Source organism: Micromonospora acroterricola (assembly GCF_003172955.1).
In the GTDB taxonomy this organism is placed as follows: Bacteria; Actinomycetota; Actinomycetes; order Mycobacteriales; family Micromonosporaceae; genus Micromonospora; species Micromonospora acroterricola.
This window is the reverse complement of record NZ_QGKR01000198.1, coordinates 1-46,381: the sequence shown is the minus strand read 5'-3', so window position 1 is coordinate 46,381 and position 46,381 is coordinate 1. Positions and strand designations below refer to the sequence as shown.

Here is a 46,381-nt window from a genome sequence, read left to right as displayed (position 1 = left end):
GCCCGCGGACGCCGACGTGCTCGGGCCGGTGCCCGCCGAGGAGGGCCGGGAGCGCATGCTGGTGCGGGTGCCCCGGGCCAGGGCCGCCGCGCTGGCCGAGGCGCTGCACTCGGCCGCCGGGGCGCGCGCCGCCCGCAAGGCCGCCGATCCGGTACGCCTCCAGGTCGATCCGCTGAGCCTGTTCTGAGCCGCCAGCCGGCTCCGACGGCCTGCGGACCTGGTCCGGAGCAGTAGTCCTCGCACACCGCGTCCGGCAAAGCGCTGGCGCCGGAGTGATAGCATCGCCCGTCATGCCCAGGCGTACGACGGCTCCAGGTCGCGGCGGGGCGTCAGGCGCGCCGAGCTGGAGCCGTCGGAGGATGGCGGGAACGCGTCGGTCCGACGCGATGTCGATGATGTCAAACAGCCGGTGATCAGGGGTGGACCAGTCGTGACCGTTCGACAATCGATCGTCTTCAACGGCGACCTCGGCAGCGGCAAGAGCACCGTGTCGGTGGAGATCGCCAAGCGGCTCGGCATGCGCCGGGTCAGTGTGGGTGACCTCTACCGGGAGATGGCGCAGCAGCGGCAGATGACCGCGCTGCAGCTCAACCTGCACGCCGAGCTCGACCAGGCCGTCGACGGCTACGTCGACCAGCTCCAGCGGGACATCGCCGCCTCCGGCGAGCGCCTCGTCATGGACTCCCGGCTCGCCTGGCACTTCTTCACCGACGCGCTCAAGGTGCACATGATCACCGAGCCGGGTGAGGCGGCCCGCCGCGTGCTGGCCCGCCCCTCCGGGCCGGCCGAGAGCTACGCCTCGCTGGAGGAGGCCACGGCCAAGCTGCGCGAGCGCAGCGAGAGCGAGCGCAACCGCTTCATCATCCGGTACGGGGTGGACAAGGCCCGGCTGCGCAACTATGACCTGATCTGCGACACCACCCGGGCCTCCGCCGGCGAGGTGGTCGAGCACATCATCGCCGCGTACGAGGGGACGCTCGGCGGCGAGGTGCTGCGCGACGACCCGCCGCTGCTGCTGCTGGACCCGGCCCGGGTCTACCCGACCGAGGACATCGCCACCCTGCGGGGCCTGTGGGACTCGGAGTTCGTCGGCGACGTGGCCGAGGCCGGCGACGCGGCGCTGGAGCCGCTGAAGATCGGGTTCACCGGCGAGTACTTCTTCGTCGTCGACGGGCACCGGCGGCTCAGCGCCGCCCTGCAGAACGGCTTCTCCCTGGTTCCCGCACAGCTCGTGGCGGAGGTCGACGAGCCGGTGGTGGGCGGGATCAGCGCGATCGACTACTTCACCGCGCAGGTGCGTCCCGGCCTGGTCTACGACTGGGAAGCCGCCCACAAGATCCAGCTGCCGCTGCCGGAGCCCGCGCTGCTCGGCGGCGACGCGGTCCTCGCGGGAGACCCGGGCGCCAGCGCCTGAGGCTCGCCCCGGGCGCTGGTCCCAGGCGGAGCCGCCGCGCCGGAACCCTTCCTGACCAGCGGCGCCGGCCGGTGGGGCGGGCCTGACCCGGCCGGCTTCGGCGTCGGCTCCCGCGGTCTCGGGGCTGCCGGCTGTCGGCGGCGTGGGGATGATGGAGCCTCCGACGCATCGACGGGGAGGCCGACCATGGACGCTGCCGAGGCACTCACACTGCTCATGTCGCCGCAGGGACGGGTCGACCCGTACCCGACGTACGAGCGGCTGCGCGAGCACGGGCCGGTGGTGCAGGCCCTGCCCGGCCTGTACGTGGTGACCGGCTACGCGGAGGCTGACGAGCTGCTGCGCGACCCCCGGCTCGGGGTGCTGGACGACGCGCTGCGCGACCAGGTGTGGCCGAACTGGCGGGAGAGCCCCGCCGTGTCGTCGATCGCCCGGTCCATGTTGCGGACCAACCCGCCGGACCACAGCCGGATGCGTCGGCTCGCCGCCGGAGCGTTCAGCCCCCGCCGGATCGCCGGCATGCGCGACGTGGTGCGCGCCCAGGCCGAGGAGCTGCTCGACGGGATGCGGGACCGCGCCGGGGACGGCGCTCCGGTCGACGTGCTGGCCGACTTCGCGTACCCGCTGCCGGTGGGGGTGATCTGCGCGCTGCTCGGCGTGCCGGCCACCGACCGGCCGCTGTTCCGGCGCTGGGCCGGCGACCTGACCGGGGTGCTGGAGCCGGAGATCACCGTCGAGGAGCTGGCCGTCGCCGACGCCGGCGCCGCCGAGCTGCGCGCGTACTTCGCGGAGCTGGTCGCCGCGCGGCGCCGGACGCCCGCGGACGACCTCACCACGGCGCTGGTCCAGGTCCACGACACCGACGGCGAGCGGCTCACCGGCGACGAGCTGTTGGCGAACCTGGTGGTGCTGCTGGTCGCCGGGTTCGAGACCACCACCAACCTGCTCGGCAACGGACTGGTGGTGCTGCTGCGGCACCCCGGGGCCGCCGCCGCGCTGCGCGCCGACCCCGGGCTCGCTCCGGCGTACGTCGAGGAGCTGCTGCGCTACGACTCGCCGGTGCAGCTGACCACCCGGACCACCACCGCTCCGGTGCGCTGCGGCGGGCTCGACCTGCCGGCCGGCAGCACGGCGCTGCTGCTGCTCGGCGCCGCCAACCGGGACCCGCGCCGGTTCCCCGACCCGCAGCGCTTCGACCCGACCCGGGACCAGGCGCACCCGCTCTCCTTCGGCGCCGGCCCGCACTACTGCCTCGGCGCCGGGCTGGCCCGGCTGGAGGCGCAGCTGGCCTTCCCGCTGCTGCTGCGCCGGCTGCCCGAGCTGGCCCTGGCCGGGACGCCCCGGCACCGGACCCGGCTGACCCTGCGCGGGTACCAGACCCTGCCCGTGACGCTGGGCACACCGGCCGTGGCCGATCGAGGTACGCCGGCCGGCGCCCACCCGGGCACTCCGTAGACTGGTACGGCACCGCTCGTCCCACCCATGAAGGAGCCGTCCCGCGTGACCGTCCAGCCCATCCGTCTTTTTGGGGATCCGGTGCTGCGCACGCCGGCCGATCCGGTGGTCGACTTCGACGCCGAGCTGCGTCGCCTCGTCGCCGATCTCACCGACACGATGCGTGAGCAGAACGGCGCCGGCCTGGCCGCGCCGCAGCTCGGTGTGAGCCTGCGGGTGTTCACCTTCGACGTCGACGACGTGCTCGGGCACCTGGTCAACCCGGTGCTCGAGTTTCCCGACGAGGAGGAGCAGGACGGCCCGGAGGGCTGCCTGTCGATCCCCGGGCTCTACTTCGACACCAAGCGTCGGCAGAACGTCATCGCCAAGGGCTTCAGCTCGTTCGGCGATCCGATGCAGATCGTCGGCACCGGCCTGATGGCGCGTTGCGTGCAGCACGAGACCGACCACCTCGACGGGGTCCTCTTCCTCGACCGGCTGGATCCGGAGGGGCGCAAGGAAGCCATGAAGGCGATCCGCCAGGCCGAGTGGTACGACGCGGCAGCCCCGCCGACGGTCAAGTTGAGCCCGCACATCACCGACCCCTTCGGCCTGGGTCGGTGACCCGGATGCGTGTGATCTTCGCCGGCACGCCGGCCGTCGCCGTCCCCGCCCTGGCCGCCGTCGCCGCCTCCCGGCACGAGCTGGTCGCGGTGGTCACCCGGCCGGACGCGCCCGCCGGGCGCGGGCGTGGCCTGTCCCGTTCCCCGGTCGGCGAGTGGGCCGACGAGCACGGCGTCGAGGTGCTCACCCCCGCCCGCCCCCGCGAGCCGGAGTTCCTCGACCGGCTGCGCGAGCTGGCGCCGGACTGCGTGCCCGTGGTCGCCTACGGCGCGTTGGTGCCGCCGGCCGCGCTGGAGATCCCCCGGCACGGCTGGATCAACCTGCACTTCTCGCTGCTGCCCGCCTGGCGCGGCGCCGCCCCCGTGCAGCACGCGGTGCTGCACGGCGACGAGCTGACCGGCGCCAGCGTCTTCCAGCTGGAGCAGGGCCTGGACACCGGCCCGGTCTTCGGCACCCTGACCGACGAGATCCGTCCCGGCGACACCTCCGGTGACCTGCTGGAGCGGCTCGCCGGGTCCGGCGCCGGGCTGCTGGTGGCGGTGCTCGACGCGATCGCCGACGGCACCGCGCGGGCCGAGCCGCAGCCGACCGACGGGGTGTCGCTGGCACCGAAGCTGACCGTGGAGGACGCCCGGGTGCGCTGGACCGACCCGGCCTTCGCGGTGGACCGGCGGGTCCGGGCCTGCACTCCGGCCCCGGGCCCCTGGACGACCTTCCGGGGCGAGCGGGTGAAGCTCGGCCCGGTCGTGGCGGCAGCCGACGGCCCCGACCTCAAGCCAGGGGAGCTGCTGGTGGAGAAGGCCCGTGTGCTGGCCGGCACGGCCACCGTGCCGGTGCGGCTGGGCGAGGTGCGGGCGGCGGGCAAGCGGGCCATGCCCGCGACCGACTGGGCGCGCGGCGTGCGCGTCGGCACCGGCGAGGAGTTCGCGTGACGGCCCCGGAGGGGACGCGCCCGACGCGTGGTGGCCCGTCGGCCGGTCGCGGTGGTGACCGCCGGCCGGCCCGGCCGCCGGTGGACCGCCCGCGACGCGCGGCGTACGAGGCGGTCGCCGCCGTGCACCGTGACGACGCGTTCGCCAACCTGGTGCTGCCCACCATCCTGCGCGAGGAGGGGCTGTACGGCCGGGACGCCGCCTTCGCGACCGAGCTGACCTACGGCACGCTGCGCAACCTGGGCACCCTGGACGCGATCCTGACCGACGCGGCCGGCCGGGACGTCGCCCGCATCGACCCACCGGTCCGCGACGCGTTGCGGCTCGGGGCGTACCAGCTGCTGCACACCCGGGTGCCGGCGCACGCCGCCGTCTCGTCGACCGTGGACCTGGTCCGCTCGGTCGCGCCGGGAGCCACCGGCTTCGCCAACGCGGTCCTGCGCGAGGTGTCCACGCTCGACGCGGACGGCTGGGTGGCGAAGCTCGCCCCGCCGATGGAGAGCGACCCGGTGGGGCACCTGGCGCTGGCGTACAGCCATCCGCAGTGGATCGTGCGGGCCTTCTCCGAGGCGCTCGGCGGCGACCTGGGCGAGACGGCCCGGCTGCTGATCGAGGACAATGAGCGTCCGCCGGTGCACCTCTGTGCCCGGCCGGGCCTGATCGACCCGGTGGAGCTGGCCGACCAGGTCGGTGGGGCGCCCGGCGCGTTCTCGCCGTACGCCGTCTACCTGGCCGGCGGCGCGCCCGGTGACGTGCCGGCGGTGGTCGACGGCCGCGCCCACGTCCAGGACGAGGGCTCCCAGTTGGTGGCCAGCGCGCTGGCCGACGCGCCTTTGGACGGCCCGGACGGGCGCTGGCTGGACCTGTGCGCCGGTCCGGGCGGCAAGGCCGGTCTGCTCGGCGCGTTGGCCGCGCAGCGCGGCGCCGAGGTGACCGCGGTGGAGGTGGCCGAGCACCGGGCCCGGCTGGTTTCCCAGGCGACCCGGGGTCTGCCGGTGACCGTGCTGGCCATGGACGGCCGTGAGGTCGGCGCGGACCCGGAGCTGCCGGAGGGGCACTTCGACCGGGTGCTGGTGGACGCCCCGTGCACCGGGCTGGGGTCGCTGCGCCGCCGTCCGGAGTCGCGCTGGCGTCGCCAGCCGTCCGACCTGCCGCCGCTGACCCGGCTGCAGCGGGAGCTGCTGGGCGCGGCGCTGCGTGCCGTCCGCCCGGGTGGGCTGGTCGCCTACGTCACCTGCTCGCCGCACACGGTGGAGACGCACGTGACGGTGACCGAGGCGGCCCGCCGCAGCGGGGTGCCGGTGGACTTCGTCGACGCCCGGCCGTTGCTGCCGGCCGGTATGCCCGGCCTGGGCGACGGTCCCACCGTCCAGCTCTGGCCGCACCGGCACGGCACCGACGCCATGTTCCTCGCCGTCCTGCGCCGGGGCTGAGCCGCCCGGCGACGCGCCCCGCACCCGGCCGGCCCGGCCGGGTGCGGGAGGCCCGCCCGGTCAGGTGACCGGGAGGCCCTTGGTGCCGGCGTTCTTCATCGAGCGGGTCAGGGCCCGGTCGCTGATCCACAGGAAGCACTGCACGCCCCGGTTGCCGTTCTTCCACTCCTGCTCGTACGGCTGGTAGTAGATCGTCCCGGCGCGGAAGTCGAGCTGGGAGTTGTCCGGCACCTTGGCGTACTTCGCCGTCACCGTCTGGCACGCCCGGTGGGTGCGCTTCGTGGTGCGGTTGAACTCCGCGTAGCTGATGTCCGGGGCCTGCCAGATCCCGACGAACTCGGCGTGGTGCCGGCTGGTGCAGGAGACCGGCGCCATCTCGTCGATCTCGTCCTTGACCAGCTTGGGGTTGAAGCAGCGGTACGCCAGCGGCGCGGCGCCGGTCAGCGCACCCCGGAGGCTGCCGGTGCGCAGGTCGACGGACGTGTCGTCGATGCTCGCGAGCTCGGTGACGTCACAGCGGTACCAGCGGGCACCACCGGCCCAGGCCGGCGTCGACGGCAGGACGACGGTCAGGCCGAGCCGCCCGGAGCGCCAGTCGGCGCCCACCGCCTTGCTGACCTCCTTGTCGCAGGCGGCCTGCGCGGCCCGCATGCCCGGCGATCCGGGCGGCGGGGGCGTGCTCCGCGCCGCGCCCGGGCCGGTGAGCGTGCCGACGTGCATGGTCTCCACCCGGTGCGACTCGCCGCACTCCATCGGGTTGTAGCCGGTCAGGAAGCCGACCTGCTGGGAGGAGTGGTGGCAGACGTTGGCGGCGGGAACGAACTGCTGCGCCGCCACGGGCGCGGGCCAGTCGTCGATGAGGTCCCGGTCGACTCCCGCGGGCGCGCCGCACCCGGCCAGCGCCAGGGCCACCGTCGCGCCCACGGCGACCGCCGCCAACCACCGTCGCATCCCCCGACCTCCCGCCGCTGGTGGTCTCCGGCCGGCCCCCAGCCGCTCGGTAGCGCCACGGCGCAGCAGCATACGGCACCGGTGCTCAGATGGCGGGCAATCCCTCGGGGCCGGCGCCGCGCATCGAGCGGGTGAGCTTGCGGTCGTCGCTCCACAGGAAACAGCGCACCCCACGGTCGCCCTCCTCCCACTCCCGATGTGACGGTGGGTAGTAGATGGACCCGGCCCGGTACGGCAGGTCGCTGTTGTTCGGCACCGCGGCGTACGCGGCGATCAACGCCATGCAACGCCGGTGCGCCTGCTCGCCGGAGCGGGTGAACTCCGCCCAGCTCATGTCCCGTTCCATGTAGACGCCGACGAACTCGGCGCGGTGCGGCTCGGTGCACAGCACCGGCTCCATGTAGTTGAGGTTGTCGCCGATCAGCTTGGGGTCGAAGCAGCGGTGGGTCAGCGGGGTGTCGCCGATCAACGCGCCACGCAGGCTGCCGGTGCGGTTCACCGGCCGGGTGTTGTCGATGCTGCCGGTCTCGCTCAGGTCGCAGCGGAACCAGCGCGCGCCGCCGGACCAGGCCGGGGCGGAGGGCAGCGAGAGGGACAGGGTGAGCCGCGCCGTGTGCCAGTCGCCGCCGAGCACCTCCCGCGCCCGCTGGTCGCACTCCGCGCGGGCGGCGCGCAGCGCCGCCGACCCGGGCTCCGGGCGGGTCTCGGTCAGCGCGGCGGGCCCGGTGAAGGCGCCGACGTGGATCGACTCGGCCAGGTGGCTGCGCGCGCAGTCCACCGTCTCGTACGTGCTGGCCTGCACGACGGAGGTGACCCGGGGCAGGCAGGTGTCGGTGGCGGGTGTGAACGGTTTCGGGGCCCGCAGCGCCGGCCAGTCGTCGACGAGGTCGCCGTCGGCTCCTCGGGCCGGCCCGCAGCCCGCCAGCAGCACCGTCGCGACACCGGCCAGCGCCAGCGCTCCGAGCCACCGTCGCATCGTCCGCCCTCCCGGGAGCTGGCGGCCGGTCACCGCGCCCCGCGGCGAGACCCCGGCGGGCGTGCAGCCTACGGCACCGTCCCGCTTGGAGTGTCGTCGCGTTTCCGTCGATCGGCCAGCCGTTGATGTCTGTTCGTCCGGTTTCGGCGGTCCGGACCGACCCATTCTGCACCAGTGGTCACCGCTGGGTCACAGGGCGTCGGAGATGGTGCCGCGATGCGGGCGGCGGGTCGCCGCGTTCGTACACTGGCCCGGTGACCGTACCGCCGCCGATCGTCGCGCCGAGCATCCTGGCCGCCGATTTCGCCCACCTCGCCGAAGAGGTCCGTGCCGTCGAGGACGCCGCGGACTGGTTGCACGTGGACGTGATGGACAACCACTTCGTGCCGAACCTGACCATCGGTCTGCCCGTGGTGCAGAGCCTGCGGGCCGTCACCGCGCTGCCGTTCGACGTGCACCTGATGATCGAGGACCCGCGCCGGTGGGCTCCCGGCTACGCCGACGCCGGGGCGTACAACGTCACCTTCCACGCCGAGGCGAGCGACGATCCGGTGGCGCTGGCCAAGGACCTGCGCTCGGCCGGCGCGAAGGCCGGGCTGGCCATCGACCGGGACACCCCGATCGAGCCGTACCTGGACCTGCTGCCCAGCTTCGACACCCTGCTGATCATGACGATCAAGGCCGGTTTCGGCGGGCAGCGGTTCATCCCGCAACTGCTGGACAAGGTCCGCGCCGCCCGCCGGCACGTCGACGCCGGGCACCTGGAGCTGCGGATCGAGGTGGACGGCGGGATCGCCGCCGACACCATCGAGCAGGCGGCCGCCGCCGGCGCCGACGCGTTCGTGGCCGGCACCGCCGTCTACGGCGCCGCCGACCCGGCCGAGGCGGTACGCCACCTGCGGGGGCTCGCGGAACGCGCGGCTCCCGGGGCCTGAGATGGAGCCCGAGGGCGACCGCCCGGACGTCATCCTCGTCGTCGACGACGACGAGGACATCGCCCGCTTCGTCGAGTTCAACCTGCGGCTGCACGGTTTCGAGGTGATCCACGCCAGCGACGGTCAGGAGGCCCTCGAGCTGATCGAGCGGCAGCGGCCCGACCTGGCCGTGGTCGACCTGATGATGCCCCGGATCGACGGGCTGGAGCTGACCCGGCGGCTGCGCGCGGACCCGATGACCTCCGCCCTGCCGGTGATCATGCTGACGGCCAAGGGGATGACCGTCGACAAGGTGCACGGGCTCAGCGCCGGCGCCGACGACTACCTGGTCAAGCCGTTCGACACCGCCGAGCTGGTGGCCCGGGTCTCGTCGACGCTGCGGCGCAACAAGGAGTTCCGGGAGGTCTCCCCGCTGACCGGGCTGCCCGGCAACAGCCGCATCCGTCGGGAGATCAGCGACCGGGTCCGACACGGGGTGGACTACGCCGTCGGCTACATCGACATCGACCGGTTCAAGAGCGTCAACGACCGGTACGGCTTCGTCCGCGGCGACGACTTCATCTCGGCGCTGGCCCGCAGCCTGCACCGGGCGGTGGTGGCGGTGGGCCTGCCACCGGCCTTCCTCGGCCACGTCGGCGGCGACGATTTCGTCATCGTCTGCGCCCCGGACCAGGTCCGTCCGCTGACCTCCCGTGCGGTCGTCGACTTCGAGAAGTCCGCCGACACGCTCTACGACCCGACCGACCGGGAGCGCGGCTTCGTCGAGCTGAAGGACCGGCGCGGCACCATCCGCCGGGCCGCCCTGGTCACCCTCTCCATCGGGGTCTCCCTCTCCGACGACGGCAAGCGCTTCACCGACCCGCTGGAGGCGATCGCGGTCGCCTCGGAGATGAAGACGGTGGCCAAGAGCCAGCCGGGGTCGTACGTGGCGGTGGACCGGCGCCGCGGCGTCACGTGAGCGTGATCCCGCTGTGAAGTAGCTCGCCTCGGTGGCGGCGCACCCCGGTTGACGTGTAAGACTGCCGGAGTACCCACCACGCGCTGGCGGGACTCGGTGAAATTCCGAACCGGCGGTGATCCACGGTCCGACCGTGGTCAGCCCGCGACCCGGACGGCTCTGCCGCCCGGTGGACCTGGTGAAAATCCGGGGCCGACGGTTGGGGGCGGTTCGTCCGCGCCCAGACAGTCCGGATGGGAGACAGCGCGCGGGACGGACGGGTCCGAGCCGGCCGCTGGCTTCAGCGTGCCTCGCCGACCCCCCGGGGCGGCCGCGCCGTACCCGGAATCCGCCGCCGCATGCCCGCGGCCCCATGCCGCCTCCCTGACCGCCCGCGCGCGGACCGGCGAGTGAGAGGGCAGGGGCAGGGCGATGGCCAGCGTCTCCGTCGATGAGGCGATGCGACGCGCGATCGAGCTGGCGGCGCGCGGGCTGGGAACCACCAGCCCCAACCCGGTGGTCGGCTGCGTGCTGCTCGACGCCAACGGCACGGTCGTCGGCGAGGGCTTCCACGCCTACGCCGGCGGGCCGCACGCCGAGATCGTCGCGTTGGCGCAGGCGGGGGAGCGGGCCCGGGGCGGCACGGCCGTCGTCACCCTGGAACCCTGCAACCACACCGGTCGCACCGGCCCCTGCAGCAACGCCCTGGTCCAGGCCGGTGTCGGCCGGGTGGTGATCGCCGTGCCCGACCCCAACCCGGTGGCCACCGGCGGCGCCGCCACGCTGCGCTCCGCCGGGGTCCGGGTCGACCTGGGTGTACGCGGCGACGAGGCCGAGGCCGGCAACGTCGCCTGGCTGACCTCGATGCGCCGGGGCTGGCCGTACGTGATCTGGAAGTACGCCGCGACGGTGGACGGTCGGTCCGCGGCGGCGGACGGCACCAGCATGTGGATCACCTCCGAGGCGGCCCGGATGGACGTCCACGCGCTGCGCGGCACGGTCGACGCGGTCATCGCCGGCGTCGGCACCGTGCTCGCCGACGATCCACGGCTCACCGCCCGCAACCTGCGCGACGGCAGCCTGGCCATCCGGCAGCCGCTGCGGGTGGTCGTGGACAGCTCGGGGCGTACCCCGGCCGACGCCCGCGTGCGCGACGGCGCCGCGCGGACGTGGATCGCGACCGCCGCCGAGGTGGGCGCGGGCCCGGACGGCCGCGTCGACCTGCCGGCGCTGCTCGCGGCGCTGCACCAGCGCGGGGTCCGCGCGGTGCTGCTGGAGGGCGGCCCCCGGCTGGCCGGGGCGTTCCTGGCCGCCGGCCTGGTGGACAAGATCGTCGGGTACGTCGCGCCCCGGCTGCTGGGCGCCGGCCCGACCGCTCTGGTCGACGCGGGAGTGACGACCATCGCTGAGGCAATCGATCTGGAGTTCGTCGACGTTACGCAGGTCGGTCCGGATCTCCGGATCACCGCTTTGCCCCGGAAAAGGGAGGGCTGACATGTTCACCGGCATTGTCGAGGAGCTGGGCGAGGTCGTCCGGGTGACGGCGACGGCGGGCGATTCGGCGCTGGTCGCCGTACGCGGCCCGCTGGTCACGTCCGACGCCCGGCACGGCGACTCCATCGCGGTCAACGGCGTCTGCCTGACCGTCGTGGAGGCGGCGGACGGTGTCTTCACCGCCGACGTGATGGGGGAGACCCTGCGCCGCTCCGCGCTGGGCGCGCTGCGCCCCGGCGATCCGGTCAACCTGGAGCGGGCCGCCGCGCTCGGCAGCCGGCTCGGCGGGCACCTGGTGCAGGGGCACGTGGACGGTGTCGGCGAGCTGATCTCCCGGGAACCGGCCGAGCAGTGGGAGACGGTCCGGTTCCGGCTGCCCGCCGCCCTGTCCCGGTACGTGGTGGAGAAGGGCTCGATCACCATCGACGGCGTCTCGCTCACCGTCGCCGAGGTGGGCGCGGACGAGTTCGCCGTCGGGCTGATCCCGACCACGCTCAAGCTGACCACCCTCGGCGCGAAGGGCGTCGGCGACCCGGTCAACCTGGAGGTCGACGTGCTGGCCAAGTACGTCGAGCGGCTGCTCGGCGCACGGTTGGCCGACGACACCGCCACGTCCGTCGGCACAGGCGGGGCCGTCTGATGGGCACGCTCGGCTGGCTGCTGGACGCCCAGGTGCAGGTGGCCGGCTCGCCGGTGCTGGTCCGGGAGATCGTCGGCAACGTGTTCGGGCTGGTCTCCGCTCTCCTCGGCCTGCGGCGGCTGGTCTGGGCGTGGCCGGTCGGCATGATCGGCAACGCGCTGCTGCTCACCGTCTTCCTCGGCGGGGTGTTCGCCACCCCGCAGGCGCACGACCTCTACGGGCAGGCCGGCCGGCAGGTGTTCTTCTTCGCGGTCAGCGTCTACGGCTGGTGGCGCTGGCAGCGCAACCGCCGCGCCGACGCCGGACACGCCGCGGTGTCCCCACGCTGGGCCACCGGGCGGGAGCGGCTGGCCATGCTGCTGGCCGCCGCGGTCGGCACCGCCGCGGCGTACCCGGTGCTCGCCGCACTGGGCTCCTGGGGCCCGCTGCCGGACGCCTGGATCCTCACCGGCAGCCTGCTGGCCACCTACGGCATGGCCCGCGGCTGGGTGGAGTTCTGGCTGGTCTGGATCGCCGTGGACGCCGTCGGCGTGCCGCTGCTGCTGCGCGGCGGGTTCTACCCGTCGGCGGCCATGTACCTGATCTACGGCGCGTTCTGCGTGTGGGGCTTCGCCGCCTGGTGGCGCACCTCGCGCGTCGCCCGGCCGTCCGCCTCGCTGCCGCCCACCTACAAGGAGGCCCTCGCATGAGCGAGCGACTCGTCGCGTTCGGCGCGGAACGAAGTGGAGTGACGGCATGAGCGTCTTCGCGAGCATCGAGCAGGCGGTCGCCGAGATCGCGGCCGGCCGGCCGGTCGTCGTGGTCGACGACGCCGACCGGGAGAACGAGGGCGACCTGATCTTCGCGGCCGAGCTTGCCACGCCGGAGCTGCTGGCGTTCATGGTGCGGTACACGTCGGGCTACGTCTGCGTGCCGCTGACCGAGAGCGAGTGCGACCGGCTCGACCTGCCGCCGATGCACCACACCAACCAGGACCGGCGCGGCACCGCGTACACGGTGACCGTCGACGCCCGGGAGGGCATCAGCACCGGCATCTCGGCGGCCGACCGGGCGCACACCATCCGGCTGCTCGCCGACGCGGCCACCGACCCGACGGACCTGGCCCGACCCGGGCACGTGGTGCCGCTGCGGGCCCGCGAGGGCGGCGTGCTGCGCCGGCCGGGCCACACCGAGGCGGCCGTGGACCTGACCCGGCTGGCCGGGCTGCGCCCGGCGGGCGTGCTCTGCGAACTGGTCAACGACGACGGCACGATGATGCGGATGCCGGACCTGGAGAAGTTCTGCGCCGAGCACGGCCTCACGCTGATCACCATCGCCGACCTGGTGGCCCACCGCCGGCGGACCGAAAAGCAGGTCGAGCTGGTCGCCGAGGCCCGGATGCCGACCCGGCACGGGGTGTTCCGGGCGCTCGGCTACCGCGCCGAGCACGACCCGGCCGAACACGTGGCAATGGTGCTGGGTGACCTCGGCGACGGCCAGGACGTGCTGGTCCGGGTGCACTCCGAGTGCCTCACCGGTGACGTGTTCGGTTCGCTGCGCTGCGACTGCGGCCCGCAGCTGGACGCCGCGATGGCCCGCGTCGCGCGGGAGGGCCGGGGCGTGGTGCTCTACGTGCGCGGGCACGAGGGGCGCGGCATCGGGCTGCTGCACAAGCTCCAGGCGTACCAGTTGCAGGACCTGGGCCGGGACACCGTGGACGCCAACCTCGACCTGGGCCTGCCGGCCGACGCCCGGGACTACGGCACCGGCGCGCAGATCCTCTACGACCTGGGCGTGCGCTCGATGCGGCTGCTGACCAACAACCCGGCCAAGCGGGCCGGGCTGGAGGGCTACGGGCTGACCATCACCGGCCGGGAGGGGCTGCCGGCCGGCGCGCACCCGGAGAACATGCGCTACCTGCGCACCAAGCGGGACCGGATGGGTCACCTGCTGGACGAGTTGGACGAGGTGAGCGAGGCGCCGCTGGGGCGTCCGGTCGCCAACGACGAGATCGGAGCATGACGATGGCGGGATTCGGTGAGCCGGGGGTCGGCGCGGTGGACGCCGCGGGGCTGACCGTCGGGGTGGTGGCCGCCCGGTGGCACGGCGAGCTGACCGACCACATGCTGGAGCGCGCGGTGGCCGCCGCCGAGGCGTGCGGCGCCCGCTCCGTGGTGGCCCGGGTCGCCGGCTCGGTCGAGCTGCCCGTGGTCGCCCAGGCCCTCGCGCGGCGCTGCGACGTGGTGGTCGCGCTCGGTGTGGTCGTCCGCGGCGCCACCGCGCACTTCGACTACGTCTGCCGCTCCGTCACCGACGGGCTGACCCGGGTGGCGCTGGACGAGGGCAAGCCGGTGGCACACGGTGTGCTGACCGTGGAGACCATCGAGCAGGCCCGGGACCGGGCCGGGCTGCCCGGGTCGGCGGAGGACAAGGGCTGGTCGGCAACCGTCGCCGCGCTCGACGCCGCGCTGGCCGTCCGAACTCTGGCCCACAACGGCCAGCGGGTCGGCTTCAGCGGCTGACCGGTCGGCTGGAAGAATCGCCTTCCGTGAAGACGTTCGAGGAGTTGTTCGCCGAGCTGCAGGCCAAGGCCGCCGCCGGCACCCCGGGCTCGGGCACCGTCGCCGCCCTGGACAAGGGGGTGCACTTCATCGGCAAGAAGGTCGTCGAGGAGGCGGCCGAGTCGTGGATGGCCGCCGAGCACGAGGGGCCGCAGCGCACCGCCGAGGAGATCTCCCAACTGCTCTACCAGGTCCAGGTGCTGATGCTGGCCAGCGGTCTCGAACTCAAGGACGTCTACCGACATCTGTGAGTGCCCCACCCGTTGATCGCCATCCGGATCGAAGGAGCACTCCGTCATGCTGCGTGTCGCCATACCCAACAAGGGCACCCTGGCCGAACCGGCCGCCCAGATGCTGCGCGAGGCGGGCTACCGCCAGCGCACCGACCCCAAGGACCTCGTCTGCCGGGACGAGTCCAACGACGTCGAATTCTTCTACCTGCGTCCCAAGGACATCGCCACCTACGTCGGCTCCGGTGACCTCGACCTCGGGATCACCGGCCGGGACCTGCTGATCGACTCGGCCGCGCCGGCCGAGGAGGTCGTCGACCTCGCCTTCGGCCGAGCTACCTTCCGCTTCGCCGCCCGCCCCGACGACATCGCCTCCGTGCAGGACCTGGGCGGTCACCGGATCGCCACCGCGTACCCGGGGCTGGTCGAGCGGCACCTCGGCGAGCTGGGCGTCAAGGCCGACGTCATCCGCCTCGACGGCGCGGTGGAGAACGCCGTCCGTCTCGGCGTCGCCGACGTGGTCGCCGACGTGGTGGAAACCGGCGCGACCCTGCGCCAGGCGGGCCTCGTGGTCTTCGGCGACCCGCTGCTGCGCTCCTCGGCGGTGCTGGTCCGCCGGGCCGGCGCGTCGGCGCACCAGCAGGCCGAGCAGTTGCTGCGCCGCCTGCACGGCGTGCTGGTGGCCCGCCGGTACGTGATGCTCGCCTACGACGTGCCGGCCGGCCTGCTGGACCGGGCCAGCGGGCTGACCCCGGGCATCGAGTCACCCACCGTGTCGCCGCTGCACCGCGAGGGCTGGGTGGCGGTCCAGGCGATGGTGCTCCGCGACGACGTGCACCGGATCATGGACGAGCTGTACGAGCTCGGCGCCCGGGCCATCCTCGTCACCAACATCCACGCCTGCAGACTCTGACCGCCGCTCGGCCGGTCGCCGCTTTCGGCCGGCCGGCTCGGGTGGTGGCCGCTGTTGGGCCGTCGGCCTGTTTGATCGACTCGGGATCGCAGATGCCGGACCGTCGTCCCGTGCGGGACACCCCGACATCCTTGATCCTGAGTCGATCTAGCTCCGGTGCCCAGTGCGGCCCGGGGGCGGTCCGGCACCGGTGGCACGGTGCTGTCCCGCTGGGTGGCTTGGCGGTGTCCCGCTGGGGTGGCTTGGCGGTGTCCCGCTGGGTGGCGATCGCGCGGCGGGTGGTGCCGTCGCTGGGCGGGGTTAAATGGCAGACTGGTGGGGTGAGTGAAACCGAGCTGGTCCGCCTGAAGCCCCGCCGCATCCGGGTGGTCTGCTGGTCCGCAGCGATCGCCCTGGTGGTGGTGTTCGGTCTGGTGGCCACCTCGCTGAGCGGCCCGACCGGCGACGGCTACGGCAGCTTCCAGCGCGGCGACCAGATCGCGATGATCGGCCTGGGCATCTTCGGTGCGCTGGGCTTCCTGCTCTTCACCCGCCCGCGGGTGGAGGCCGACGTGCGCGGTGTCCGGGTGCGCAACATCATCAGCTCGTACGAGCTGCCCTGGGAGGTCGTCCGGGGGGTCCGCTTCGACCGGGGCGCGCCCTGGGCCAGCCTGGAGCTGCACGACGACGACCTGCTGCCCATGATCGCCCTGCAGGCCGCCGACAAGGAACTGGCTGTCGACGGGGTCCGCGCCCTGCGCCGGCTGCACGAGGCGCACCAGTCCCGCCTCGCCGAGCGCGCCGCCGGCCGCTGACACGAGCCGGCCGGTCGCTTGCCCGCGCCACGCGGCCGATTGCCCGAGTCGCCGGCCGCTGACCCGAGCCGCCGGTCACTTGCCCGAGTCGCCGGTCGCTTGCCGGTGCCACCCGGCCGATTGCCCGTTCTGCCGGCCGCTGACCCGAGCCGCCGACCGCTGACCCGAGCCGCCGACCGCTGACCCGAGCCACCCGGCCGCTTGCCGGTGCCACCCGGCCGCTTGCCGCGCCACCCCGCCGCGTCGCGCCACGCGCCTGACCAAGATCTCGACAACTATCCTGAAACTGCTGCCTCCGTGCGTCGTGAGGCAGCAGTTTCACCGAAAGTGCGCGGATCTTGGCCCCCGGACCGCCGGGACATGCGGGACCGCCGGGCCGGCGACCGCGACCCAGCGACCCGGCGACCCGGCGACCCGGCGACCCAGAGGATCCGCCGGGACCTGGCGGGGTGACCGGCAGGGGCGCGCGACTGGTCGACCGCCGGGTTCCCGACGTTGACGTGGTGGCCGCGCGAGGCGCCCGGTTTGGGTGGGACCCGACCCGGGGTGTAGTGTTATCGAGTCGACCAGGCTGTCTCCGCGTGCGAGCAGACAGCCACGAAAGCGGAGCGCCTGCTCCCACCCGAGTCGCCGCTACGGTGGCCGGGTTCCGGTCCCCGGTTCCGGGCACGTCCCGGCTCCGGATGCGCGATCCTGTGATCGTGCCGACCGGTCGAGCGGGCCCTGGCATGCGCCGGGGCCTTCTGCTTTCCAGGTCGGTTCCCACCCGGGAGCCGCGGGGGTCGGTGAAAGAGCAGAAACGACTCGAGGAGGCCCCATCAGCGTCGAACCACGCGTGAACGAGCAGATCCGGGCACGTGAGGTCCGACTGGTCGGCCCCGAGGGTGAGCAGGTGGGCATCGTCCCACTGGAGCGCGCCCTTCAGCTGGCCGCGGACGTCGATCTGGACCTGGTCGAGGTTGCGCCGATGGCGCGCCCGCCGGTGTGCAAGCTCATGGACTTCGGCAAGTTCAAGTATGAGAGCGCACTGAAGGCGCGCGAAGCGCGGCGTAACCAGCAGCAGACCGTCATCAAGGAAATGAAGCTCCGCCCGAAGATCGACCCGCACGACTACGAGACCAAGAAGGGTCACGTGGTGCGGTTCCTCAAGGCGGGCGACAAGGTCAAGGTGACGATCATGTTCCGCGGTCGCGAGCAGAGCCGTCCGGAGCTGGGTTACCGGCTCCTGCGTCGGCTCGAATCCGAGATCACGGAACTGGGATACGTCGAGGCCGCTCCGAAGCAGGACGGCCGAAACATGATCATGGTTCTCGCCCCGCATCGGGCCGTCAAGGCCTCCGCGGTCGCCGCTACGGCGTCCCGCGGTGCACCTCGGGACCGGGCGGACGAGTCCGCCACTCCGGCCGATGAGACCGCGGCGGTCGGCGAGACCGCAGCAGCCGGTGACACCGGCCTCGCCGCCGACACCAGCGGCGAGTAACAGGGGAGAGACGTTCCACATGCCGAAGATGAAGAGCCACACGGGTATGGGTAAGCGGGTCAAGGTGACCGGCAGGGGCAAGATCGTTGCCCAGCAGGCCGGCCTCCGCCACAACCTGGAGAAGAAGCCCTCCACCCAGACCCGCCGGCTGACCGGCACGGTCGTGCTGGCCAAGGCCGACGTCAAGCGCATCAAGAAGCTGCTCGGCCGCTGACGCGCGCGCCCCTTTACGTAAGAAGGAGTTGAGATGGCACGCGTCAAGCGGGCTGTGAACGCCCACAAGAAGCGTCGTACGCTGCTGGAGACCGCGAGCGGTTACCGCGGTCAGCGCTCCCGGCTGTACCGCAAGGCCAAGGAGCAGGTGCTGCACTCGATGCAGTACGCCTACCGGGACCGTCGTGACCGCAAGGGCGACTTCCGGCAGCTGTGGATCCAGCGGATCAACGCGGGCGCCCGGGCCAACGGGATGACCTACAACCGCATGATCCAGGGCCTGCGTCTGGCCGGCATCGAGGTCGACCGCAAGATCCTGGCCGACCTGGCTGTCAACGACGCCGCCGCCTTCGCGGCGATCGTCGAGCTGGCCCGGGCCGCGGTCGCGGCCGAGGGCACCGGCGGCGCGGCGGCCCAGGCCGCCTGATCCCCGCGCACCAGAGCGAGGCGTCTCCCGTGTCGGCACCGCCGTCCGGGGGGCGCCTCAATCGTGCCGGAGGACCGCAGACCATGGCCTTCACCCCCCGTACACCCAGGGTGGTCGCCGCCCGCCGCCTGCAGCGCCGCCGGGACCGCGAGGCCACCGGCCGTTTCCTGGCCGAGGGCCCTCAGGCGGTCCGCGAGGCGCTGGCCCGGCCCGAGGTGGTCACCGAGCTGTTCGGTACGCCCACCGCCCTCGACCGGTACGCGGAGCTGGCCGCCGCGGCGGCCCGTGCCGACGTGCCGGTGTCCGAGGTGACCGACGAGGGGCTCGCCGCGCTGGCCGAAACCGTCGCCCCGCAGGGGCTGGTCGCGGTCTGCCGACACCTGGACGTGTCGCTGGAGCGGGCCCTCGTCGGCGCGCCCCGCCTGGTGGCGGTGCTCGCCGAGATCCGTGATCCGGGCAACGCCGGCACGGTGCTGCGTACCGCCGACGCCGCCGGGGCGGGCGCGGTGGTCTTCGCCGGCGACGCCGTCGACCCGTACAACGGCAAGTGTGTGCGGGCCTCCGCCGGCAGCCTGTTCCACGTCGACGTGGTGCGTGCCGCCGACCCGGTCGAGGTGGTCGGCGCGCTGCGCGCCGCCGGGCTGACCGTGCTGGCGACGACCGGGCACGGCGACAGCGACCTGGACGACCTGGCCGACTCGGGACGGCTCGCCGGGCCCACCGCGTGGCTGTTCGGCTCGGAGGCGCACGGGCTGCCCGGGGAGTTGACCGCCGCGGCGGACGCCCGGGTCCGGGTGCCGCTGCACGGGCGCGCGGAGAGCCTGAACCTGGCTGCGGCCGCCGCGGTCTGCCTGTACGCTTCAGCGAGAGCACAGCGCTGATGGTGGCCTCACCCGGCGCGACAGATCAGCAGGGGAGAGCGTCCGTCGATGAACGCGCCACGGCGTTCGTTTAGCCAGCCCGCCGGTGTCGGCGGGCGGCGGGCCTGACCTGCTCCCTGCACTACTCCCACCGGCGGGCTGCGGCGCAGCCGCGCGTCCGTAGACTCGCCTAGCCGCCCCGTCGAGGGCTGGCGCCGCCGTGAGGGAGTGCCCGTACGCCATGACCTACCGCAACGATCCGTACGACCCGAAGCAGGTCGCCCTGCTCGACCCGGCCGCCCTGGCCGAGGCTGTCGCCGACGCCACGAAGGCGTTCACGGCGGCCACCGACCCGGACGCGCTGGCCGCCCTGCGCCCCGCGCACCTCGGTGACCGGTCTCCGGTCTCGCTGGCCCGCCGGGAGATCGGCGCGCTGCCACCGGCGGCGAAGTCCGATGCCGGCAAGCGGGTCAACGAGGCCCGCCGGGCGATCGAGACCGCCTACGCCGACCGCGCCGAGGTCGTGGAGCGCGAGCAGGCCGAGCGGGTGCTGGTGGAGGAGCGGGTGGACGTCACCCTGCCCTTCGATCGGCGTCCGCGCGGCGCCCGGCACCCGCTGAGCACGCTGATGGAGTCGATCAGCGACCTCTTCGTGGGGATGGGCTACGAGGTGGCCGAGGGCCCCGAGGTTGACCTGGAGTGGGTCAACTTCGACGCGTTGAACATCCCCGCCGACCATCCGGCGCGCGGGTTGATGGACACGTTCCACATCGCACCGGAGGGTTCCGGCCTGGTGCTGCGGACGCACACCTCGACCGTGCAGACCCGCACCATGCTCAGCCGCACGCCGCCGATCTACGTGATCGTGCCCGGCCGCGTCTACCGCACCGACGAGATCGATGCCACCCACAGCCCGGTGTTCCACCAGGCCGAGGGTCTTGTCGTGGACAAGGGCATCACCATGGCGCACCTGCGCGGCACGCTGGACCACTTCGCCCGGGCGATGTTCGGCCCGGAGGCGAAGACCCGGTGGCGGCCGCACTACTTCCCGTTCACCGAGCCGTCGGCGGAGTTCGACGTCTGGTTCCCGGAGCACCGCGACGGCCCCCAGTGGGTCGAGTGGGGTGGCTGCGGGATGGTCAACCCGCGGGTGCTGCGCGCCTGCGGCGTGGACCCGGAGGTCTACTCCGGATTCGCCTTCGGCATGGGCATCGACCGGACCCTCATGGTCCGGCACGGGGTCAGCGACATCCGCCATCTCTTCGAGGGCGACGTGCGGTTCAGCCGCGCGCTCGGGACCGGGGCGTAGGCGATGCGGGTACGAGACACGGGAACGGTGGTCTGACGTCATGCGAGTTTCTGTCAGTTGGCTGCGGGAGTACGTCGACCTCCCCGCCGACCTGCCCACCGGTGACCTGGAGCAGGCCCTCGTCGACCTCGGCATCGAGGTCGAGTCCGTGGTGGACCTGCGGGCGACCGTCACCGGCCAACTGGTCGTCGGCGAGGTGCGCGAGATCGAGGAGCTCACCGGTTTCAAGAAGCCGATTCGCTTCTGCCGGGTGGACGTGGGTGACGCCAACGGCACCGGCGAGCCGCAGGAGATCGTCTGTGGAGCGCGCAACTTCGACACCGGCGACCGGGTGGTGGTGATCCTGCCCGGCGGCGTCCTGCCCGGTGGCTTCGCCATCGGCGCCCGCAAGACGTACGGGCACAACTCCAACGGCATGATCTGCTCGGCGAAGGAGCTGGGTCTGGGCGACGACCACTCCGGCATCATCGTGCTGCCGCCGGACGTGGCGGCCAAGCCGGGCGACGACGCCCGGCCGGTGGTCGGCCTCGACGACGTGGTGCTCGAGCTGGAGATCACCCCGGACCGGGGGTACGCGCTGAGCCTGCGCGGCCTGGCGCGGGAGCTGTCGCACGCCTTCGACCTGCCGCTGCGCGACCCGGCCCTGGCGCCCGCGCCGACCGGCACCCAGACGCCGGCGTACCCGGTGGACGTGCGCGACCCGGTCGGCTGCGACCGGTTCGCCGCCCGCCTGGTCCGCGGCGTCGACCCCACCGCGCCCACGCCGTCGTGGATGCAACAGCGGCTCGTCACCGCCGGCATCCGCAGCATCTCGCTGCCGGTCGACATCACCAACTACGTGATGCTGGAGCTGGGCCAGCCGATGCACGCGTTCGACGCCGACCGGATCGTCGGGCCGCTGGTGGTCCGCCGCGCCGAGCCGGGGGAGAAGCTGACCACCCTGGACGGCGTCCAGCGGGTGCTCGCCGGGGACGACATGGTCATCTGCGACGACAGCGGCCCGATCTCGCTCGCCGCGGTGATGGGCGGCGAGACCAGCGAGGTCGTCGACGGCACCACCACCGTGCTCTTCGAGGCGGCGCACTGGGACCCGGCGATGGTCGGGCGCACGGCCCGGCGGCACAAGCTGTTCAGCGAGGCCGCGAAGCGCTGGGAACGGGGCGTCGACCCGGCCCTGCCGCTGGTCGCGCTGGAGCGTGCCGTGCGGCTGCTCACCGAGCACGGCGGTGGCACGGCGGGCGCGGAGATCCTGGACATCGACCACGTCCGGCCGCGTACCCCGATCAGCCTGCCGGCGGACCTGCCCACCCGGCGGGTCGGCGTGGAGTACCCGCCGCCGCGGGTGGTCGCCCTGCTGGAGCGGGTCGGCTGCACGGTGGCGCAGGGCGCGGACCGGTTGGCCGAGGACCCGGGCGCGGTCGGTGTGGCCAGCGGCGCGGGGGTCGCGCTCAGCGTCACCCCGCCGACCTGGCGGCCCGACCTGACCGACCCGGCCGACCTGGTGGAGGAGGTGGTCCGCCTCGACGGGTACGACCGCGTGCCGTCGGTGCTGCCGACCGCGCCGCCCGGCCGCGGGTTGACCCCGCGGCAGCGTCGGCGCCGGGCGGTCGCCGGGTCGCTGGCCGAGCGGGGGTACGTGGAGGTGCTCGCGCACCCGTTCGTGTCGCCGGAGCTGGCCGACCTGCTGGGCCTGCCGGCCGACGACCCGCGCCGGCCGGCGGTGCGGCTGGCCAACCCCCTGTCCGAGGAGGAGCCGCTGCTGCGCACCACGCTGCTCGGCCCGCTGCTCGGCATCCTCAAGCGCAACCTCGGCCGGGGGCACCGTGATCTCGCGCTGTACGAGATCGGCGCGGTGTTCCATCCCCGCCTCGGCGCCGGCAGCCCGCCGGCGATGGGCGTGGACCGTCGCCCCACCGACGAGGAGTTCGCGGCCGCCGACGCGGTGGTGCCGGCGCAGCCCGTGCACGTCGCCGCGGTGCTGACCGGTGACCTCGACCCGGCGGGCTGGTGGGGCGCGGGCCGGCCGGCCGGCTGGGCGGACGCGATCGAGGCGGCCCGCGACGTGCTGGACGCCGTCGGCATCCCCGGTGAGCGGGTCGAGGTGCGCGCCGCCGGGTACGCCCCGTGGCACCCCGGCCGCTGCGCCGAGCTGCGGGTCGACGGCACGGTCGTCGGGCACGCCGGTGAGCTGCACCCGGCGGTGGTGGCGGCGCTGGAGCTGCCGCGCCGTACCTGCGCGATGGAGCTGGACCTGGACGTGCTGCCGCCGGCCCCGGTGACGCCCGCCCCGACGGTCTCCGGCTTCCCGCCGGCGCTGATCGACGTGGCGCTCCTGGTGGACGAGTCGGTGCCGGCGGAGCAGGTGCGCCGCGCGTTGGAGGCGGGCGCCGGCGAGCTGCTGGAGGATGTGCGGCTGTTCGACGTCTACTCCGGTGAGCAGCTCGGGGCGGGCCGCCGGTCGCTGGCGTACAAGCTCACCTTCCGGGCGCCGGACCGGACGCTGACCGTCGAGGAGGCGGTGGCCGCCCGTGACGCGGCGGTCGCCGTGGCCGCGGAGCGTTTCGGCGCCACCCTGCGCGGCGCCTGACGACGCCGGTCCTGGGACGGCTCGGGGGTGGCCACCGCGCTCGCGGTGGCCACCGCCGGCCTGCTCCGGGCCCGCCGCACGTCGGTTCCCCATGAGGACGGGTTGTCGCGCTGAGTGACCGGACAGGTTCGCGGTGTGTCCCATCGGCCGAAAGGGCATCGGCCACGGAATGTTCGGCTACCCGCGAGTCACCTCCGAGCGGTTAGCCTGCTTGGATTCCGGCGACCACCGGAGGACACCCCCGCCACCCCATGGGAGTTGATCCATGTCCGAGGATCAGGCCACGCAGGTCACGACGGCCGACGTGTGCATCATCGGCGGCTGCGGTCGGGTGGGCCTGCCGCTGGGCATCGCCTTCGCCGCCCGTGGCCTCTCCGTCGTGCTGTACGACATCAACGCCGACGCCGTGGCCACGGTGAACGCGGCCCAGCTCCCGTTCGCCGAGCCTGGAGCGGCGGAACCGCTCGCGGAGGCGGTGGCCGCCGGTCGGCTGCGGGCGACCACCGACCCGGCCAGTGTGGGCAGCTCCGAGCACCTGGTGGTGGTCGTCGGCACGCCGGTGGACGAGCACCTCAACCCGGATCTCGGCGCGGTGCCCCGGGCCCTGGAGCGGTGCGCCGAGCACCTGCGCGACGGGCAGCTCGTGGTGCTGCGCAGCACCGTCTACCCGGGGGTGACGGCGCTGACCGAGAAACTGCTGGCCGGCAAGGGCATCCGCGCCGACGTGGCGTTCTGTCCGGAGCGGATCGCCGAGGGCAGGGCGATGACCGAGCTGTTCGCGCTGCCGCAGATCGTGGCGGCCCGGACGCCGGCGGCCCTGGCCCGGGCGGAGAAGCTCTTCCGGCACCTGACCGAGCAGATCGTCCCGCTGGAGCCGGAGGAGGCGGAGCTGGCGAAGCTGTTCACCAACACCTGGCGCTACATCAAGTTCGCCACCGCCAACCAGTTCTGGATGATGGCCAACGACTTCGGGCTCGACTTCGCCCGGATCCGGCACGCGGTCGCGTACGACTACCCGCGCGCGGCGGACCTGCCGATGCCCGGTTTCGCCGCTGGGCCGTGCCTGTTCAAGGACACCATGCAACTGGCCGCGTTCAACCGGAACAACTTCGTGCTCGGGCACTCGGCCATGCTGATCAACGAGGGGCTGCCGCTGTACCTGGTGTCCCGTCTGGAGGACCGGTTCGACCTGTCCGAGATGACCGTCGGCATCCTCGGCATGGCGTTCAAGGGCGGCAGCGACGACCCGCGGGAGAGCCTGGCGTACAAGCTGCGCAAGATCCTGGCGCTGAAGACCCGGGAGACGCTCTGCACCGACCCGTACGTGGCCGACGAGCGCTTCGTCGACCTGCCCGAGGTGCTGCGCCGGGCCGACCTGCTGGTCATCGCCGCACCGCACGAGCAGTACGCCCGGCTGGAGACCGACACCCCACTGATCGACATGTGGGGGCTGACCGGGCAGGGGGTGCGGGTGTGACGCCACGCGTGTCGGTCATCGTCCCGGTCTACAACGAGGGCGAGGCGATCGTCCGCTGCCTGGAGCGGATGCTGCGGGAGATGCTGCTGCCGGCCGAGGTGCTCATCGTGCACGACATGCCGGAGGACACCACCGTCCCGTACGCCCAGCGGATCGCCCGGACCGATCCCCGGGTGCGGTCCGTGCTCAACACGTACGGCCGTGGACCGGCGAACGCGATCCGGTTCGGCGTCGACGCGGCACAGGCCCCCGTCGTGGTGGTCACCATGGCCGACGGCTGCGACGACCCGCGCCAGATCGACGAGCTGGCCCGCCTGGTGGACCGGGGCGTCGTGGTGGCCGCCGCCTCCCGGTACATGCCGGGCGGGCAGCAGGTGGGCGGGCCGCGGCTGAAGCGGATGATGTCGCGGTGGGCGGGGCGCAGCCTCTACACCTTGGCCCGGGTCGGCACCCGGGACGCCACCAACAGCTTCAAGGCGTACGACACGGCGTTCGTCCGGGAGGTGGGCATCGAGTCCCGGACCGGGTTCGAGATCGGCCTGGAGCTGACCGCCAAGGCCACCCGGCTGCGGCTGCCGGTGGCCGAGATCCCGACCATCTGGCTGGACCGGCCGCTGGGCGAGTCGCACTTCGACCTGGGCCGGTTCCTTCCCGGCTACCTGCGCTGGTACTTCTTCGCCTACGGTCGGCGGCTGAGCCGGGCGAAGCTCGCGGCGGGCACGGCGCGGGCGGTCCTGCCGGCCCCGCGCGACCCGCAGGACAACAGCACCGAGTACGAGAAGACCGCTTAGGAGCGCATGTGGCGAAGGTCCTGGTAACTGGTTCGGCCGGATTCATCGGCGGCTACCTCGTCGAGGAGCTGTTGGACCGGGGCCACGAGGTGGTCGGGGTGGACAACTTCTCCAAGTACGGCCCGGTCACCCACAGCTACGACGACCATCCGCGCTACCGGTTCGTCGAGGGGGACGCCCGCGACGTCGACCTGCTCACCGGTCTGCTGGACGGCTGCGACCACCTGGTGGCCGGCGCGGCGATGATCGGGGGCATCTCCTACTTCCACGCGTACGCCTACGACCTGCTCGCCACCAACGAGCGCATCATGGCGGCGACGTGCGACGCGGCGATCCGGGCGCACCGGGAGGGGAGCCTGTCCAAGGTCACGTACCTCTCCTCCTCGATGGTCTTCGAGTCGACCGAGCACTGGCCGAGCCGGGAGGGCGACGAGCGACGCGTTCCGCCGCCGCTCTCGTCGTACGGGTTCCAGAAGCTGGCCGTGGAGTACTACGCGCGGGCCGCCTGGGAGCAGTACCGGTTGCCGTACACCATCGTCCGGCCGTTCAACTGCGTGGGCGTGGGCGAGGGGCGGGCGCTCGGCCAGGCCGAGGTGCTCTCGGGCAACGTGAAGCTGGCCATGTCGCACGTCGTGCCGGACCTGGTGCAGAAGATCGTCAAGGGGCAGGACCCGCTGCGCATCCTGGGCGAGGGCAACCAGGTGCGGCACTACACGTACGGCGGCGACCTGGCGCGGGGGATCGCCACCGCCGTCGAGCACCCGGCCGCCCGGAACGAGGACTTCAACCTCTCGACCGCGGAGTCGACCAGCGTGCTGGCGTTGGCCGAGCTGATCTGGCACAAGATCAAGGGCCCGGACGTGCCGTTCCGGTACGTCTCCGACGAGCCGTTCCGCTACGACGTGCAGAAGCGGGTGCCGGACGTCACCAAGGCCCGTGAGGTGCTCGGGTTCACCGCGACGACGTCGCTGGACGTGATGCTCGACGAGGTCGTCCCGTGGGTGACCCGGGCCGTCGAGGAGGGTCGTCTCTGACCCGTCGCGTCCCCTTCGTCCCCGGCGTCCGGCCCGTGTCGCCCCGCGACCCGGGCCGGACGTGTGTCCGGCGCCACTCGCATCATTCCCATGCAGTGGACCGTATGAACTTGCAAGGCCACGATCATGACTGCTAGCCTCGTTGCATAGTCATGCGGAGGTGAGTATGGGAATCCGAGTCGCGATCGCCGGAGCGAGCGGTTACGCCGGGGGCGAGCTGCTGCGCCTGGTCGCCGGGCACCCGGAGTTCGACCTGGTGGCCGCCACCGCGCACAGCCAGGCCGGGCACCGCGTCGACGTGGTGCACCCGCAGCTCACCGGGCTCGACCTGGTGCTCGGCGAGACCGACCCGACGACCTTCAGCGACGCCGACCTGGTCTTCCTGGCGCTGCCGCACGGCCAGTCGGCGGTGCTGGCCGCCCAGATCCCGCCCCACGTGCGGATCGTCGACCTGGGAGCCGACCACCGACTCGCCGACCCGTACGACTGGGCGCAGTACTACGGCGGCCCGCACGCCGGCCAGTGGACCTACGGTCTGCCCGAGCTGCCTGGCCAGCGCGAGCTGATCGCCGGCTCCACCCGCGTGGCGAACACCGGCTGCTACGCCGCCGCGATCACCCTGGCGCTCGCGCCGCTGATCGCGGCCGGCGCCGCCAACCCCGCCGACGTGGTGGTGGTCGCCGCCTCCGGCACCTCGGGCGCCGGGCGGGCGGCCAAGCCGCACCTGCTGGCCAGCGAGGTGATGGGGGACCTGTCGCCGTACCGGGTCGGCACCCACCAGCACGTGCCGGAGATCAAGCAGGCGTCCGGGGCGACCGGCCTGTCGCTCACGCCGGTCCTGGCGCCGATGCCGCGCGGCATCCTGGCCACGGTCACCGCCCTTCCCACGCGCGGCGTCGACCCGCAGCACGTGCTGGCGCAGGCGTACGCGGACGCGCCGTTCGTGCACGTGCTGCCGGAGGGCAGGTGGCCGCACACCGCCGCCACGCTCGGCTCGAACTCCTGCCACCTCCAGGCCACCGTCGACGTCGACTCCGGCCGCCTGGTCGTGCTCAGCGCGCTGGACAACCTGGGCAAGGGCGCCGCCGGCCAGGCCGTGCAGAACGCCAACCTGATGCTCGGCCTGCCGGAGACGACCGGCCTCTCCGTCTGGGGGGTCAGCCCGTGAGCGCGAGAAGTGCGGCGCAGCGGAGCCCCTCGGTCGCGAACGAAAGGCGGGCACGGTGAGCGTCACCACCCCACGGGGGTTCCGGGCGGCCGGGGTGGCCGCCGGCCTGAAGGCCAGCGGCGCCGACGTCGCGCTGGTGGTCAACGACGGCCCGGACGCCGGCGTCGCCGGTGTCTTCACCTCCAACCGGGTCAAGGCCGCGCCAGTGCTGTGGACGCAGCAGGTCGTGCAGGGCGGCGTGGTGCGCGCGGTGGTGCTCAACTCCGGTGGCGCCAACGCCTGCACCGGCCCCGCCGGCTTCCAGGACACGCATGCCACCGCCGAGCACACCGCCGCCGCGCTGACCTCGGTCAGCCCCCGGCTGATACTCGGCGCTGGCGAGGTGGCGGTCTGCTCCACCGGGCTGATCGGCGAGCGGCTGCCGATGCCGAAGCTGCTGCCCGGCGTCCGCTCGGCGATCCGGGGCCTGTCGCGCGACGGCGGCCCGGCCGCCGCCGAGGCCATCATGACCACGGACACCCGCCCGAAGACCACGGTGGCCCGCGGCAGCGGGTGGACGGTCGGCGGGATGGCCAAGGGCGCCGGGATGCTCGCGCCGGGCATGGCCACCATGCTGTGCGTGCTGACCACCGACGCGGTGGCCGGGCCGGCGACCCTGGACGACGCGCTGCGCGCCGCCACCCGGGTCACCTTCGACCGGGTCGACTCCGACGGCTGCATGTCGACCAACGACACCGTGCTGCTGCTGTCCAGCGGCGCGAGCGGCATCGAGCCGACGCCGGCCGAGCTGGTCGCCGCCGTCACCGCGGCCTGCCACGACCTGGCCCAGCAGTTGGTGGCCGACGCCGAGGGCGCCACCAAGCAGATCGCCATCGACGTGGTCGGCGCCGCCGACGAGGACGACGCGGTCGAGGTGGGCCGCACGGTGGCCCGCAACAACCTGGTCAAGACCGCGCTGTTCGGCAACGACCCGAACTGGGGCCGGATCCTCGCGGCGGTCGGCACCACCGCCGCCGCGTTCCAGCCGGACGGGGTGGACGTGGCCGTCAACGGGGTGTGGGTGTGCCGGGGCGGCGCCGCCGCCGAGGACCGCTCGAAGGTCGACCTGACCGGGCGGGACGTGACCATCCGGATCGACCTGCACGCCGGCACGTCGGCCGCGACGATCTGGACCAACGACCTGTCCCACGCGTACGTGCACGAGAACTCGGCGTACTCGTCGTGAGCGCGAGGAACGCGGCGAAGCGGAGTCCCGCGGTCGCGAACGGAAAGCTGGCACGGCCATGAGCCTCAGCACCGACCTCACCCGCGCCCAGGTCAAGGCGGAGACGCTGATCGAGGCGCTGCCGTGGCTGGCGCGCTTCTCCGGCTCCACCGTCGTGGTGAAGTACGGCGGCAACGCCATGGTCGACCCGGAGCTGCAGCGGGCGTTCGCGGCCGACATGGTCTTCCTGCGCCACGCCGGCCTCAAGCCGGTGGTGGTGCACGGCGGCGGTCCGCAGATCTCCGCCATGCTGGGCCGGCTCGGCATCGCCAGCGAGTTCCGGGGCGGCCTGCGGGTGACCACCGCCGAGGCGATGGACGTGGTCCGGATGGTGCTGGTCGGGCAGGTCGGGCGGGAACTGGTCGGGCTGATCAACTCGCACGGTCCGTTCGCCGTGGGTCTGTCCGGGGAGGACGCCCGGCTGTTCACGGCGGTGCGCCGCCCGGCGTACGTGGACGGACAGCCGGTCGACGTCGGCCAGGTCGGCGACGTCGAGTCGGTCGACGTGTCGGCGGTGACCGACCTGATCGCGGCCGGCCGGATCCCGGTGATCTCCACGGTCGCGCCGGACGCCGACGGGGTGCTGCACAACCTCAACGCGGACACGGCCGCCGCCGCGCTGGCCGTCGCGTTGCGGGCCCGCAAGTTGGTCGTGCTCACCGACGTGGCCGGCCTGTACGCCGACTGGCCGGACACCACCAGCCTGGTGTCCGAGATCAGCACCGACGACCTGGCGAAGCTGCTGCCCAGCCTCGAGTCGGGGATGGTGCCGAAGATGGAGGCCTGCCTGCGGGCGGTGCGTGGGGGAGTGCCCGCCGCGCACGTCGTCGACGGTCGGGTGGCGCACTCCACGTTGCTCGAGGTCTTCACGTCGGAAGGGTTCGGAACGATGGTGATTCCGTCATGAGCACGCTCGTACAGCGCTGGTCGCAGTCCATGATGGACAACTACGGCACCCCGCCGATGGCGCTGGTCTCCGGCGCCGGCGCGGTCGTCGTCGACGACGCCGGTCGGGAGTACCTCGACCTGGTGGGCGGGATCGCGGTCAACGCCCTCGGCCACGCCCACCCGGCGGTGGTGGCCGCCGTCTCCCGGCAGGTCGCCACGCTGGGGCACGTCTCCAACCTCTACGTGGCGGAGCCGCCGGTCGCGCTGGCGGAGCTGCTGCTGGCGCTCGCCGGTCGGCCCGGCCGGGCCTTCTTCGCCAACTCCGGCGCGGAGGCCAACGAGGCGGCTTTCAAGCTGTCCCGGCGGACCGGCCGCAGCCACGTGGTCGCCACCCGGGGCGGGTTCCACGGCCGTACCATGGGCGCCCTCGCCCTGACCGGCCAACCGGCGAAGGCCGACCCGTTCCGACCGCTGCCCGGCGAGGTGACCCACGTCGACTACGGCGACGTCGCCGCGCTCGAGGCGGCGGTCACCGACGCCACCGCCATGGTGATCCTGGAGCCGATCCAGGGCGAGAACGGCGTGGTCGTCCCGCCGGCCGGCTACCTCGCCGCGGCGCGGCGGATCACCGCCCGGCACGGCGCGCTGCTGGTGCTCGACGAGGTGCAGACCGGCATCGGTCGCACCGGACACTGGTTCGCCCACCAGGCCGAGGGCGTGGAGCCGGACGTGGTCACCCTGGCCAAGGGGCTGGGCGGCGGTCTGCCCATCGGCGCCTGCCTGGCCTTCGGGCCGACCGCCGACCTGCTCGGTCCCGGTTCGCACGGCACCACCTTCGGTGGCAACCCGGTCAGCTGCGCCGCCGCGCTCGCCGTGGTGGCGACCATCGCGAACGAGGGGCTGCTCGACCACGTGAAGCGGGTCGGGGAGCGCCTGCGCCACGGGATCGAGGCGCTGGGTCACCCGCTGGTCGCCGGGGTGCGCGGCGCGGGGCTGCTGCTCGGTGTGGCGCTCACCGCTCCGGTGGCGCCGGTGCTCGCCGAGGCGCTGCGCGAGGCCGGCTTCCTGGTCAACCCGGTGCAGCCGGGCGTGGTCCGGCTGGCCCCGCCGCTGATCCTCACCGTCGCCCAGGCGGACTCCTTCCTCGCCGCGCTGCCTGCCGCCCTGGACACGGCGGCGCCCGCCGCGGCCGGGACGGGCGCGCTGGCGGCCAACCCCACCCTGGAGACGACGGCATGACCCGCCACCTGCTGCGCGACGACGACCTCGCACCCGCCGAGCAGTCCGCGGTGCTCGACCTCGCGGCGCGGATGAAGTCGGACCGCTTCGGCCACCGGCCGCTGTCCGGGCCACGCTCGGTGGCGGTGCTCTTCGACAAGCAGAGCCTGCGCACCCGGATCTCCTTCGACGCCGGGATCGCCGAGCTGGGCGGGCACCCCCTCGTCGTGGACACCCAGGTCACCCACTTCGGCCGGGGCGAGTCGCTGGCCGACGCCGGCCGGGTGCTGTCCCGCTACGTCGCGGCGATCGTGCTGCGCACCCACGGCGACGACCGGATCGCCGACGTGGCGGCGGGCGCCACAGTGCCGGTGATCAACGCGCTCACCGACGGCTTCCACCCCTGCCAGCTGCTGGCCGACCTGCTCACCGTCCGCGAGCGGTGCGGCGGCACGGCCGGCCGCACCCTCACCTACGTGGGGGACGGCGCGAACAACATGGCGCAGTCGTACCTGCTGGCCGGGGCGACGGCCGGGATGCACGTGCGGATCGCCGGGCCGGACGGCTTCGCGCCGGACCCGACCGTGGTGCGCCGGGCGGCGGAGATCGCCGCCGGCACCGGCGGGTCGGTGCGGGTGCTGACCGATCCGGGCCAGGCGGTACGCGACGCCGACGTGCTGGCCACCGACACCTGGACCTCGATGGGGCAGGAGGACGACGGGCTGGACCGGATCACCCCGTTCCTGCCGTACCAGGTCAACAAGGAGCTGCTCGGTCAGGCCGCGCCGGACGCGATCGTGCTGCACTGCCTGCCCGCCCACCGCGGCGAGGAGATCACCGACGAGGTGCTCGACGGCCCGCAGAGCGCGGTCTTCGACCAGGCGGAGAACCGGCTGCACGTCCAGAAGGCGCTGCTGACGTTCCTGCTGGACGTCGAGGCCGCGACCGGGGCCGGAGCCGCGACCGGGGGTGTCCGGTGACCGCCCCGCTGACCCGCGCCGCCCGGCACGCCCGGATCGTGGAGCTGATCCGCGACCGGGCGGTGCGCTCGCAGACCGAGCTGGCCGACCTGCTCGCCGCCGACGGTGTCGGGGTCACCCAGGCCACCCTCTCCCGGGACCTGGAGGAGCTGGGCGCGGTGAAGGTGCGCGGCGGCGACGGGCCGGCGGTCTACCTGATCCCCGAGGACGGCCACCGGCCGCTGCGGGACGCCGAGGCGGCGCCCGCCCGGCTGGTGCGGCTGCTGCGCGAGCTGCTCAACGGGGTCGACTCCAGCGGCAACATCGCCGTGCTGCGTACCCCGCCGGGCGCAGCCCAATACCTGGCCAGCGCGTTGGACCGAGCGGGCCTGCCCGAGATCGTCGGCACCATCGCCGGCGACGACACCATCCTCGTCGTGGCCCGTGAGGCCGTCGGCGGGGCCGCACTCGGCGACAAGCTCGCCGGCTGGGCCCGCGGGGAAGACAACGTTGAAGGGAGCACCACATCATGAGCGAGCGGGTCGTCCTGGCGTACTCCGGAGGTCTCGACACCTCCGTCGCCATTCCCTACCTGGCCGAGCAGACCGGCGCCGAGGTGATCGCGGTGGCGGTCGACGTCGGGCAGGGCGGCGAGGACCTCGACGCCATCCGGCAGCGCGCGCTGGACTGCGGCGCCGCCGAGTCCGAGGTGGTCGACGCGCGCGACGAGTTCGCCGCCGAGTACTGCCTGCCGGCCATCCGGGCCAACGCCCTCTACATGGACCGCTACCCGCTGGTCTCGGCGCTGTCCCGGCCGTTGATCGTGAAGCACCTGGTGGCCGCGGCGCGCAAGCACGGGGGGACGATCGTCTCGCACGGCTGCACCGGCAAGGGCAACGACCAGGTCCGGTTCGAGGTGGGCCTGAACGCGCTCGCCCCCGACCTGAGGATCATCGCGCCGGCCCGGGACTTCGCCTGGACGCGGGACAAGGCGATCGCGTTCGCCGAGGAGAAGGGGCTGCCGATCGACGTGTCGGCCAAGTCGCCGTACTCCATCGACCAGAACCTGTGGGGTCGCGCGGTGGAGACGGGCTTCCTGGAGGACATCTGGAACGGCCCGATCGAGGACCTCTACTCGTACACCGCCGACCCGGCGCAGACGCGCGACGCGGACGAGGTCGTGATCACCTTCGACGGCGGCGTCCCGGTCGCGATCGACGGTGAGACGGTCACCCCGTACCAGGCGATCCTGGAGCTGAACCGGCGCGCCGGCGCGCAGGGTGTTGGCCGGCTGGACATGGTCGAGGACCGGCTGGTCGGCATCAAGAGCCGTGAGGTGTACGAGGCGCCCGGCGCGATCGCGCTGATCACCGCCCACCAGGAGCTGGAGGCGGTCACCGTGGAGCGCGACCTGGCCCGGTTCAAGAAGGGCGTCGACCAGCGCTGGGGTGAGCTGGTCTACGACGGCCTGTGGTTCTCGCCGCTGAAGGACTCGCTGGACGCGTTCATCGACGACGCGCAGCGGCACGTGAGCGGCGAGGTGCGAATGACCCTGCACGGCGGCCGGGCCACCGTCACCGGTCGGCGCTCCGAGGCGAGCCTCTACGACTTCGGGATGGCCACCTACGACACGGGCGACACCTTCGACCAGTCCCTGGCCAAGGGGTTCGTGCAGCTGTGGGGTCTGCCGAGCCGGATGGCCGCCGCCCGGAACGCCCGGCTGGGCGGCTCCGCCCAGTGACACGTGCGAGCGCGAGGAGTGAGCGAGCGCAGCGAGTGAGCCCCGCAGTCGCGCGCGAAAGGCAAGCAGAGCAATGATGGGCGGCGTGGACGACAAGAGCCTGACCGAGAACAGCGCCGCGACCAACCGGACGAGTCTCTGGGGTGGCCGGTTCGCCGGCGGCCCCGCCGAGGCGCTCGCCCGGCTGTCGGTGAGCGTGCAGTTCGACTGGCGCCTGGCCCCGTACGACATCGCCGGTTCCCGGGCGCACGCCCGGGTGCTGGCGGGTGCCGGCCTGCTCGACCCGGAGGAGCTGGGTCGGATCCTGGCCGCGCTGGACGACCTGGAGGCCGCCTGCGCCTCCGGCTCGTTCCGCCCCACGGTGGACGACGAGGACGTGCACACCGCGCTGGAACGCGGTCTGCTGGAGCGGCTGGGCAGCCTCGGCGGCAAGCTGCGCGCCGGCCGGTCCCGCAACGACCAGGTCGCCACGGACCTGCGGCTCTACCTGCGCGACCACGCCCGGGGCGTGGCCAGCCGGCTGGTGGAGCTGGCCGAGGCGCTGGTCGAGCAGGCCGAGCGGCACGTCGACACCGCGGCGCCCGGCATGACCCACCTCCAGCACGCCCAGCCGGTCACCTTCGGGCACTGGTTGCTCGCCCACGTGCAGCCGTTGCTGCGCGACCTGGAGCGGCTGCGTGACTGGGACCACCGGGCGGCGATCAGCCCGCTCGGCGCGGGCGCGCTGGCCGGCTCCGGCCTGCCGCTGGACCCGGTGGCGGTGGCGAAGGAGCTGGGCTTCCGCACGTCGTTCGCCAACTCGATGGACGCGGTCGCCGACCGGGACTTCGTGGCCGAGTTCCTCTTCACCACCGCCATGATCGGGGTGCACCTGTCCCGGCTCGGCGAGGAGGTGGTGCTCTGGACGTCGCACGAGTTCGGCTGGGTGGAGCTGGACGACGCGTTCGCGACCGGTTCGTCGATCATGCCGCAGAAGAAGAACGCGGACATCGCCGAGCTGGCCCGGGGTAAGTCGGGCCGGCTGGTCGGTGGGCTGATGACCGTGCTGACCATGCTCAAGGGCCTGCCGATGACCTACGACCGGGACATGCAGGAGGACAAGGAGCCGGCCTTCGACGCGGTCGACACCCTGGAGCTGCTGCTGCCCGCCCTGGCGGGGATGATCTCCACGATGACCGTCCGGGTGGACCGCCTCGTCGCCGCCGCCCCGGTCGGCTTCTCCCTCGCCACCGAGGTCGCCGACTGGCTGGTCCGGCGCAACGTGCCGTTCCGCGACGCGCACGAGATCACCGGCCGGCTGGTGGCGCTCTGCGCCGCCCGGGAGTGTGAGCTGGAGGAGGTCTCCGACGCCGATCTGGCGGCCGTCAGCGAGCACCTCGACCCGTCGGTGCGCGACGTGCTCTCGGTCCGTTCGGCCCTCGCGGCCCGGACCACCCCGGGCTCGACGGGCCCCGGGCCGGTCGCCGACCAGCTCGCCGCCGCCGCGGACCGGCTGGCCGGCTGGCGGGAGTGGGCCACCGAGCGGGTCGTTCCGCGCTGATCCCGCCGTGGCGCCGGAGCTGCCCGCTTCCGGCGCCGCGACCGGTTCAGGCCGTCGGGCGCTCCCGCTTCGGGAGCTTGGCCACCACCATGTCGTACGACGCGTCGACGGCCTCGGAGAGCTCCTCCTCGTCGATCCCGCCGTCCAGGCGCAGGGTGTTCCACCCGGACCGGCCGATGTAGGCCATCACCCGGGCGTCGTCGGGGTGTCGGTGCAGCCACTCGTCGGCGACCTCACGGGTCGGGCCGCACTTCACGCCGACCGTCGGGTTGCCGTCGCCGTTGCCGAGGAACGCGAAGATCCGGCTGCCCACCTTCACCACCTCGTCGCCCTCCCACGGCCGGTCCAGCCACGCTCCCGGCTTGGCCAGGCAGTACGCCAGCATCTCCGCGCGGTCCATGGGTGCCTCCCGGAATCGTCGTGCGCACAGTGTGCCCGCCCGGCCGCCGCTCGGCGCGCCGCGCCGGTCGGGTCGCCGCCCGTCAGCGTGGCGGATCAGGCGGCCTGCTCGGCGGATCGGGCGGCGACCCGCTCGTAGCGCTGCCGGGCGGCCTGCGCGCTGCCCAGGCCCAGCCCGTACGCGATGGCCTGCCAGGTCAGCCCCCGGTCGCGGGCCAGTGTCAGCAGCCCCGCCTCCAGGGCGTCCAACTCGGCGCGGACGTGCGGCAGCAGGGTCAGCGCGGCGGTGAGGTCGGCGCCGTCGACCGGCTCCTCCGTGGGCTCCCGCTCGGCCCCGCCGGCGGCCAGCGCGGTGACCAGCGCGACCGCCTCCCACGGGTCCAGCACGTACGGGTGGGCCCAGCGCCCCCGCTGGGCGGGGGTGCCGGCGTGCCGCTCGCTGATCCGTCGCAGCGCGTCGTGGGTGCGGTGGGCGCGGGCCCGGGCCGCGTCTGGCGCGGTGAACGGGTCGTCGGTCGTCATACCCCGATCACAACCCATCAACGAAAACTTGTCAACAGTTTGTTGAAACTCGCCCGCTGCGGCGCCGCGGATGGCGGGACGGCCGGGTGGGTACCGTCGGGTCATGGACCTGCTGCCTGGTGACCGCGCCGCCGACGCCGACCTGGCGGCGCTGGCGGACCTGCTCGCCGGCCCGCTGCTGCCGGCCGCGCGCGGGCTGCTGGGCTGCCGCCTGCACGCCGGCGAGGTCACCGTCCGGATCACCGAGGTCGAGGCGTACGCCGGCACTGCCGGGGACCCGGCCTCGCACGCGCACCGGGGTCGCACCCCCCGCAACGCGGTGATGTTCGGCCCGGCCGGGCACGCCTACGTCTACTTCACCTACGGCATGCACTGGTGCATGAACGTGGTCACCGGTGTCGAGGGGGAGGCGGCGGCGGTGCTGCTGCGCGCCGGTGAGGTGGTGGACGGCCTGCCCACGGCTCGGGCCCGGCGACCCGCCGTCCGCCGGGACGTGGACCTGGCCCGCGGGCCGGCCCGGCTCTGCTCGGCGCTCGGCGTCGACCGCTCGGCGTACGGCGAGTACCTGCTCGGTGACGGGCCGCTCCGGTTGCGCCCGCCGGCACGTCCGGTGCCGCCGGAGGCGGTGGTCGCGGGTCCACGGGTCGGCGTGACCGGAGCGCACGACCTGCCGTGGCGGTTCTGGCTCGACGGCGACCCGACGGTCAGCGCGTACCGGCGGCACGTGCCCCGCACCCGGCGCTGAGGCGGCCCGGCGTGTGTCCTGGCGATTCTGTCGGGGGGTGTGGCCATAATCACCGCACCTGCCCGCCGACGGTTCCGGAGGACGTCATGGCAACGCTGCTCGCGATCGGCACGGCCAAGGGATTGTTTCTCGCCACCAGCGCCGACGACCGGCGCAGCTGGGAGATCACCGGCCCACACTTCCCGATGACCGGCGTCTACGCGGTCGCGGTCGACACCCGCCGCCCCACCCCCCGGCTGCTCGCCGGGGTGACCAGCTCACACTTCGGGCCCAGCGTCGCCACCAGCGACGATCTCGGCGCCTCCTGGGACGAGCCCGACGCGGCCCCGGTCGCCTTCCCGGCCGACACCGGCGCGACCCTCGGGCGGGTCTGGCAGCTGATGCCGGCCGGCCCCGACGAGCCGGACGTGGTCTGGGCCGGCACCGAGCCCTCGGCGTTGTTCCGGTCCACCGACGGCGGCCGCAGCTTCGAGCTGGTCCGTTCGCTCTGGGACCACCCGCACCGCCCCGAGTGGGAGGCGGGTTTCGGTGGCCAGGCCGTGCACACCGTGCTGCCGCACCCGCGTGACCCGGCCCGGCTGCTGGTCGCCATGTCCACCGGCGGGGTCTACCGCTCCGAGGACGCCGGGGCGACGTGGGCGCCGGGCAACACCGGCATCCGCGCCTACTTCATGCCCGACGAGTGGCCGGAGTTCGGCCAGTGCGTCCACAAGGTCGCCCGGGACGCCGGCAACCCCGAGCGGCTGTACGCGCAGAACCACCACGGTGTCTACCGCTCCGACGACGACGGCCGCACCTGGTCCTCGATCGCCGACGGGCTGCCCAGCGACTTCGGGTTCCCGATGGTGTCCCACCCCGGGCGGGCCAACATGGTCTGGACGTTTCCGCTGGTGGCCGACAGTGAGAGGTTCCCCACCGACCACCGCTGCCGGGTGTTCCGCTCGGCGGACGCCGGCGGCAAGTGGGAGCCGCTGTCGGTGGGGCTGCCCGAGGGCCCGTTCTACCCGGCGGTGCTGCGCGACGCGATGTGCGCCGACGGCTCCACCCCCGGCGGCGTCTACTTCGGCACCCGCTCCGGCGAGGTCTACGCCAGCCGCGACGAGGGCGACTCCTGGTCGCTGGTGGCGGCGCACCTGCCCGACGTGCTCTGCGTCCGGGCCGCGGCGGTGTGAGGTGGTCACCGTGCTGCTGCCCGGCCCGCTGCGCGGCGAGGCCGGTGGTGCGAGCCGGCTGAGCGTCACGGCCGCCGGCACGCTGCGGGCGGTCCTCGACGAGGTGGCCGCCGAGCATCCGCGGCTGGCCCGGCGCATCCGCGACGAGCGCGGTGAGCTGCGCCGCTACGTCAACGTCTACGTCGACGGGGAGGACTGCCGGCACTCCGGCGGGCTGGCGACCCCGGTCGGCGACGACGCCGAGGTGCAGGTGCTGCCGTCCGTCGCCGGCGGCTGAGCCGACACGCCGCGTCGACGAGGCTGGCCACTGGACCTTCGAGTCGGGCGCTGCCGTGATCACGCACACCCGGACGGACGTGAGACGGGCGATCGGCGAAGGGCCAAGTTGCCGCCATCCGGGACCTCCTGGGTGGCTCCGGACCGAGTGACCGGTGCCACCGGGGGGCCGTCCGCCAGCGGAATAGTTGCGCCGTCAAATAAGTTGTGCGCAACGTCCGGGTGCACGGCCCGGTCGGACACGGCGAGGAGCTGGTCATGCAGTTCGGAGTCTTCACCGTCGGTGATGTCACGGTCGACCCGACCACCGGTCGCGAGCCGAGCGAGCATGAGCGGATCAAGGCGATGGTCGCCATCGCGGTGAAGGCCGAGGAGGTCGGCCTGGACGTCTTCGCCACCGGCGAGCACCACAACCCACCGTTCGTGCCCTCGTCGCCGACCACCATGCTCGGTCACATCGCGGCGCGCACCGAGCGGCTGCTGCTGTCCACCGCGACGACCCTCATCACCACCAACGACCCGGTGAAGATCGCTGAGGACTACGCGATGCTCCAGCACCTCGCCGACGGCCGCGTGGACCTGATGATGGGCCGCGGCAACACCGGCCCGGTGTACCCGTGGTTCGGCAAGGACATCCGGGCCGGCATCCCGCTCGCCATCGAGAACTACGACCTGCTGCACCGGCTGTGGCGCGAGGACGTGGTCGACTGGAAGGGCCGCCACCGCACGCCGCTGCAGTCGTTCACCTCGACACCGCGCCCACTCGACGGGGTTCCGCCGTTCGTCTGGCACGGCTCGATCCGCAGCCCCGAGATCGCCGAGCAGGCCGCGTACTACGGCGACGGCTTCTTCGCCAACCACATCTTCTGGCCCAAGGAGCACACCCAGCGGATGGTCGGGCTCTACCGCGAGCGGTACGCGCACTACGGGCACGGCTCCGCCGACCAGGCCATCGTCGGCCTCGGTGGGCAGGTGTTCATGCGGCGCAACTCGCAGGACGCGGTCCGGGAGTTCCGTCCGTACTTCGACAACGCCCCGGTCTACGGGCACGGCCCGTCGCTGGAGGAGTTCAGCCGGGAGACCCCGCTGACCGTGGGCAGCCCGCAGCAGGTCATCGACCGAACGCTGGGCTTCCGGGAGTACGTCGGTGACTACCAGCGGCAGCTGTTCCTGATGGACCACGCCGGGCTGCCCCTGAAGACGGTGCTGGAGCAGCTCGACCTGCTCGGCGAGGAGGTCGTGCCGGTGCTGCGCAAGGAGTTCGCGGCGCTGCGCCCGGCGCACGTGCCGGAGGCGCCGACGCACGCCTCGCTGGTCGCCGCGGCGGGCGGCGCCAAGGACAGCACCCTGCACGCCGTCGACGACGTGACGGGCAAGGCGCCGGAGGTGGCCCGATGAGCCGCCGCACCCTGGCCGTGGTCTCCGCGGGGCTGAGCCAGCCCTCGTCGACCCGGCTGCTCGCCGACCAGCTTGCCGGGGCGACCCGCGACGAGCTGGTCCGGCGCGGCGCGGAGGTGGAGCTGCGGTTCGTCGACCTGCGGGAGCACGCGCACGACGTGGTGAACAACCTGCTCACCGGGTTCCCGCCGGCCGCCCTGCGGGAGGCCCTCGACACGGTGACCGGGGCGGACGGGCTCATCGCCGTCACCCCGATCTTCAACGCCTCGTACAACGGGCTGTTCAAGTCGTTCTTCGACGTGCTGGAGGCGGAGTCGCTGGTCGACCGGCCGGTGCTGATCGGAGCCACCGGCGGCACCGCCCGGCACTCGCTGTCCCTGGAGCACGCCGTCCGCCCGATGTTCACCCACCTGCGGGCGGTGGTGGTCCCCACCGCGGTCTTCGCCGCCCCGGAGGACTGGTCCGGCGGCGCCGCCGACGGCGCGCTGCGGAGCCGGATCAGGCGCGCCGCCGGGGAGCTGGCCGGCGAGGTCGAGCGTCGGCTGCCGTCCACTGGCCCGGCCGACCCGTTCGCTCTCACCACCGACTTCCTGCAGATGCTCGGCCGGGACGACGCCCCGGTCACTCCACCGGGTCGTACGGGTGAGCGACCAGCACCGGGCAGTGCGCGTGCTGGATCACCGCCTGGCTGACCGAGCCGAGCAGCAGCCCGGCGAATCCGTGCCGGCCCCGGGTGCCCACGGCCAGCAGTGACGCCGTGCCGCTCGCCTCGACGAGCCCCTGGGCCGGCCCGGCCGCCCGTACCGGATGCTCCCGCACGACCAGCCCGGGATGCTCGGCCCGGACGGCGGCGGACGCGTCGGCCAGCAGCCGCACCGCCTCGGCCTGGTACGCGGCCTGTGACTCCTCGACCTCGTCCGGCACCGGCCGGTCGCCGTCGGGCGGACCGACGTGCACCAGCACCAGCGGGAGATCGCGGCGCGCCGCCTCGTCGGCGCCGTACCCCACCGCGAGCCGGGACGACTCTGATCCGTCGACGCCGACCAGCACCGGCTCGTCCACCGGGATCGGCTGCTCGTCCGGGCGTACCACCAGCACGGGGCAGTGCGCGTGCGCGGCCACCTGCCCGCCGACCGAGCCGAGCAGCAGCCCGGCGAACCCGCCCCGACCGCGACTGCCCACCACGACGAGCTCGGCCCCGCGGGACGCCTCGACCATCGTCGCGGCGGGGCCGCCGGCGACCTGGCGCACCTCGACGTCGAGGCCCGGCCAGCGGCCGACCAGGTCGGCCGCCGTCCGCTCCATCATCTTCTGCGCCTCCTCGCTGGGCGCCGGCACCCCGAGGTCGTACGGGTTGAGCGGCACGCCGTAGCCGAGCGGATGCAGGTAGCCGTGCACGAGGAGCAGCGGCCGGGACCGCAGCAGGGCGGCGCGGGCCGCGTGCTCCGCGGCGACGAGGCTGGACGGGGATCCGTCCACGCCCACCACGACAGGTCGGTTCATCGGCACTCCCTGGGTCGGTCAGGTCATTGTCGACGCACCCGGCGGGCAACGCCGGCATTTGCCCCGCCCGGACGCGCTGGCCGTCGCCGGCTGAGCCATGCCGGCCCGGACGGAGGCCGCCCCCTTCCCGGCCGTCTGCGTACCCTCGTCGGATGACTTCCGACGTGCAGCTGCGCCCGGTCCGCGAGGACGATCTCGTCGAGTTCTTCCTGCACCAGCAGGACCCGGAGGCCAACCGGATGGCGGCGTTCGGCCCCGCCGACCCGTCCGACCACCGCGAGTTCGCCCGGCACTGGGCCCGGGTGCTCACCAACCCGGCGAACATGGTCCGCACCGTCGAGGTCGACGGCGAGGTGGTCGGCCACGTCACCGCCTTCCCGGCAGGTGACCTCACCGAGGTCAGCTACTGGATCGATCCGGCCCGCTGGGGCCGGGGTTACGCCACCGCCGCCCTGGCCGCCCTCCTGCGCGAGCTGCCCCGGCCGGTGCACGCCCGCGCCGCCAAGGACAACGCCGCGTCCCTCGCGGTGCTCGGCAAGTGCGGCTTCGTGGTGGTCGGCGAGGACTCGGGGTACGCCAACGGGCGCGGCGCCGAGGTGGAGGAGTGGTTGCTGGAGCTGCCCGCCGACGGCTCTGACCAGGGTGAGCACTAGTCTCGCGGGGTGAACTGGTTGGATCTGATCGGCTGGGCCGGCTCCGCGGTGCTGGTCTGGTCGCTGCTGCAGTCGCGCATCCTGCGACTGCGCGCGCTCAACCTCGTCGGTTGTCTCGTGCTCATCGGCTACAACGCCGCACTCGAGGTCTGGCCCATGGTCGGTCTCAACATCGTGCTCGCGGTGATCAACATCTGGTACCTGCGCGGGATGCTCGCCACCCGGCACGACGAGCAGACCTACCAGGTGGTCGAGGTCGGCGTCGGCGACCAGTTCCTGGCGCACACGCTGCGGGTGCACGAGGCGGACATCACCCGCTTCAATCCCGGCTTCCACTGGGACCCGGCCGCGGAACGCTCCGCGTTCCTGGTGGTCACCGCCGACGAGGTGGTCGGGGTGGTGCTGTCGCACGCCGAGACGCCCGGGGTCGCCCAGATCGACCTCGACTACGTGACCCCGAAGTTCCGCGACTTCACCCCCGGCGAGTTCGTCTACCGGCGCAGCCGCCTCTTCACCGAACGGGGCTTCCACCGGGTGGTCAGCCCGCCCGGGATGGTCGCCCCCTACTACCACCGGCTCGGCTTCCGCCCGGAGGGCGACTCGTACGTCCTCGATCTGCCCGCGTCACCGGTGACCGGATCGGCGTAGCGTCGCCGCGGCAGGGTTCGGCCGCCGCCGGACGGGGCACAGACACGCGTACGCCGGGCGGCGCCGCCGACCGGTGGGTGCCGTGCGCACCGGCGGGTGTCATCACGACGAGGGAGCGAACCAGGCGTGCAGAGCTACGGGAGCCAACTGGCCCTGGTCGGAGTCCTGGTCGTCATCAACGCGCTCTTCGCCGGCAGTGAGATGGCGTTGGTGTCGCTGCGGGACAGCCAGATCCAACGGTTGGAGCGGACCAGTCGGGCCGGGCGTGTCCTCGCCCGGCTGGCCAAGGACCCGAACCGTTTCCTGGCCACCATTCAGATCGGCATCACCCTGGCCGGCTTCCTGGCCTCCGCCGCCGCGGCGGTCTCGCTCGCCAAACCCCTCGTGCCGCTGCTCGGGGTGTTCGGCGGCGCCGCCGAGACCGTGGCGATCGTGGTGGTCACCCTCGCGCTGACCTTCGTCACCCTGGTCTTCGGCGAGCTGGCCCCCAAGCGGATCGCCATGCAGTCCGCGGAGCGCTGGGCGCTGCTGGTGGCTCGCCCGCTCGACCTGCTCGCCAGCCTCACCCGCCCGGCCGTCTGGGCGCTCGGCGCCACCAGCGACCTGGTGGTCCGCCTCGTGGGGCTCAACCCGAAGCACCAGCCGGAGGAGATCGGCCCGGACGAGCTGCGCGACATCGTCTCCGGCAACCACGGCTTCACGAAGGAACAGCGCACCATCATCGCCGGCGCCGTGGAGATCGCCGACCGGCGGTTGCGGGCTGTCCTCGTACCCCGGTTGCGGGTCTTCACGCTCGACAGCGGGACCACCGCGGAGGCCGCGCGGCTGGTGCTGGCCGCCACCGGGCACTCCCGGGCGCCGGTGGTGCGCCACGGCGGCCTGGACGACACCCTCGGCATGATCCACCTGCGCGACCTGGTGGGGGTCCCCGACGACCGGCCGGTCGACGAGATCGCCCGCCCTCCGATGCTGCTGCCCGACTCGCTGCCGGTCGTGGAAGCGCTGCGCCAGTTCAAGGCCGAGCGTCAGCACATCGCGCTGGTGGTCGACGAGCGCGGCGCGGTCGATGGCATCGTCACGCTGGAGGACATCCTGGAGGAGATCGTCGGGGAGATCTACGACGAGACCGACCGGGACGGCTTCTCGGTGCGCCGCGACCCGGACGGCGCGCTGCTGCTGCCCGGCACCTTCCCGGTGCACGACCTGCCGGACATCGGCGTGGAGCTGCCGTCGCGGCCCGACGGCGACTACACGACCGTCGCCGGGCTGGTGCTGGCCCGCCTCGGCCACATCCCCACCGTCGTGGGCGAGGACGTCACCCTGGACGGCTGGACGCTGGTGGTGGCGGGCATCGACCACCGGGCGATCACGGAGGTACGGCTGAGCCGCGTCCCCGAGGCGGCCGAGGCCGACCAGGACGTCGAGCCGGTGCTGGACGAGGCGCGCAGCTGACCCCGCCAGGGAGTGCGGCCGGGGTCAGGCGGGGGAGAGGTTCTGCAACCTGACCTGACCGCGGGCGACCAGCCGCTGGTCGGCGTCGGTGATCTCCACCTGCCAGAGCTGCTGGCTGCGACCCCGGTGCACCGGCGTGCCGACCGCCGTCAGCTCGCCGTCCCGGACCGCCCGCAGGAAGTCCGTCTGGTTGCTGACGCCGACCACCGTGCCCCGGTCGGCCAGCCAGAGCGAGCCACCCACGCTGGCGGCGGTCTCGACCACCGAGCAGTACACCCCGCCGTGCTGGATGCCGAACGGCTGGTGCAACTCGGGCCGGACGCGCCAGCTGATGACGACGCGGTCGGCGGTCGCCTCCTCGAACGTCAGGCCGAGCAGGGCGACGAAACCACCCGTCAGATCCGGCATCTCCACGGCGAACCCCTCCTCGATCAAGCGGCCGCAAGCCTAACCGGGGTGGGTTGGGCGAAACCCGGTACGGGTCGGTGCCGGCGATGGGGGAGAATTGGCGACCGTGACCGACAGCAGCCTCCCGCCGCCCGGGCGGGACTCTTTGACCGACGACCTGCTCTGGCGTGGCCTGATCCAGGACTCGACCGGCCTCGACGAGCTGCGCGAGCTGCTCGACGGTGCGGACGCCGCCACCTTCTACGTGGGCTTCGACCCCACCGCGCCGAGCCTGCACGTCGGCTCGCTCATGCAGGTCACCATGGCCCGCCGCCTGCAACTCGCCGGCCACCGCCCGTTGCTGCTGGTCGGCGGGGCGACCGGGCAGATCGGTGACCCGAAGGCCAGCGCCGAGCGGACGCTCAACCCGCCCGAGGTGATCGCCGGGTGGGTCGAGCGGATCCGCGAGCAGTTGGCGCCCTTCGTGTCGTACACCGGCGACAACGCGGCCCGACTGGTGAACAACCTGGACTGGACCGGCGAGATGTCGGTGGTCGAGTTCCTCCGCGACGTGGGAAAGCACTTCCCGGTCAACAAGATGCTCGCCCGGGAGGTGGTCCGGGCGCGGCTGGAGACCGGCATCAGCTTCACCGAGTTCAGCTACCAGCTCCTGCAGGCCAACGACTTCTTCGAGTTGCACCGCCGGCTCGGCTGCCAGCTCCAGTTCGGCGGCTCCGACCAGTGGGGCAACATCACCGCCGGCGTCGACTACGTACGCCGGCGTGGGGCCGGGCCGGTGCAGGCGTTCACCACGCCACTGGTCACGAAGCCCGACGGCACGAAGTTCGGCAAGACCGAGGGTGGCAGCGTCTGGCTCGACCCCATGTTGACCAGCCCGTACGCGTTCTACCAGTTCTGGCTCAACGTGGACGACCGGGAGGTCGACCGCTACCTGCGGTACTTCAGCTTCCGTTCGCGTGACGAGCTGGAGGAGCTGGCGAAGGCGACGGCCGAACGGCCGGCGGCCCGGCTGGCGCAGCGGGCGCTCGCGGAGGAGCTGACGAGCCTGGTGCACGGGCCGGAGGAGACCGGGCAGGCGATCGCCGCCAGCCAGGCGCTGTTCGGTCGGGGCTCACTGGACGACCTGGCCCCGGCGACGCTGCGCGCGGCGCTGACCGAGGCGGGTCTGGTGCAGCTCGCCGGCGACCTGCCGGACGTGGCGGGCCTGCTGCGCGACTCCGGCCTGGTGCCCAGCCTCAAGGAGGCCCGTCGGGTGATCGCCGAGGGCGGCGCCTACGTCAACAACAACCGGGTGGCCGAGGTGGACGCCACGGTGTCTCCGGACGACCTGTTGCACGGGCGGTACCTGGTGCTGCGCCGCGGCAAGCGCTCCTTCGCGGGCGTTGAGCTGCGCGGATAGTCACCTGTCGACGGTGTGACGGGGGACGCGTCCGGCGGATTTGACGATCATCCCGCCGGACGCGTAACTTTCTCTCTGCCAGCGCGGAACGGACGAAACAGGCGAAAGCCTGAAGGCCGGAGCGCGGGAATGACCGCCGGGTCGGAGGGGTTACACCTCTCAGACCCGGTACCGGGTGGGGCCCCCAGAGTCGCCGCGAGGCGGATTTGGCGAGGCGGAACCGACCGGGTAAGGTTGACGACCGGCAGGGCACCGGGCGAGCTTGCGGGAGACCGCGGCGGCCGCCTGCCAATCCGTGACGAGAGCGGCGCAAGCCGGTCGAGACATGGTGCCCGTATTACGGAGTGACGCACGACAGGCCGCGACACAGCGGTTTGACACAGCGGAAACCGGCGGGTAACGTAGTAAAAGTGCCTGGCGCTGAAAGCGCCGGCAAACAGAACGGAAAGCCCCGAGATGGGCTCCACGGTGTGGGGTTCTGGTCGGTGTGTGGTTGTTCTTTGAGAACTCAACAGGGTGCTTGATAAGCCAGTGCCAATTATGATTTATACCCCGTGCTGGTCGGGCTTTATGTCTGGCTGGTTTGGGATTCCTTTGGCAACA

General features: G+C 73.3%; 47 protein-coding genes, 1 pseudogene and 1 riboswitch. Of the genes and pseudogenes, 42 read left to right on the top strand and 6 right to left on the bottom strand.

Features of this window, described 5'->3' with window-relative positions:
* The 6 genes and pseudogenes from DKT68_RS15860 to DKT68_RS15835 all read left to right on the top strand — a co-directional run.
* Positions 1 to 187 (top strand): annotated as a pseudogene (locus DKT68_RS15860) (primosome assembly protein PriA); the annotation flags it as partial.
* 243 nt (positions 188 to 430) lie between these two features.
* The gene (locus DKT68_RS15855; RefSeq protein WP_109818179.1) at positions 431 to 1,414 is read left to right on the top strand and encodes an AAA family ATPase; all 984 of its coding nucleotides are present in this window, start codon (positions 431 to 433) and stop codon (positions 1,412 to 1,414) included.
* Positions 1,415 to 1,600: 186 nt separating this feature from the next.
* Positions 1,601 to 2,869 (top strand): cytochrome P450, encoded by a 1,269-nt coding sequence (locus DKT68_RS15850; protein ID WP_109818178.1) that lies wholly within the window; start codon positions 1,601 to 1,603, stop codon positions 2,867 to 2,869.
* Between the two features lie 45 nt (positions 2,870 to 2,914).
* Entirely contained in the window at positions 2,915 to 3,472 is a 558-nt protein-coding gene (gene def / locus DKT68_RS15845) for a peptide deformylase (RefSeq protein WP_109818185.1), read from the top strand.
* Positions 3,473 to 3,477: 5 nt separating this feature from the next.
* A complete protein-coding gene (gene fmt, locus DKT68_RS15840) occupies positions 3,478 to 4,404 on the top strand; it encodes a methionyl-tRNA formyltransferase (RefSeq protein WP_109818184.1) in 927 nt (308 codons plus the stop codon).
* Positions 4,359 to 5,837: an RsmB/NOP family class I SAM-dependent RNA methyltransferase gene (locus DKT68_RS15835; protein WP_407940747.1), complete on the top strand. Its 1,479-nt coding sequence runs from the start codon at positions 4,359 to 4,361 to the stop codon at positions 5,835 to 5,837. Before fmt ends, DKT68_RS15835 begins: the two co-directional genes overlap by 46 nt.
* Before the next feature lie 60 nt (positions 5,838 to 5,897).
* Here the strand turns inward: DKT68_RS15835 and DKT68_RS15830 are convergent, their stop codons facing one another.
* On the bottom strand, positions 5,898 to 6,788 hold the full coding sequence (locus tag DKT68_RS15830) for a septum formation family protein (RefSeq protein ID WP_109818176.1): 891 nt from the start codon (positions 6,786 to 6,788) through the stop codon (positions 5,898 to 5,900).
* 85 nt (positions 6,789 to 6,873) lie between these two features.
* Positions 6,874 to 7,764, bottom strand: coding sequence for a septum formation family protein (locus DKT68_RS15825; RefSeq protein ID WP_109818175.1), 891 nt, complete (start codon positions 7,762 to 7,764; stop codon positions 6,874 to 6,876).
* A gap of 254 nt (positions 7,765 to 8,018) precedes the next feature.
* Between DKT68_RS15825 and rpe the strand changes: the two genes are divergently transcribed.
* The 27 genes from rpe (at position 8,019) to argH (ending at position 35,203) form a co-directional block, all read left to right on the top strand.
* Positions 8,019 to 8,699, top strand: coding sequence for a ribulose-phosphate 3-epimerase (rpe, locus tag DKT68_RS15820; RefSeq protein ID WP_109818174.1), 681 nt, complete (start codon positions 8,019 to 8,021; stop codon positions 8,697 to 8,699).
* Position 8,700: 1 nt separating this feature from the next.
* On the top strand, positions 8,701 to 9,657 hold the full coding sequence (locus DKT68_RS15815) for a GGDEF domain-containing response regulator (RefSeq protein ID WP_109818173.1): 957 nt from the start codon (positions 8,701 to 8,703) through the stop codon (positions 9,655 to 9,657).
* Positions 9,658 to 9,735: 78 nt separating this feature from the next.
* A riboswitch (FMN riboswitch) is annotated at positions 9,736 to 9,906 on the top strand.
* 162 nt (positions 9,907 to 10,068) lie between these two features.
* On the top strand, positions 10,069 to 11,130 hold the full coding sequence (gene ribD / locus DKT68_RS15810) for a bifunctional diaminohydroxyphosphoribosylaminopyrimidine deaminase/5-amino-6-(5-phosphoribosylamino)uracil reductase RibD (protein ID WP_109818172.1): 1,062 nt from the start codon (positions 10,069 to 10,071) through the stop codon (positions 11,128 to 11,130).
* A 1-nt stretch (position 11,131) separates the two neighbouring features.
* Positions 11,132 to 11,770, top strand: coding sequence for a riboflavin synthase (locus DKT68_RS15805; RefSeq protein ID WP_109818171.1), 639 nt, complete (start codon positions 11,132 to 11,134; stop codon positions 11,768 to 11,770).
* Positions 11,770 to 12,459 carry a nicotinamide riboside transporter PnuC gene (pnuC, locus tag DKT68_RS15800; protein WP_109818170.1) on the top strand — a complete coding sequence of 230 codons (690 nt, stop codon included), beginning with the start codon at positions 11,770 to 11,772 and terminating at the stop codon, positions 12,457 to 12,459. The genes DKT68_RS15805 and pnuC overlap by 1 nt, the downstream gene beginning before the upstream one ends.
* Before the next feature lie 46 nt (positions 12,460 to 12,505).
* Entirely contained in the window at positions 12,506 to 13,771 is a 1,266-nt protein-coding gene (locus DKT68_RS15795) for a bifunctional 3,4-dihydroxy-2-butanone-4-phosphate synthase/GTP cyclohydrolase II (protein ID WP_109818169.1), read from the top strand.
* A gap of 2 nt (positions 13,772 to 13,773) precedes the next feature.
* A complete protein-coding gene (gene ribH, locus DKT68_RS15790) occupies positions 13,774 to 14,271 on the top strand; it encodes a 6,7-dimethyl-8-ribityllumazine synthase (RefSeq protein WP_109818168.1) in 498 nt (165 codons plus the stop codon).
* Positions 14,272 to 14,297: 26 nt separating this feature from the next.
* Positions 14,298 to 14,561 carry a phosphoribosyl-ATP diphosphatase gene (locus DKT68_RS15785; protein WP_089016570.1) on the top strand — a complete coding sequence of 88 codons (264 nt, stop codon included), beginning with the start codon at positions 14,298 to 14,300 and terminating at the stop codon, positions 14,559 to 14,561.
* A 46-nt stretch (positions 14,562 to 14,607) separates the two neighbouring features.
* Positions 14,608 to 15,453: an ATP phosphoribosyltransferase gene (gene hisG, locus DKT68_RS15780; protein WP_109818167.1), complete on the top strand. Its 846-nt coding sequence runs from the start codon at positions 14,608 to 14,610 to the stop codon at positions 15,451 to 15,453.
* Between the two features lie 320 nt (positions 15,454 to 15,773).
* The gene (locus DKT68_RS15775; RefSeq protein WP_201749054.1) at positions 15,774 to 16,247 is read left to right on the top strand and encodes a PH domain-containing protein; all 474 of its coding nucleotides are present in this window, start codon (positions 15,774 to 15,776) and stop codon (positions 16,245 to 16,247) included.
* A gap of 835 nt (positions 16,248 to 17,082) precedes the next feature.
* Complete coding sequence (gene infC, locus DKT68_RS15770; protein WP_109818166.1) at positions 17,083 to 17,727, top strand: translation initiation factor IF-3; 645 nt, start codon at positions 17,083 to 17,085, stop codon at positions 17,725 to 17,727.
* Positions 17,728 to 17,746: 19 nt separating this feature from the next.
* The gene (rpmI, locus tag DKT68_RS15765; protein WP_074318594.1) at positions 17,747 to 17,941 is read left to right on the top strand and encodes a 50S ribosomal protein L35; all 195 of its coding nucleotides are present in this window, start codon (positions 17,747 to 17,749) and stop codon (positions 17,939 to 17,941) included.
* A gap of 33 nt (positions 17,942 to 17,974) precedes the next feature.
* Positions 17,975 to 18,367 (top strand): 50S ribosomal protein L20, encoded by a 393-nt coding sequence (gene rplT / locus DKT68_RS15760; protein ID WP_109818165.1) that lies wholly within the window; start codon positions 17,975 to 17,977, stop codon positions 18,365 to 18,367.
* Between the two features lie 83 nt (positions 18,368 to 18,450).
* Positions 18,451 to 19,248 carry a TrmH family RNA methyltransferase gene (locus tag DKT68_RS15755; protein ID WP_109818164.1) on the top strand — a complete coding sequence of 266 codons (798 nt, stop codon included), beginning with the start codon at positions 18,451 to 18,453 and terminating at the stop codon, positions 19,246 to 19,248.
* 220 nt (positions 19,249 to 19,468) lie between these two features.
* The gene (pheS, locus tag DKT68_RS15750) at positions 19,469 to 20,536 is read left to right on the top strand and encodes a phenylalanine--tRNA ligase subunit alpha (RefSeq protein WP_109818163.1); all 1,068 of its coding nucleotides are present in this window, start codon (positions 19,469 to 19,471) and stop codon (positions 20,534 to 20,536) included.
* 40 nt (positions 20,537 to 20,576) lie between these two features.
* Positions 20,577 to 23,123, top strand: a complete 2,547-nt coding sequence (gene pheT / locus DKT68_RS15745) for a phenylalanine--tRNA ligase subunit beta (RefSeq protein ID WP_109818162.1) — start codon at positions 20,577 to 20,579, stop codon at positions 23,121 to 23,123.
* 265 nt (positions 23,124 to 23,388) lie between these two features.
* Positions 23,389 to 24,600 (top strand): nucleotide sugar dehydrogenase, encoded by a 1,212-nt coding sequence (locus tag DKT68_RS15740; RefSeq protein ID WP_236646917.1) that lies wholly within the window; start codon positions 23,389 to 23,391, stop codon positions 24,598 to 24,600.
* Positions 24,597 to 25,391 carry a glycosyltransferase family 2 protein gene (locus DKT68_RS15735; protein ID WP_109818161.1) on the top strand — a complete coding sequence of 265 codons (795 nt, stop codon included), beginning with the start codon at positions 24,597 to 24,599 and terminating at the stop codon, positions 25,389 to 25,391. The genes DKT68_RS15740 and DKT68_RS15735 overlap by 4 nt, the downstream gene beginning before the upstream one ends.
* Positions 25,392 to 25,399: 8 nt before the next feature.
* A complete protein-coding gene (locus DKT68_RS15730; RefSeq protein ID WP_109818160.1) occupies positions 25,400 to 26,425 on the top strand; it encodes an NAD-dependent epimerase/dehydratase family protein in 1,026 nt (341 codons plus the stop codon).
* Positions 26,426 to 26,591: 166 nt separating this feature from the next.
* Positions 26,592 to 27,593: an N-acetyl-gamma-glutamyl-phosphate reductase gene (gene argC / locus DKT68_RS15725; RefSeq protein WP_109818159.1), complete on the top strand. Its 1,002-nt coding sequence runs from the start codon at positions 26,592 to 26,594 to the stop codon at positions 27,591 to 27,593.
* A 55-nt stretch (positions 27,594 to 27,648) separates the two neighbouring features.
* Positions 27,649 to 28,818: a bifunctional glutamate N-acetyltransferase/amino-acid acetyltransferase ArgJ gene (argJ, locus tag DKT68_RS15720; protein ID WP_109818158.1), complete on the top strand. Its 1,170-nt coding sequence runs from the start codon at positions 27,649 to 27,651 to the stop codon at positions 28,816 to 28,818.
* Between the two features lie 58 nt (positions 28,819 to 28,876).
* A complete protein-coding gene (argB, locus tag DKT68_RS15715; RefSeq protein ID WP_109818157.1) occupies positions 28,877 to 29,764 on the top strand; it encodes an acetylglutamate kinase in 888 nt (295 codons plus the stop codon).
* Complete coding sequence (locus tag DKT68_RS15710) at positions 29,761 to 30,984, top strand: acetylornithine transaminase (RefSeq protein ID WP_109818156.1); 1,224 nt, start codon at positions 29,761 to 29,763, stop codon at positions 30,982 to 30,984. Before argB ends, DKT68_RS15710 begins: the two co-directional genes overlap by 4 nt.
* On the top strand, positions 30,981 to 31,943 hold the full coding sequence (argF, locus tag DKT68_RS15705; RefSeq protein WP_109818155.1) for an ornithine carbamoyltransferase: 963 nt from the start codon (positions 30,981 to 30,983) through the stop codon (positions 31,941 to 31,943). The genes DKT68_RS15710 and argF overlap by 4 nt, the downstream gene beginning before the upstream one ends.
* The gene (locus DKT68_RS15700) at positions 31,940 to 32,455 is read left to right on the top strand and encodes an arginine repressor (protein ID WP_109818154.1); all 516 of its coding nucleotides are present in this window, start codon (positions 31,940 to 31,942) and stop codon (positions 32,453 to 32,455) included. The genes argF and DKT68_RS15700 overlap by 4 nt, the downstream gene beginning before the upstream one ends.
* Positions 32,452 to 33,663 carry an argininosuccinate synthase gene (locus DKT68_RS15695; protein ID WP_109818153.1) on the top strand — a complete coding sequence of 404 codons (1,212 nt, stop codon included), beginning with the start codon at positions 32,452 to 32,454 and terminating at the stop codon, positions 33,661 to 33,663. Before DKT68_RS15700 ends, DKT68_RS15695 begins: the two co-directional genes overlap by 4 nt.
* Positions 33,664 to 33,739: 76 nt before the next feature.
* The gene (gene argH / locus DKT68_RS15690) at positions 33,740 to 35,203 is read left to right on the top strand and encodes an argininosuccinate lyase (RefSeq protein WP_109818152.1); all 1,464 of its coding nucleotides are present in this window, start codon (positions 33,740 to 33,742) and stop codon (positions 35,201 to 35,203) included.
* Positions 35,204 to 35,249: 46 nt separating this feature from the next.
* On the opposite strand, the gene DKT68_RS15685 is transcribed toward argH, so the two are convergent.
* Together DKT68_RS15685 and DKT68_RS15680 are read right to left on the bottom strand one after the other, a co-directional pair.
* The gene (locus DKT68_RS15685; protein WP_109818151.1) at positions 35,250 to 35,603 is read right to left on the bottom strand and encodes an MmcQ/YjbR family DNA-binding protein; all 354 of its coding nucleotides are present in this window, start codon (positions 35,601 to 35,603) and stop codon (positions 35,250 to 35,252) included.
* A gap of 95 nt (positions 35,604 to 35,698) precedes the next feature.
* Positions 35,699 to 36,124 (bottom strand): DNA-binding protein, encoded by a 426-nt coding sequence (locus tag DKT68_RS15680; protein ID WP_109818150.1) that lies wholly within the window; start codon positions 36,122 to 36,124, stop codon positions 35,699 to 35,701.
* 103 nt (positions 36,125 to 36,227) lie between these two features.
* Between DKT68_RS15680 and DKT68_RS15675 the strand changes: the two genes are divergently transcribed.
* The 5 genes from DKT68_RS15675 (at position 36,228) to DKT68_RS15655 (ending at position 40,407) form a co-directional block, all read left to right on the top strand.
* Entirely contained in the window at positions 36,228 to 36,869 is a 642-nt protein-coding gene (locus DKT68_RS15675; protein ID WP_109818149.1) for a DNA-3-methyladenine glycosylase, read from the top strand.
* 86 nt (positions 36,870 to 36,955) lie between these two features.
* Positions 36,956 to 38,041 (top strand): WD40/YVTN/BNR-like repeat-containing protein, encoded by a 1,086-nt coding sequence (locus DKT68_RS15670; RefSeq protein WP_109818148.1) that lies wholly within the window; start codon positions 36,956 to 36,958, stop codon positions 38,039 to 38,041.
* Positions 38,042 to 38,051: 10 nt separating this feature from the next.
* Entirely contained in the window at positions 38,052 to 38,318 is a 267-nt protein-coding gene (locus tag DKT68_RS15665; protein ID WP_236646916.1) for a ubiquitin-like small modifier protein 1, read from the top strand.
* A gap of 257 nt (positions 38,319 to 38,575) precedes the next feature.
* On the top strand, positions 38,576 to 39,715 hold the full coding sequence (locus DKT68_RS15660) for an LLM class flavin-dependent oxidoreductase (RefSeq protein WP_109818181.1): 1,140 nt from the start codon (positions 38,576 to 38,578) through the stop codon (positions 39,713 to 39,715).
* Positions 39,712 to 40,407 carry an FMN reductase gene (locus DKT68_RS15655; RefSeq protein ID WP_109818146.1) on the top strand — a complete coding sequence of 232 codons (696 nt, stop codon included), beginning with the start codon at positions 39,712 to 39,714 and terminating at the stop codon, positions 40,405 to 40,407. Before DKT68_RS15660 ends, DKT68_RS15655 begins: the two co-directional genes overlap by 4 nt.
* On the opposite strand, the gene DKT68_RS15650 is transcribed toward DKT68_RS15655, so the two are convergent.
* Entirely contained in the window at positions 40,337 to 41,224 is an 888-nt protein-coding gene (locus DKT68_RS15650) for a universal stress protein (protein WP_201749052.1), read from the bottom strand. The two genes, DKT68_RS15655 and DKT68_RS15650, sit on opposite strands and share 71 nt — an antisense overlap.
* Before the next feature lie 146 nt (positions 41,225 to 41,370).
* On the opposite strand from DKT68_RS15650, the gene DKT68_RS15645 reads away from it, so the two are divergent.
* From DKT68_RS15645 to DKT68_RS15635, 3 genes are all read left to right on the top strand, one after another.
* Positions 41,371 to 41,871 (top strand): GNAT family N-acetyltransferase, encoded by a 501-nt coding sequence (locus DKT68_RS15645; RefSeq protein ID WP_109818144.1) that lies wholly within the window; start codon positions 41,371 to 41,373, stop codon positions 41,869 to 41,871.
* A 9-nt stretch (positions 41,872 to 41,880) separates the two neighbouring features.
* Positions 41,881 to 42,519 (top strand): hypothetical protein, encoded by a 639-nt coding sequence (locus tag DKT68_RS15640; protein ID WP_109818143.1) that lies wholly within the window; start codon positions 41,881 to 41,883, stop codon positions 42,517 to 42,519.
* A 126-nt stretch (positions 42,520 to 42,645) separates the two neighbouring features.
* Positions 42,646 to 43,971 carry a hemolysin family protein gene (locus tag DKT68_RS15635; RefSeq protein WP_109818142.1) on the top strand — a complete coding sequence of 442 codons (1,326 nt, stop codon included), beginning with the start codon at positions 42,646 to 42,648 and terminating at the stop codon, positions 43,969 to 43,971.
* A 24-nt stretch (positions 43,972 to 43,995) separates the two neighbouring features.
* On the opposite strand, the gene DKT68_RS15630 is transcribed toward DKT68_RS15635, so the two are convergent.
* Positions 43,996 to 44,379: a PaaI family thioesterase gene (locus DKT68_RS15630; RefSeq protein WP_201749055.1), complete on the bottom strand. Its 384-nt coding sequence runs from the start codon at positions 44,377 to 44,379 to the stop codon at positions 43,996 to 43,998.
* 106 nt (positions 44,380 to 44,485) lie between these two features.
* On the opposite strand from DKT68_RS15630, the gene tyrS reads away from it, so the two are divergent.
* Positions 44,486 to 45,778, top strand: a complete 1,293-nt coding sequence (tyrS, locus tag DKT68_RS15625) for a tyrosine--tRNA ligase (RefSeq protein WP_109818141.1) — start codon at positions 44,486 to 44,488, stop codon at positions 45,776 to 45,778.
* Positions 45,779 to 46,381 lie beyond the last annotated feature (603 nt).

Excerpts from the sequence above, each read along its gene's own strand:
- DKT68_RS15850 (WP_109818178.1), top strand. The coding sequence starts at position 1,601 with ATGGACGCTGCCGAGGCACTCACACTGCTCATGTCGCCGCAGGGACGG.
- fmt (WP_109818184.1), top strand. The coding sequence starts at position 3,478 with ATGCGTGTGATCTTCGCCGGCACGCCGGCCGTCGCCGTCCCCGCCCTG.
- DKT68_RS15830 (WP_109818176.1), bottom strand. The coding sequence starts at position 6,788 with ATGCGACGGTGGTTGGCGGCGGTCGCCGTGGGCGCGACGGTGGCCCTG.
- DKT68_RS15825 (WP_109818175.1), bottom strand. The coding sequence starts at position 7,764 with ATGCGACGGTGGCTCGGAGCGCTGGCGCTGGCCGGTGTCGCGACGGTG.
- DKT68_RS15815 (WP_109818173.1), top strand. The coding sequence starts at position 8,701 with ATGGAGCCCGAGGGCGACCGCCCGGACGTCATCCTCGTCGTCGACGAC.
- ribD (WP_109818172.1), top strand. The coding sequence starts at position 10,069 with ATGGCCAGCGTCTCCGTCGATGAGGCGATGCGACGCGCGATCGAGCTG.
- DKT68_RS15805 (WP_109818171.1), top strand. The coding sequence starts at position 11,132 with ATGTTCACCGGCATTGTCGAGGAGCTGGGCGAGGTCGTCCGGGTGACG.
- pnuC (WP_109818170.1), top strand. The coding sequence starts at position 11,770 with ATGGGCACGCTCGGCTGGCTGCTGGACGCCCAGGTGCAGGTGGCCGGC.
- DKT68_RS15795 (WP_109818169.1), top strand. The coding sequence starts at position 12,506 with ATGAGCGTCTTCGCGAGCATCGAGCAGGCGGTCGCCGAGATCGCGGCC.
- ribH (WP_109818168.1), top strand. The coding sequence starts at position 13,774 with ATGGCGGGATTCGGTGAGCCGGGGGTCGGCGCGGTGGACGCCGCGGGG.
- hisG (WP_109818167.1), top strand. The coding sequence starts at position 14,608 with ATGCTGCGTGTCGCCATACCCAACAAGGGCACCCTGGCCGAACCGGCC.
- rpmI (WP_074318594.1), top strand. The coding sequence starts at position 17,747 with ATGCCGAAGATGAAGAGCCACACGGGTATGGGTAAGCGGGTCAAGGTG.
- rplT (WP_109818165.1), top strand. The coding sequence starts at position 17,975 with ATGGCACGCGTCAAGCGGGCTGTGAACGCCCACAAGAAGCGTCGTACG.
- DKT68_RS15755 (WP_109818164.1), top strand. The coding sequence starts at position 18,451 with ATGGCCTTCACCCCCCGTACACCCAGGGTGGTCGCCGCCCGCCGCCTG.
- pheS (WP_109818163.1), top strand. The coding sequence starts at position 19,469 with ATGACCTACCGCAACGATCCGTACGACCCGAAGCAGGTCGCCCTGCTC.
- pheT (WP_109818162.1), top strand. The coding sequence starts at position 20,577 with ATGCGAGTTTCTGTCAGTTGGCTGCGGGAGTACGTCGACCTCCCCGCC.
- DKT68_RS15740 (WP_236646917.1), top strand. The coding sequence starts at position 23,389 with ATGTCCGAGGATCAGGCCACGCAGGTCACGACGGCCGACGTGTGCATC.
- argC (WP_109818159.1), top strand. The coding sequence starts at position 26,592 with ATGGGAATCCGAGTCGCGATCGCCGGAGCGAGCGGTTACGCCGGGGGC.
- argB (WP_109818157.1), top strand. The coding sequence starts at position 28,877 with ATGAGCCTCAGCACCGACCTCACCCGCGCCCAGGTCAAGGCGGAGACG.
- DKT68_RS15710 (WP_109818156.1), top strand. The coding sequence starts at position 29,761 with ATGAGCACGCTCGTACAGCGCTGGTCGCAGTCCATGATGGACAACTAC.
- argF (WP_109818155.1), top strand. The coding sequence starts at position 30,981 with ATGACCCGCCACCTGCTGCGCGACGACGACCTCGCACCCGCCGAGCAG.
- DKT68_RS15695 (WP_109818153.1), top strand. The coding sequence starts at position 32,452 with ATGAGCGAGCGGGTCGTCCTGGCGTACTCCGGAGGTCTCGACACCTCC.
- argH (WP_109818152.1), top strand. The coding sequence starts at position 33,740 with ATGGGCGGCGTGGACGACAAGAGCCTGACCGAGAACAGCGCCGCGACC.
- DKT68_RS15685 (WP_109818151.1), bottom strand. The coding sequence starts at position 35,603 with ATGGACCGCGCGGAGATGCTGGCGTACTGCCTGGCCAAGCCGGGAGCG.
- DKT68_RS15680 (WP_109818150.1), bottom strand. The coding sequence starts at position 36,124 with ATGACGACCGACGACCCGTTCACCGCGCCAGACGCGGCCCGGGCCCGC.
- DKT68_RS15675 (WP_109818149.1), top strand. The coding sequence starts at position 36,228 with ATGGACCTGCTGCCTGGTGACCGCGCCGCCGACGCCGACCTGGCGGCG.
- DKT68_RS15670 (WP_109818148.1), top strand. The coding sequence starts at position 36,956 with ATGGCAACGCTGCTCGCGATCGGCACGGCCAAGGGATTGTTTCTCGCC.
- DKT68_RS15660 (WP_109818181.1), top strand. The coding sequence starts at position 38,576 with ATGCAGTTCGGAGTCTTCACCGTCGGTGATGTCACGGTCGACCCGACC.
- DKT68_RS15655 (WP_109818146.1), top strand. The coding sequence starts at position 39,712 with ATGAGCCGCCGCACCCTGGCCGTGGTCTCCGCGGGGCTGAGCCAGCCC.
- DKT68_RS15645 (WP_109818144.1), top strand. The coding sequence starts at position 41,371 with ATGACTTCCGACGTGCAGCTGCGCCCGGTCCGCGAGGACGATCTCGTC.
- DKT68_RS15630 (WP_201749055.1), bottom strand. The coding sequence starts at position 44,379 with ATGCCGGATCTGACGGGTGGTTTCGTCGCCCTGCTCGGCCTGACGTTC.